This is a genomic window from Mesorhizobium sp. WSM4311 (assembly GCF_002295115.1).
Taxonomy (GTDB): domain Bacteria; phylum Pseudomonadota; class Alphaproteobacteria; order Rhizobiales; family Rhizobiaceae; genus Mesorhizobium.
This window is the reverse complement of the sequence record NZ_NSFV01000022.1, coordinates 1-57,671: the sequence shown is the minus strand read 5'-3', so window position 1 is coordinate 57,671 and position 57,671 is coordinate 1. Positions and strand designations below refer to the sequence as shown.

Annotated in this window: 45 protein-coding genes and 5 pseudogenes (1 of these 50 running past the window's edge); 20 read left to right on the top strand and 30 right to left on the bottom strand. The window is 61.4% G+C overall.

What is annotated here, in order from left to right:
- The 11 genes and pseudogenes from trbE to CK226_RS32395 all read right to left on the bottom strand — a co-directional run.
- Positions 1-1,633, bottom strand: the 5' portion of a protein-coding gene (gene trbE / locus CK226_RS32440; RefSeq protein ID WP_063169232.1) for a conjugal transfer protein TrbE. It extends 818 nt beyond the left edge of the window; only the first 1,633 of its 2,451 coding nucleotides appear in the window; the start codon lies at positions 1,631-1,633; its stop codon lies off the left edge, out of view.
- Positions 1,627-1,899 carry a VirB3 family type IV secretion system protein gene (locus CK226_RS32435; RefSeq protein WP_024502852.1) on the bottom strand — a complete coding sequence of 91 codons (273 nt, stop codon included), beginning with the start codon at positions 1,897-1,899 and terminating at the stop codon, positions 1,627-1,629. The genes trbE and CK226_RS32435 overlap by 7 nt, the downstream gene beginning before the upstream one ends.
- Entirely contained in the window at positions 1,899-2,207 is a 309-nt protein-coding gene (locus CK226_RS32430) for a TrbC/VirB2 family protein (protein ID WP_024502851.1), read from the bottom strand. Before CK226_RS32430 ends, CK226_RS32435 begins: the two co-directional genes overlap by 1 nt.
- Positions 2,208-2,219: 12 nt before the next feature.
- Complete coding sequence (trbB, locus tag CK226_RS32425) at positions 2,220-3,188, bottom strand: P-type conjugative transfer ATPase TrbB (protein ID WP_024502850.1); 969 nt, start codon at positions 3,186-3,188, stop codon at positions 2,220-2,222.
- Positions 3,185-3,598 carry a CopG family transcriptional regulator gene (locus CK226_RS32420; RefSeq protein WP_063170364.1) on the bottom strand — a complete coding sequence of 138 codons (414 nt, stop codon included), beginning with the start codon at positions 3,596-3,598 and terminating at the stop codon, positions 3,185-3,187. Before CK226_RS32420 ends, trbB begins: the two co-directional genes overlap by 4 nt.
- Positions 3,599-3,714: 116 nt before the next feature.
- Positions 3,715-5,739 carry a conjugal transfer protein TraG gene (locus CK226_RS32415; RefSeq protein ID WP_063169233.1) on the bottom strand — a complete coding sequence of 675 codons (2,025 nt, stop codon included), beginning with the start codon at positions 5,737-5,739 and terminating at the stop codon, positions 3,715-3,717.
- A 219-nt stretch (positions 5,740-5,958) separates the two neighbouring features.
- Positions 5,959-9,423 (bottom strand): Ulp1 family isopeptidase, encoded by a 3,465-nt coding sequence (locus CK226_RS32410; protein ID WP_063169234.1) that lies wholly within the window; start codon positions 9,421-9,423, stop codon positions 5,959-5,961.
- An 833-nt stretch (positions 9,424-10,256) separates the two neighbouring features.
- The gene (locus CK226_RS32405) at positions 10,257-12,563 is read right to left on the bottom strand and encodes a S9 family peptidase (RefSeq protein ID WP_063169235.1); all 2,307 of its coding nucleotides are present in this window, start codon (positions 12,561-12,563) and stop codon (positions 10,257-10,259) included.
- A gap of 667 nt (positions 12,564-13,230) precedes the next feature.
- Positions 13,231-13,462 (bottom strand): annotated as a pseudogene (locus CK226_RS35855) (IS5/IS1182 family transposase); the annotation flags it as partial.
- Positions 13,463-13,548: 86 nt separating this feature from the next.
- Positions 13,549-14,593 (bottom strand): annotated as a pseudogene (fni, locus tag CK226_RS32400) (type 2 isopentenyl-diphosphate Delta-isomerase).
- Between the two features lie 88 nt (positions 14,594-14,681).
- Positions 14,682-15,575, bottom strand: a pseudogene (locus CK226_RS32395) (hypothetical protein); the annotation flags it as partial.
- Positions 15,576-16,477: 902 nt separating this feature from the next.
- Here CK226_RS32395 and CK226_RS32385 point away from each other — a divergent pair.
- From CK226_RS32385 to CK226_RS32370, 4 genes are read left to right on the top strand one after another with little or no spacing between them, the layout of a single operon-like run.
- Positions 16,478-16,774 (top strand): DUF2604 domain-containing protein, encoded by a 297-nt coding sequence (locus CK226_RS32385; protein ID WP_024505654.1) that lies wholly within the window; start codon positions 16,478-16,480, stop codon positions 16,772-16,774.
- A complete protein-coding gene (locus CK226_RS32380) occupies positions 16,767-17,384 on the top strand; it encodes a putative metal-binding protein (RefSeq protein WP_024505653.1) in 618 nt (205 codons plus the stop codon). The genes CK226_RS32385 and CK226_RS32380 overlap by 8 nt, the downstream gene beginning before the upstream one ends.
- Positions 17,381-17,869, top strand: a complete 489-nt coding sequence (locus CK226_RS32375; protein WP_024505652.1) for a Mov34/MPN/PAD-1 family protein — start codon at positions 17,381-17,383, stop codon at positions 17,867-17,869. Before CK226_RS32380 ends, CK226_RS32375 begins: the two co-directional genes overlap by 4 nt.
- Before the next feature lie 3 nt (positions 17,870-17,872).
- Positions 17,873-19,432 (top strand): E2 ligase fold family C protein, encoded by a 1,560-nt coding sequence (locus CK226_RS32370; RefSeq protein ID WP_024505651.1) that lies wholly within the window; start codon positions 17,873-17,875, stop codon positions 19,430-19,432.
- Positions 19,433-19,638: 206 nt separating this feature from the next.
- Here CK226_RS32370 and CK226_RS32365 read toward each other — a convergent pair whose 3' ends face one another.
- From CK226_RS32365 to CK226_RS32335, 7 genes are all read right to left on the bottom strand, one after another.
- A complete protein-coding gene (locus tag CK226_RS32365; protein WP_063169237.1) occupies positions 19,639-22,107 on the bottom strand; it encodes a S8 family peptidase in 2,469 nt (822 codons plus the stop codon).
- 17 nt (positions 22,108-22,124) lie between these two features.
- Positions 22,125-23,111: an ATP-binding protein gene (locus tag CK226_RS32360; protein WP_024505649.1), complete on the bottom strand. Its 987-nt coding sequence runs from the start codon at positions 23,109-23,111 to the stop codon at positions 22,125-22,127.
- Between the two features lie 355 nt (positions 23,112-23,466).
- A complete protein-coding gene (gene rlxS, locus CK226_RS32355; protein ID WP_063169238.1) occupies positions 23,467-25,437 on the bottom strand; it encodes a relaxase/mobilization nuclease RlxS in 1,971 nt (656 codons plus the stop codon).
- A gap of 178 nt (positions 25,438-25,615) precedes the next feature.
- Positions 25,616-26,299, bottom strand: coding sequence for a lytic transglycosylase domain-containing protein (locus CK226_RS32350; protein WP_024505647.1), 684 nt, complete (start codon positions 26,297-26,299; stop codon positions 25,616-25,618).
- Positions 26,287-26,835 (bottom strand): S26 family signal peptidase, encoded by a 549-nt coding sequence (locus CK226_RS32345; protein ID WP_024505646.1) that lies wholly within the window; start codon positions 26,833-26,835, stop codon positions 26,287-26,289. Before CK226_RS32345 ends, CK226_RS32350 begins: the two co-directional genes overlap by 13 nt.
- On the bottom strand, positions 26,832-27,101 hold the full coding sequence (locus CK226_RS32340) for a helix-turn-helix domain-containing protein (RefSeq protein ID WP_024505645.1): 270 nt from the start codon (positions 27,099-27,101) through the stop codon (positions 26,832-26,834). Before CK226_RS32340 ends, CK226_RS32345 begins: the two co-directional genes overlap by 4 nt.
- Before the next feature lie 181 nt (positions 27,102-27,282).
- The gene (locus CK226_RS32335) at positions 27,283-27,606 is read right to left on the bottom strand and encodes a DUF736 domain-containing protein (RefSeq protein WP_024505644.1); all 324 of its coding nucleotides are present in this window, start codon (positions 27,604-27,606) and stop codon (positions 27,283-27,285) included.
- Positions 27,607-28,616: 1,010 nt separating this feature from the next.
- Between CK226_RS32335 and CK226_RS34630 the strand changes: the two genes are divergently transcribed.
- The 3 genes and pseudogenes from CK226_RS34630 (at position 28,617) to groL (ending at position 31,041) form a co-directional block, all read left to right on the top strand.
- Positions 28,617-28,964: a hypothetical protein gene (locus CK226_RS34630; protein WP_063169239.1), complete on the top strand. Its 348-nt coding sequence runs from the start codon at positions 28,617-28,619 to the stop codon at positions 28,962-28,964.
- Between the two features lie 62 nt (positions 28,965-29,026).
- Positions 29,027-29,320 (top strand): annotated as a pseudogene (gene groES / locus CK226_RS32330) (co-chaperone GroES); the annotation flags it as partial.
- A 65-nt stretch (positions 29,321-29,385) separates the two neighbouring features.
- On the top strand, positions 29,386-31,041 hold the full coding sequence (gene groL, locus CK226_RS32325; RefSeq protein WP_063169240.1) for a chaperonin GroEL: 1,656 nt from the start codon (positions 29,386-29,388) through the stop codon (positions 31,039-31,041).
- A gap of 157 nt (positions 31,042-31,198) precedes the next feature.
- On the opposite strand, the gene CK226_RS32320 is transcribed toward groL, so the two are convergent.
- The 3 genes from CK226_RS32320 to CK226_RS32310 form a co-directional block, all read right to left on the bottom strand.
- Entirely contained in the window at positions 31,199-32,200 is a 1,002-nt protein-coding gene (locus tag CK226_RS32320) for a zincin-like metallopeptidase domain-containing protein (RefSeq protein ID WP_063169241.1), read from the bottom strand.
- A 732-nt stretch (positions 32,201-32,932) separates the two neighbouring features.
- A complete protein-coding gene (locus CK226_RS35850) occupies positions 32,933-33,217 on the bottom strand; it encodes a thioredoxin domain-containing protein (protein ID WP_224570942.1) in 285 nt (94 codons plus the stop codon).
- A gap of 171 nt (positions 33,218-33,388) precedes the next feature.
- The gene (locus CK226_RS32310) at positions 33,389-34,603 is read right to left on the bottom strand and encodes a cation:dicarboxylase symporter family transporter (protein ID WP_210326676.1); all 1,215 of its coding nucleotides are present in this window, start codon (positions 34,601-34,603) and stop codon (positions 33,389-33,391) included.
- A 706-nt stretch (positions 34,604-35,309) separates the two neighbouring features.
- Between CK226_RS32310 and CK226_RS32305 the strand changes: the two genes are divergently transcribed.
- Positions 35,310-35,699: a hypothetical protein gene (locus tag CK226_RS32305; protein WP_024505560.1), complete on the top strand. Its 390-nt coding sequence runs from the start codon at positions 35,310-35,312 to the stop codon at positions 35,697-35,699.
- A 189-nt stretch (positions 35,700-35,888) separates the two neighbouring features.
- Here the strand turns inward: CK226_RS32305 and CK226_RS32300 are convergent, their stop codons facing one another.
- From CK226_RS32300 to CK226_RS32295, 3 genes are all read right to left on the bottom strand, one after another.
- The gene (locus tag CK226_RS32300) at positions 35,889-36,134 is read right to left on the bottom strand and encodes a hypothetical protein (RefSeq protein WP_063169243.1); all 246 of its coding nucleotides are present in this window, start codon (positions 36,132-36,134) and stop codon (positions 35,889-35,891) included.
- A 174-nt stretch (positions 36,135-36,308) separates the two neighbouring features.
- Positions 36,309-36,443 (bottom strand): hypothetical protein, encoded by a 135-nt coding sequence (locus tag CK226_RS36100; RefSeq protein WP_256754986.1) that lies wholly within the window; start codon positions 36,441-36,443, stop codon positions 36,309-36,311.
- Positions 36,436-36,906, bottom strand: coding sequence for a hypothetical protein (locus CK226_RS32295; RefSeq protein WP_224570941.1), 471 nt, complete (start codon positions 36,904-36,906; stop codon positions 36,436-36,438). The genes CK226_RS36100 and CK226_RS32295 overlap by 8 nt, the downstream gene beginning before the upstream one ends.
- A gap of 599 nt (positions 36,907-37,505) precedes the next feature.
- Here CK226_RS32295 and CK226_RS35845 point away from each other — a divergent pair.
- On the top strand, positions 37,506-37,754 hold the full coding sequence (locus CK226_RS35845; RefSeq protein ID WP_063169245.1) for a DUF6074 family protein: 249 nt from the start codon (positions 37,506-37,508) through the stop codon (positions 37,752-37,754).
- Positions 37,755-38,119: 365 nt separating this feature from the next.
- Here the strand turns inward: CK226_RS35845 and CK226_RS32285 are convergent, their stop codons facing one another.
- The 4 genes from CK226_RS32285 to panB all read right to left on the bottom strand — a co-directional run bounded on the left by CK226_RS32285 (position 38,120) and on the right by panB (position 41,404).
- Positions 38,120-38,752 carry an acyl-homoserine-lactone synthase gene (locus CK226_RS32285; protein ID WP_063169246.1) on the bottom strand — a complete coding sequence of 211 codons (633 nt, stop codon included), beginning with the start codon at positions 38,750-38,752 and terminating at the stop codon, positions 38,120-38,122.
- Between the two features lie 92 nt (positions 38,753-38,844).
- Positions 38,845-39,564, bottom strand: a complete 720-nt coding sequence (locus tag CK226_RS32280; protein ID WP_063169247.1) for a LuxR family transcriptional regulator — start codon at positions 39,562-39,564, stop codon at positions 38,845-38,847.
- A gap of 98 nt (positions 39,565-39,662) precedes the next feature.
- Complete coding sequence (panC, locus tag CK226_RS32275) at positions 39,663-40,571, bottom strand: pantoate--beta-alanine ligase (RefSeq protein ID WP_063169248.1); 909 nt, start codon at positions 40,569-40,571, stop codon at positions 39,663-39,665.
- The gene (gene panB, locus CK226_RS32270) at positions 40,568-41,404 is read right to left on the bottom strand and encodes a 3-methyl-2-oxobutanoate hydroxymethyltransferase (protein ID WP_063169249.1); all 837 of its coding nucleotides are present in this window, start codon (positions 41,402-41,404) and stop codon (positions 40,568-40,570) included. The genes panC and panB overlap by 4 nt, the downstream gene beginning before the upstream one ends.
- 171 nt (positions 41,405-41,575) lie before the next feature.
- On the opposite strand from panB, the gene CK226_RS32265 reads away from it, so the two are divergent.
- From CK226_RS32265 to CK226_RS32220, 10 genes are all read left to right on the top strand, one after another.
- Entirely contained in the window at positions 41,576-42,538 is a 963-nt protein-coding gene (locus CK226_RS32265) for a membrane protein (RefSeq protein WP_024505567.1), read from the top strand.
- 62 nt (positions 42,539-42,600) lie between these two features.
- Positions 42,601-43,575 carry a quinolinate synthase NadA gene (gene nadA / locus CK226_RS32260; RefSeq protein ID WP_063169250.1) on the top strand — a complete coding sequence of 325 codons (975 nt, stop codon included), beginning with the start codon at positions 42,601-42,603 and terminating at the stop codon, positions 43,573-43,575.
- A complete protein-coding gene (locus CK226_RS32255; RefSeq protein ID WP_063169251.1) occupies positions 43,572-45,113 on the top strand; it encodes an L-aspartate oxidase in 1,542 nt (513 codons plus the stop codon). The genes nadA and CK226_RS32255 overlap by 4 nt, the downstream gene beginning before the upstream one ends.
- Before the next feature lies 1 nt (position 45,114).
- The gene (nadC, locus tag CK226_RS32250) at positions 45,115-45,996 is read left to right on the top strand and encodes a carboxylating nicotinate-nucleotide diphosphorylase (protein ID WP_063169252.1); all 882 of its coding nucleotides are present in this window, start codon (positions 45,115-45,117) and stop codon (positions 45,994-45,996) included.
- Between the two features lie 174 nt (positions 45,997-46,170).
- On the top strand, positions 46,171-47,139 hold the full coding sequence (gene bioB, locus CK226_RS32245; protein WP_224570943.1) for a biotin synthase BioB: 969 nt from the start codon (positions 46,171-46,173) through the stop codon (positions 47,137-47,139).
- Positions 47,136-48,275 carry an 8-amino-7-oxononanoate synthase gene (locus CK226_RS32240; protein ID WP_024505572.1) on the top strand — a complete coding sequence of 380 codons (1,140 nt, stop codon included), beginning with the start codon at positions 47,136-47,138 and terminating at the stop codon, positions 48,273-48,275. The genes bioB and CK226_RS32240 overlap by 4 nt, the downstream gene beginning before the upstream one ends.
- Complete coding sequence (gene bioD / locus CK226_RS32235) at positions 48,272-48,907, top strand: dethiobiotin synthase (protein WP_063169254.1); 636 nt, start codon at positions 48,272-48,274, stop codon at positions 48,905-48,907. Before CK226_RS32240 ends, bioD begins: the two co-directional genes overlap by 4 nt.
- Positions 48,907-50,172: an adenosylmethionine--8-amino-7-oxononanoate transaminase gene (locus CK226_RS32230; protein ID WP_063169255.1), complete on the top strand. Its 1,266-nt coding sequence runs from the start codon at positions 48,907-48,909 to the stop codon at positions 50,170-50,172. The genes bioD and CK226_RS32230 overlap by 1 nt, the downstream gene beginning before the upstream one ends.
- Positions 50,169-51,152, top strand: a complete 984-nt coding sequence (locus CK226_RS32225; protein WP_063169256.1) for a beta-ketoacyl-ACP synthase III — start codon at positions 50,169-50,171, stop codon at positions 51,150-51,152. Before CK226_RS32230 ends, CK226_RS32225 begins: the two co-directional genes overlap by 4 nt.
- Before the next feature lie 173 nt (positions 51,153-51,325).
- A complete protein-coding gene (locus tag CK226_RS32220; protein ID WP_063169257.1) occupies positions 51,326-52,969 on the top strand; it encodes an MFS transporter in 1,644 nt (547 codons plus the stop codon).
- Between the two features lie 234 nt (positions 52,970-53,203).
- Here the strand turns inward: CK226_RS32220 and hemN are convergent.
- Positions 53,204-54,530: pseudogene (gene hemN / locus CK226_RS32215) on the bottom strand (oxygen-independent coproporphyrinogen III oxidase).
- A gap of 464 nt (positions 54,531-54,994) precedes the next feature.
- Positions 54,995-55,351 (bottom strand): hypothetical protein, encoded by a 357-nt coding sequence (locus CK226_RS32210; protein ID WP_024505577.1) that lies wholly within the window; start codon positions 55,349-55,351, stop codon positions 54,995-54,997.
- 681 nt (positions 55,352-56,032) lie between these two features.
- On the opposite strand from CK226_RS32210, the gene CK226_RS32205 reads away from it, so the two are divergent.
- Positions 56,033-57,172, top strand: coding sequence for a porin (locus CK226_RS32205; RefSeq protein ID WP_063169258.1), 1,140 nt, complete (start codon positions 56,033-56,035; stop codon positions 57,170-57,172).
- Positions 57,173-57,671: the final 499 nt, after the last annotated feature.

The following is a 57,671-nucleotide window of genomic DNA, read 5'->3' as shown; positions in this document are numbered from 1 at the left end:
CCTCCGGCGTGACGGTGACGTTCTCGTGGGCAACAAGGCTGGCGATCCATTCGGCCGCCCAGCTTCGGCTAGCCTGGTCGTTGATGCTGCGCAGTGGCTGAAAGGCAAGGGAACCGTCCGCTCCTAGCGCGTGGTGTTCTCCACCCATGGCAAGTGTTGCAGCACGGGCCGAATTGCCTTTGTCGAAGACATAAACCTGGGCGCCGGCGTAGCGCCTGAACTGCAGAGCAATCAGAGCAAGCAGAACCGACTTGCCGGCGCCGGTCGGACCAACAACCAGCATGTGGCCGACATCTTCGACGTGGGTGGAAAGCCGAAACGGTGTCGACCCACTGGTCTCGGCAACGAAAAGCGGTGGCGCTTCGGTTTGGGTGACTTTCGCGAGATGCTCGTTTGTCGCAGGACCGGCCCAAACCGACGACAGCGGCATGAGATGGGCAAGGTTCAATGTATGAACGAGCGGTTGGCGAACGTTAGCGTAGACATGGCCAGGCAATGAGCCGAGCCAAGCCTCGACCGCATTGACGCCTTCTCGGATCGTGGTGAAGCCGAGCCCATTGATGATGCGCTCGACCGCGCGAAGCTTCTCTGCAGCGGCTTGGCGATCCTCGCCCCACACCGTCACGGTGGTGGTGAGATAGCCGAAACTCACATGATCACCGCCCAATGCCTGAAGGGCTTCGTCGGCATCGAGCGCCTTGTTGTCGGCATCGCTATCGACAAGCGGGACCGGCTCGTTGGTAATGACCTCGCGTAGGATTGCCACGATCGATTTGCGCTTGGCAAACCACTGCCGGCGCAATCGCGTCAGCGTCTTCGTGGCTTCCGTTTTCTCGAGCGGAATGAAGCGCGTCATCCAGCGATAGGCGAAATCCTGATGATTGAGGGTATCGAGGATTCCGGGCCGGGTGAGGTTCGGAAAGCCGAGGATGGTCAGTGTGCGAAGATGCTGCTCACCCAGCATCGGCTCCAGGCCACCGGTAAGCGGCGCATCGACCAGGATTGCATCCAGATATATCGGCGTTTCCGGGGCCATGATAGGATGGCGACGAGGCGAAATCGTGCCGTGGAGGTAGGTCAACGTCTGAGCATCATCGAGGACGCGTACTTCGGACATGAAACCCGAGAAGAGATCGAGCACGCGGTTGGTCTCGTCACGGAACCTCGCCAGATCCTGGCGCCAGTCTCTTTCTCCTCGGGAATAATGAGAGTCGACGAGCGTGCTTTCTGCGCGCGCCTGGGCGTCCGGCGGTGGCATAAACACCAAGGTCAGATGATAGCGGCTCTCGTAGTGCGCTACCTTCCCCTCGAAAGCAGCGCGGCGTTCTTCGTCGACCAGCCACGACGCGGCGTCAGGAAAATGCGAGTTCGGATAGCCCAGCGCTTCTGTGCGCTCGGCCTCAAAGAACAATGCCCAGCCAGAGCCAAGGCGTCTGAGAGCATTGTTCGCCCGGGCGCAAATGCCGACGAGTTCAGCCTCCGTCGCACTTTCGAGATCCGGGCCGCGGAACCGCAACGTCCGCTGAAAGCTGCCGTCCTTGTTGAGCACGATGCCGGGCGCCACCAAGGCAGCCCAGGGTAGATGGTCGGCAAGCCGGTCGGCTTTGCTTCGATATTCCGAAAGGTTCAGCATGCAAGCCACCCCTTCAGACGTAGGTGGCGCACAAGCACGCTGGCGAAGTCCGGATCGCGTCTTGCGGCAAACACCGCTAACGAGTGGCCTGCGATCCAAAGCACCAGACCAGCAATCCATTGCTGCAAGCCGAAGCCAATGGCCGCGGCCACTGTACCGTTGAGGATCGCCACCGCGCGCGGAGCCCCGCCGAGCAGGATCGGCTCGGTCAGCGCCCGGTGGACCGGTACTGCGAAGCCCTCGATATGCTGCTCCCCGGCGGCCATCAGACGAGCGCCCCACCACCGAAGGAGAAGAAGGAGAGGAAGAAGCTCGATGCCGCGAAGGCGATCGACAGACCGAAGACGATCTGAATCAGGCGCCGAAAACCACCGGCGGTGTCGCCGAAGGCAAGCGTCAGGCCGGTGGTGATAATGATGATCACCGCAACGATCTTGGCGACCGGTCCCTGCACGGACTCCAGGATCTGCTGCAGCGGCTGCTCCCACGGCATGCCGGAGCCGGCGGCATAAACCGGGGCCGTGATAAGAAACGCGAGCGCTGTGGACGAAAGAAAGCGAAGCTTCTTGCGCATGAGGAAGGCCTTTCAAAGCTGCTGGAGTTGCGAAAGCGTGAGCGGGGCAACGGCGTAATCGCCGCTGCCGTCGAGACCGGTGACCTCGGCGATTGCGTCGATGTGGCGCGACGAGCCGCGTCCCGCTATGAAGACGATCAGATCTATCGCCTCAGCGATGAGCCGGCGGGGAACGGTGACCACCGCTTCCTGGGCGAGTTGCTCAATGCGATAGAGAGCCGAGCGCGCGGAATTGGCGTGTACGGTAGCGATGCCGCCTGGGTGCCCGGTGTTCCATGCCTTCAGCATGTCGAGCGCTTCCGCGCCCCTCACCTCGCCCACGATGATGCGGTCCGGCCTGAGCCTCAGCGTCGAGCGCACGAGATCGGCAAGGGTGACCGAGCCCCGCCTTGTTCTCAGGGCAACGCAGTCCCTGGCCGCGCACTGCAGTTCGCGTGTGTCCTCGATCAGGATCACCCGATCGTCGCATTCGGCGACTTCAGCCAGCAGAGCGTTGGCGAGTGTTGTCTTCCCCGAGGAAGTGCCGCCGGCGATCAGCATGTTGCGCCGCTCGCGGACGGCCTTTTTCAGCGCATCGGCCTGCAGCGGCAGCATGATGCGTTCGGCAACATAGTCGGCCAGGGTGTAGACTTTCGCGGCGGGCTTGCGGATGGCAAAACATGGCGCCAACACCACAGGTGGCAGCAGGCCTTCGAAGCGTTCGCCAGACGGCAATTCGGCACTGACGATCGGGTTGTCGGCGTGCGCCTCGGCGCGCACGTGCGAAGCAACCAGGCGGATGATACGTTCTGCCTCGGACGGGTGCATGTGAACGTCGGTATCGACCCGACCTTCGCCTAACCGGTCGAGTCGCAGCGCGCCGTCGGGATTGACCATCACCTCGATGACGGACGGATCGGCCAGGGCTTCGGTGATTGCCGGACCCATGGCGGTGCGCAGCATGACACGCCGCCGGTGGTCGGCCTCGGGATGAGAGCTCATCCTTCCCCTCCCCCACCATTGTCTTTGCTAAGCGACTTTTTGCCGGAAGCGATCTGGCGGCCGACCTTCTCAACGAATTTCTCGAAACGCTCTTGGGCAATAGCCTGCGTTGCCCGATCCGGGACCGGCGTGTGGGCGTGAAGGGTGATCGAAAAGCGGATGAAGAGCGCCAGGCTCTCCAGGATCACCTCGGAATCGCGCCTGACGTGGGCAAGATCGCGGGAGAGCCGGTCAAGCCTTACGCCGTAGCGCCGATCGAACTCGCTCTCGCCACGCCGCTCGATGAACGCCTCGATCGCCTTCCCCACGATCGCTGATTTGGTCGTTGACGGATCGCGACTGAGGTTGTCCAGTTTCTCGCTGAGCTCCGGCTCAAGCAGAAACTGATGGCGAATGCGGTGCGGCTTCATGCGGATCGTTCCGACGGCCCGGCGTTGCGCCGGCGACGGGAGAAGCATCGGCCAGACGCTCAAAATTGCTTATGGCCGTTATCTACGCTGAGGTGCGCTCTGCAACTCAGCGGACTTCAGAAGCCGGGAATGACATCGTCGCCCCTGCCCTCGTTGATACCGTAGACGCGGGCCGCAGTGGAAATCCGATCCATGACACGCTTGTCCGCGAGCGCTTCGCTGTCATCGTCTGCGGGCTTGTACAGATCGGCCTGATCGGGCTCTTGAGAGACAACAACGTCTTCTTCGGGCAGGCTTGGATGGCGTTGCTGCTGAACGCCTCCCTCGTCTTCAACTGGCGCGTCGGCGCTTTCCTCGTCCGCAGCAAGTCGGCTATCGACGCTGCACACTTGTCCAGTCCAGCCGTCCGGGCGTGATGCAGGGCAGTCCGCATAGGGTCCGTCGTGCAGCACCGGCGCAGGCAGCACCCGATCTGTGAAATTCTGATCCTGATAATAGCGCAGCTTCTTGGCGCGGATCGGCGGCAACCCAGAAACCAGGACCAATTCGTCTGACGGCGGCAATTGCATCACCTCGCCTGGCGTCAGGAGCGGGCGCGCGGTTTCCTGGCGGCTCACCATGACATGTGAAAGCCAGGGCGCAAGCCGATGGCCCGCATAGTTGCGCATCGACCTAAGTTCGGTTGCGGTGCCGAGGGCATCCGAGATGCGCTTGGCCGTGCGTTCGTCATTGGAGGAAAAGGCAATTCGCACGTGGCAATTGTCGAGAATAGCATTGTTCTCGCCATAGGCCTTTGAAACCTGGTTCAAAGATTGTGCGATCAGATAGGAGCGAATGCCATAACCTGCCATGAAGGCGAGCGCCGTTTCGAAGAAGTCGAGGCGACCGAGCGCCGGAAACTCGTCCAGCATCATGAGCAGCTGATGCTTACGGCTCTTCTTCGGGTCCCCCTCCAGACGCTCCGTCAACCGCCTGCCGATCTGGTTCAAGATCAGTCGCACAAAAGGCTTGGTGCGCGAGATATCCGAAGGCGGCACGACCAGATAGAGCGACAGCGGTCGCTCTCCATCCACTAGGTCAGCGATGCGCCAGTCGCAGGACGAAGTGGCCGCCGCGACCGTTGGATCACGATAAAGCCCGAGAAAGGACATGGCGGTCGAGAGGACGCCTGAGCGCTCGTTTTCCGACTTGTTCAGGAGTTCGCGAGCCGCCGAGGCCACTACGGGATGGACCTGAGGGTTATGCCCCGTCCCGAGATGGTTTGTCGTCATCATCCGCCGTAGCGTTGCGGCAAACGAGCGTTGCGGGTCCGACAGGAAGGTGGCGACGCGGGCCAGCGTCTTGTCCTCTTCAGCGTAGAGCACGTGCAAAATGGCGCCAACTAGGAGTGAATGGCTGGTCTTCTCCCAGTGGTTCCGTCGCTCCAGCGCGCCCTCGGGATCGACGAGGATGTCGGCGATGTTTTGAACGTCCCGGATCTCATCTGGGCCTTTGCGCACCTCCAGCAGCGGGTTGTAGCGTGCCGATCTCGGGTCGGTCGGATTGAACAGAAGGCAGTACGAGAATTTCGACCGCCAGCCGGAGGTCAACTGCCAATTTTCGCCTTTTATATCATGAATGATGGCAGACCCGGTCCAGGAAAGTAGCGTTGGAACAACCAGCCCCACGCCCTTGCCCGAACGCGTCGGCGCAAATGCCATGACGTGCTCCGGGCCGTCATGGCGCAGATAGCGATCGTTCAGCCTACCGAGGAAAACGCCCGCCGGCCGTAACAACCCTGCCGTCTCGACCTCATGAGTCGTGGCCCACCGTGAAGACCCATAGGTCGTAACCGACCCGCGCTGTCGCGCGCGCAAAAGCGAGCCAGCGATTGCGGCGGCACAACCCAGGAATCCGCTGGCGCCTGCAAGCGTACCGGCTTTGTCGAAGACCTCCGGCGCATAAGCATCGAAGTGGAACCACCATTCAAACAGCTTCCACGGCTTGTAGATTGGCCAGCCGGCGAAGAGAAACCATGGTGCGCCGAGAGGCGTCTGGTAGGTCAGCATTTGAGCGCACCATTGGGTTGCCGTCCATACGCCGATAATGACAATTGCGCACACAACGGCGATCTGCCCGATCAGTAGCTTCGTAGGTGTCATCGGCTTGGCCCGCTGAACAACGCGACCTAGCATCGCGCGGCGCAGCCGGGACAGGAATGTTCCTCACATACGATTTGGGAGCAATGAACGACTTCCTACGTATGCAGGTCGGTCAGCACGCGTGTTGCGCCTTCACGCGACACCATCCGCCACTCCATCCTTTCCATTCACCCTGAGGCCCGGCGCCGCCGACAGTTGCGTGACCGCTCCTCCGCAAAGTTATCTTCTGCGTTCAGGGAGCCACGGCGCCTGGGCTGGCTGATGAACACCGTCCGCTCGCGCATGTGGGGTCGAATTGATTTGTGCCCAAGTGGAGGCAGGCTCGTCTTCCAACAGTTGCCGCAGTTCCCCTGGCTCGAACGCCATCATCGGTGGGGAAGCGGGTTCATCCTCCAACAGTTGCCGCAGTTCCCCTGGCTCGAACGCCATCATCGGTGGGGAGGCGGGTTCATCCTCCAACAGCTGCCGCAGTTCCCCTGGCTCGAACGCCATCATTGGTGGGGAGGCAGGCTCGTCCTCCAACAGTTGCCGCAGTTCCCCTGGCTCGAACGCCATCATTGGTGGGGAGGCAGGTTCGTCCTCCAACAGTTGCCGCAGTTCCCCTGGCTCGAACGCCATCATTGGTGGGGAGGCAGGCTCGTCTTCCAACAGTTGCCGCAGTTCCCCTGGCTCGAATGCCATCATCGGTGGGGAGGCGGGTTCATCCTCCAGCAGCTGCCGCGGCTCTTCCTCGTGCGGCAAGCGCCTCCTTAGCCGGTCTTGCAGCGCCTGCCGATCGGCAACGAGGTTGTCGAGGGGCAGCGGCTCGTGGTCTGGCCGCTGCCCTTTCACCAATCGTTCAACCAGCGCCCACGTGCCCTCCAGGACAAATACGCCGCAATCATAATGGTTCGTCTGTCTGGCCATGGGGGCTGGCGCCAAGGTGGCATTCAGCAGTCCTGCGAGCTGTTTTGCAGGCACGTCGTTATATCCCTCTCGCTGGAGGGAGTCGTAGTGATAGGCGAACCGCCTTTCCGGGTCGCGGCGATCAACGAGCAGCAGCGACCAATGGGTGCCGGGGCTAGTAGCCGTGCCATTATTCACTGGCAAGAACAGGAAGTCGGCTGTGGCGTTGTTTTGATTATAGATGGACTGCAATATGCCTCGAGCGTCTTGCGGCGACGTGTGTCGCAGTAGATGGGATACGGAAGGATCCACCAGCCGAGTCCGGGCAGCGAGCGCCGGATTGATCCCCTGCAGTTGCCCCTCCAGCAAATTGTAATCTCTCTGGATATGGGCGTCGCTCAGCCATTCGGCGGCGCCGAGCACCCGCCCCGTTGCAACGTTGGACGGGGCTGTCGGATCGAGCGCCCCGATCTGAGCCCCAGAGGAACTGGTAGTCAGTGTGGTCACATCAACCAGTGGAAGGCCGCGGTAGGTGCCTGGCAGCCTAGCGGTTGCTGGCGAGGCGGGTTGGGGAGCTCTTGCCGGTGCCGCTGGCCCAGCTTCAGCAGCGGCCCCAACGCGCCTGGTGACTGCGTCTGCCGGATGAGCAGAAAGGACAGTTTCGCGCCCGAGCACAATGCGCGGCAGGATATCCCGGAGGTGAGCCAATGCAGAACTGATACTTAGCCTATTACCATAGGAGACAGCCTTGAAGCTCTCAACATCTTTATCCAGCGATTTGTCGTGAATCCGAGCCGCAATCCCAAGCTTGTTATTTTGACGCAGGTACTGACTAAAATGTCTAAGAAAATTTGTATAGCCGCCCACGGTATCTGGATTCCGTCCGGTCGCAGGCGCTGCCAGGTACTCCTTGGTCGAAGCGGCTCTGTAATTTCTAATGAGCTCGGCATCGTCAGGATAGGGGATCACGACAGGGCGAGCCATAATCGGGGCTCCGCCTGTCGACTTCTTGAGGTAACGCAGTGCGCCAGCCACGGTGGAGGAACCACCCGTACTCTCGTACTCCTTGAGATCCTGATCCAGCGACGAATGGTAAAGCCGAGCAGCAAACCCTGGCTTGTTGTTTTGAAGGAGCCACCGACTAAAGCCGAAAAGAGAATTTACATTGTAAGTGACCGTGTTCGCTTTGGCCTTACCCGCGTGGAATGCTGCCCTCAGCCCTTCGATAGCGGTCGCATCGTTGGAATAGACAGGACGCTTGTCGGCACCGTCGGGGACTACAATTGGACGATCCGGCTGCACTGTCGAGGGCATCGACCCACCACCTCCGGGATGCGGTGCTGGGGTGGATTCGTGCTCATCCCTCTGCCTGACGAGCTGCGCCTCACATTCCGGTGTAGCCACCTCATGAGGATCCTGCATCGGTTCGATCCCCTCCATCTCCTGCTGCAACCAAGCCAAAGCTTGGCGAGCGGCCTGCGCGGCTTCATCAACCGCGGAGGATGTCTCCACACCTCTGGCGGACGCCGGCAGAGCCTGCTCCGCCCGCCGTCGAAAGAGCTCTGGCGAGGCGGATTTCTCCGCCCACAATCTGGGCTGCGTAGCGAGTCCCCGTCCAGATTTATGTGGCACCGCCTCGCTTGGCAGCGGGCTGCTCCTGTCCCGTGCAGCTACCAGCTCCTCCGGGGCGCCCTGGTCGCCGTGGCGCCAGTTCAAGTGAGGGACGGCCTCTCCAAAGTCGGGCGCTTGGTGTTGGTGCGCGGTTGGGGCGAGAGACAATGGTAGATCGGTGCCCTCCTTATAACCTACCGGCAGGAGCTCCTCTGGCCAATCGAATCCCTGCTGTGGTGCGGTATGCTGAGCAGCGTCGCCACGGGGACGAGCCTCCATGCTGACCGCGTTTTCCAGATGATTCCCGAGTATAACGCGCGGCGGGTTCTTGCGGAGATAAACCAGCGCAGATTCGATCGGAGCTCCACCATTAGAGGAGGCGGCCTTGTAGCTCTCAACATCTTTATCCAGCGATTTATCGTAAATGCGACCCGCAATTCCGAGCTTGTCATTTTGACGTAGGTAATGACTGAAATGGTTAAGAGCAGTTGCGTAGCCGCTCGCGGATCTGAAATGTCTGGTGAGCGCGGCGTCGTCAGGATGGGGGTTCAGGACAGCGCGACCCACAATCGGGCCGGCTCCGCCCATCGACTTCATCAATTGACGCAGTGCGCCAGCCACGGTGGAGGAACCACCCCTACTCTCGTACTCCTCGAGATCCTGGCTCAGCGACGGATGGTAAAGCCGAGCAGCAAGCCCTGGCTTGTTGTTTTGAAAGAGCCAACGACTAAAGCCGAAAAGAGAATTTGTGCTGCGAGTGACCGTGTCCGGCCTGGCTTTACCCGCAAGGAGTGCTGACTTCAGCCCTTCGATGGCGGTGGCATCGTTGGAATAAACAGGACGCTTGTCGGCACCGTCGGGGACCACAATTGGACGATCCGGCTGCACTGTCGAGGGCATCGACCCGTCGAGATGCGGTGCTGGGGTGTATTCGTGCTCGTCCCCCTGCATCACAAGTTGCGCCTCCCGTTCCGATGTACCCACCTGATCGGTGGGGAGTTGCATCATCACGCGAGCGCCTGAGTTGCCAACCTCACCTGGTTGCCGCTCAGTGACAGCATGCTGCAGATTGCTTTGGATCCTCTGCCTCTTCGTTGGTCTCAACTCACCTTTACCATGCGAGCCATTGACGAGGACCTCCTCGCCTAGCGCACCCATCAACTCGTCCGCCGCCTGCAGTTCGCCCAAGTGCTGCTCAAAACCGGCTTGGCCGGCCTGTCCGCTTGCTCGTGCGGTACGGCGTGCTGCACCTGCAGCCAAGCTGCCACGATGAATGTCTAGTTTGTACGGGTGCACGCTATCCTCACTTCCACAGATCACATGAGCAACCTACTCAGGCAAGCTTTCGAGAGGCTGACGAGGTCCGCCGCCGCGGAAGGCGAAGGCTGGTTTTCTGCTCAGCGGTTGACGGCCTCGCGTGTTGCGGCCGCGCCGGGTATCACGCCAATCAATCTGAATAGTCGATGCGTCAAACGAACCAGGATGGGATTTTCGTAGCGGGGCTGCTCTACTCACTCTTGTCCTGAGGGCAGAATTCAACCATATCGCCGAGCAACTGGATGCCGATTGGATACCCGATCCGGAAAGCTTCAGCTCATATGTGACGCGAGGATGAGAATCGTGGCAGCTCCAGACCGACGGGCTGCCACCCACAGCGGCGATGACCGACGAGGGTCTTCTATTGCCAAGGCAATCGTCCGTTCGGGGACCTATGTGTTCCAATGCTCGTCGAGCGGATCGGTGGGCCGCACCGCCGTAGCGTTACGGCGAGCGGAAGCGGCGTTGGGTGCGGCTTTTCCCCTGAACGCTTCACACCAGGCTGATAGGGGATCTTGCAATCGCACACACGCGGTCTGCAGGCGTGCCTATCAAGCAGTTTGCTCAGACCAACGTCGCGGCGAGCCGATCCTCAATACGCAGCGCAAGTCCTAGACTCCACGATCGTCCTTCGGTGCAGATTTGCTCGCGCCTCGCCCTGATTACAGCTGATAAGGCGAGCTAACAATTGCAAGAGCCACAAGCTATTCCAGCTCGATCGGTTTGGTGTTCCAGTCGGGCGGGGTCTGACCGAGAATGTTGCGAACGAAGAAGTCTAGGAGTTTGCGCTCGGTGTAGGTGCCTAGAGTATGGTGATTGGCACCAGGAACGTAGACCATGTCAAAATCTTTTCCTGCCTTGATGAGTCGATCGGCAAGCTGGAACGAGCAAAACGGATCGACATTATCATCCATTTCGCCGACCGCGATCATCAGCTTGCCCTGCAGCCTGTGAGCATTGTCAACGGCGGAGGATTGCGAATATTCAATGCCGACCGGCCACCCCATCCAAAGTTCGTTCCACCAGGTCTTGTCTATCCTGTTGTCGAAGCAGCCGTTTTTGGCGACGGCGACCTTGTAGAAATCGGGGTGAAAGAGCAGCGCGCTGACTGCACTCTGGCCGCCGGCGGATGCGCCAAAAATGCCGACGTTGGATATGTCGTACCATGGATATTGCGCGGCCGCCGCCTTGTGCCACAGAATGCGATCGGGAAATCCTGCGTCCTTCAGATTCTTCCAAGCAACATCATGGAAGGCGCGGGAGCGGTTGTTGGTGCCCATGCCGTCGATCTGAGCAACGACGAAGCCCAGCTGCGTGAGCGGCTCTGTCCACCGCGAGAAGGATTTTGGGACGAAGGAGCCGTGGGGTCCAGCATAGATATTCTCCACAACCGGGTATTTCTTCGTCGGGTCGAAGTTGGCTGGCAGGTGGAGCACGCCCCAGATGTCAGTTTTGCCGTCGCGCCCCTTGGAATGGAAACTGAGCGGCGGCTGCCAGCCTGCGGCGACGAGCTCAGAAATGTCGGCCGTCTCGATCTGCTGGAGCTTGGCATTGTCGCTGGCGCGGTAGAGTGCCATGCGCGGGGGCAGATCGATGCGTGACCAGAGATCGACATAATAGCGCCTGTCAGGCGAGAACTCGATATGGTGGTTGGCCGGTTCGGGCGTCAGTGCAGTCAGTCCCTTGCCGTCAAAGCCGATGCGGTAAGCATGGACCCAATAGGGGTCCTCCTGCGAGTTCATCCCGCTCGCCTCGAACCAGATCTGACGCTTGACCGGATCGACATGGTTGACCCTCCGGACGACCCACTCACCTCGCGTGATCTGGTTTTCGAGCGCGCCTGTCCGGCCGTTGAAAAGATACAAATGCTCATACCCGTCGCGCTCTGATGCCCAGATGATCTCCTTCCCGTCATCGACATCGTAACGGAAGATTTTTCCGGCATCCTCCTGGCCATGCCCCAGCGGCAAATAATCAACGAATGTCTCGCTGGTCTCATCGATCAGGGAGCGCCCGCGGCCCGAGGCGGCGTCTACCTCGACCAGGCGATAAAGCTGATGCCCGCGCTGGTTATATTCGAAAGTGAAGCCGCGGCTGTCCGCCCACCACCGGAGAGGGGAAAGTTCGAAGACGTTCGAGAAGAGGGCACCGTCAATCACGATCTGGCGCCGGCCGGCAATGTCGAACAGGACTGGCTGGGGCAGCGGAAGGACATCGCCCGGCCTGGGATAGAATTTTGTTGAATATTCCCGCTCCAACTGGTCCGTCGAAGAATTGAGGTAGCGGACCTCTCGCCTATAGCCGGGGCGAACAAGGTAAGCGGCGAGGTGGCGCGAGTCCGGCGACCAGCTCAGCGTCGAAAAGACGTAGCAATTGCCTTCGGCTCCGTCCCGGCTCAGAGGAACATCCTGCAATCCGTCCTCGCTGCGCAGGAAAACGTTGCAGTTCTTGATATAGGCGATCCATTTGCCGTCGGGCGACGCGTTGCTCTTGTCGGGGTTGTTCTCCGCTGGCGGCGTGTAGCGGTGGCTGAGCTCCCTACGGTCCCCTTTCCTTGCATCGAATGTGGTGCTGGTACAGTCATAGCTTGCAAGGTCGCAGCTCCACCGGGTGTCTTCAATCTGGAAGTCGAGCCTGCGACCATCCTCACTCAGTTCGAAACGGTCGAACGGAAGATTGCCGGCTTGATAGCTCTCATGGCTCACCTTGTTTAGCGCTGCCGCCAGACGCGCCTGATCGAAAGCGGGCCGCTTGAAACCCGTGGCAGCATCGACCTGCATGAACTGCTGCTCGCCGTGGCTAGTCCGGCGGTAGACGAAGGCTTCACCCCCGGTCAGCCAGAAAGGCATTTTGGGGACATTGACAGTGAGCCCGCCATATCGATCGTTGATCGTAAGTGCGCGCTTGAAATCGGCCGGCGCTAGCGTCGGGTGTAAACTTTTCGAACCCTTGGCCAGCGTCTGAGTTGCCGATCGCCATGCGGCGCGCGTCAAAGCGCCGATCCTGGACATACCTGTTCACTTCTTTCGGTTTTCGGAATGCTAATTTTGAAGTTGGGTTCTCGTCGCCGGTCTGCAGCAGCGCCGAAGCGTCGCCTTGGAGGAGAGCCAGCACGCGGGTGCAGCCAGGCACGCGCAACAGGGGCGCTCCTTGGACATCCAGGCACTGGTTCGGGTGCCGATTGAAGAGTTGGCGTCCGCCGCCGAAACAACCAGGAAAGAGCGTCCATGCAGCCCTGACGCGACTATTTCCCCGCGAGTATGGCCGCTTGCTTTTCTGCATCATCTGAAAGGTCCTGCTCTAGTCGGGCCGGATGTCACCCCGGCAGAAATCATTGTGCTATTTCGACAATCTCCGAGCGATTGCCGCCGGCCCATGACGAGGTTTACCGATAGGGCGCAATATGCGTGCCAAAGGAAAAGCGGTTTAAATACACGGCAATCCGCCTATGTCGCATCCCCAACATCGTCGCACACCGGACAATGCCGGACGAAATTGTCCCGGGGCGTCAAATTGGTTTGATGGTGACCCAAGGAGTTCTGGCTTTATCTGAGGCGTTCGGCCTTTTTCGAAAGCCGGACTCTTCGCGCGTTTCCGACGGCCCGAAGCGCCTGATCAAAGCTGACGGCATTCCCGGGTCTTGGCCTTGCCACAGCAGCACCTGCTGCATCAATTCCGACGGACGCTGTAGAACACCTGCAACACACGGCCCGCAGCAATTTCTCCGGCGCAACGCTGGGGCGACCGCCTTTGGCACTGCAGGCGTACATGCCGGAAAGGATGCCGTCTAGCCGCACCAGCGCTCCATTGATCATCAGCCGGTGCGGGCACCAGGATGACCGGCTGGAACGAAATCTTCCAACCGCTTCATCGTGAACAGCTGCTCCATGAACACATCGCTCCCGTCAATCGAGCCGTCTCGCCAGGGGGATCAATAGTCTGTCTTTGGCGTAGGTATTTCAGCAGCCTGCTGTTAGCGTGCGGACGACGCCGACATCAACCGGCGGACAAATGCGACGAGGGCAACAAGCGCGCCTGACGCAACGCCGCCAGATCAGCCGAGCCCGTGCAGAAGCAGGCGACGGCCAACTGGCGGATGACGATCTCGAAATGCGCGACAACGGCCCCGGTGGACACTGTCGCCGCGCCCAGCACGCTGGCCGCCTGCCCGGCGATGTCCGCGCCCAGGCGGATGGCCTTGGCCACGTCGACGCCATCGCGGATCCCGCCCGACGCGATCAGCTTCACCGTTGGCAGCGCCCGACGCACCGCCTGCACGCTGGTCAGGGTGGAATCCCCCAATCGGCGAATGACATCGCCACTGCACGGTCGGCGGCATTGCGGGCGCGCTCGCCCTCCACTGCGGCCCAACTGGTGCCGCCGGCGCCGGCGACATCGATTACCGCCACGCCCGCCTCGACGAGCGCACAGGCACCGAGGCGGACAGGCCCGCCCCCACTTCCTTGGCCACCATCGGCACGCCCACGATGCGCGCGGCGCCAGCGATCAGCGCCAGGACGCCGCGCCAGTTCGCGGTCGCCCTCCGGCTGTACCGCTTCCTGCAGCGGATTGAGATGGACGATGAGCCCATCGGCCTCCAGCGCGTCCACCGCGCGACGCGCCAGGTCCAGGCCGTCGGCCTCCCGCAGTTGCGCGGCGCCGATATTGGCCAGCAAGGGAATGTCTGGCGCCAGGCGGCGCAGCGCGCGCGTTAGCCCCTGGGAGTTGCGGGATTGCAGGCTCACACGCTGCGAACCGCACATGGCGATCCCCAAGGCTTGCGCTGCCTCGCTCAAATGCCGGTTGATGGCCTCGGCCCGTGGCATGCCGCCGGCCATAGAGCTGATCAGCAGCGGCGCGCGCATAGCCTTGCCCAGCAGCGAGGCGCGCAGGTCGATCTGCGTCAGGTCCAACTCGGGCAGTGCGCAGTGTTCGAGATGGATGTACTCCCAGCCAGCGGCCACCGTGGCCGGCGCCGTTCGCCGATCCAGCACGATGTCCAGATGTTCGTCCTTCCCCGGCTCAGGGCGGTGTCGCTCATGCTCGCTCCATCCGTAGCAGCGGGCGACGGCGTTGCGTCGGATCGAACCGACGGCAGCGCGCCCAAGCCGCCGCCTCCGGCGCGTCCAGGCCGACGCACGCTGGCCTCCCCCTGCAGCGTCGCTGCGATAGCGGCTGGTCGAAGTCTGGTAGTACTGCGCGCGGATCGCCGCCATCGCCTCGATCAACGGTCCCCACGGCGCGGGAAAGCATTCTTCCGCCATCACCCGGTGCAGCATGCGCGTATGGCCGGCCAACTCGTCGTTGAGGAACTCAACCACAGGCATAGCCGGATAGCGCTGCAGAAGCAGGATCGCCGCGTTATCGCCGGCCGACCTGTCCTTGTCGCGTCCATGCAGATCGTTCTGCAGGCGCCCTATCACTGAGATGAGCCGCAGGACCTGGCGAAACGCTGGACGCGCGCGCAAGGTCGCCATGTCCAGCCCCCACAGCAGCGACAGGCAACAGAACACGGTCCCGTAAGCGATCGAATCGATGCCGTTGTGCAGGTACTCGGCGTAAGACCAGCGTCGCGCCCCTGCCGCCTGCGCGTGTCCGGCGCGCAGCGCCGCGCAGTAGCACCGGGTATAGTCGAGAAGCCGAGCATAGTCGTGACGATCGTAAGCGAGCGCAGCCAGCGAAGCGCGCAGCTGAGCGCAGCCCTCGAATCCGGAGAGCACGCACGGTACGCCGTGCCCCAGCGCCTGCTCCAGGGCGGCGAGCTGCTCCGGCGCGATCAGGCCAACGTCGTTGCAATCGTCTAGCCAGAACAGCAGCGCCAGTTCGCGATAGAACGCCACGATCAGCGTTTCGTCCTGCGGATCGCGGCCGGTGCGGGCGCTGGTGTCGCGCAGGCTCGGGTGAATGCGTTGCAGGATATACTGGCCGCCCCTTACCGCTTCCTCAGCATGCTCATCCGCGAAACCGGTCAGGGCACGCCCCCACTCAAGCACCTGCTGCAGCGCGCGTTCGGTCTGGATCATGGCGCCGCCCCTGCTCCCTCGGCTACGACGCGCCGCCCACAACGAAGCGCCAGCCACAACCCGGCGAGACCGCATCTCCGCGCCATAACGGCGATCGCGAAGTTATCGATCCGATTGCCAGTTGCTGATGCAAGCTCTTGTGAACGGCCGTTAGGACCGGCCCGCAGCCTCGCCGGCAGTATCGAGCAATCCGCTTGCGCCGGCTCGCCATAGCAGGCGAGGACGGCAAGGTCGCCGGCGGCAAACGCACGCGAGCACATTGCAAGCGACATCCGCGAACGCGGCGCCGACTGGTCAGCCTCCGCCTCGGTGCCCGCATATGTCCGCGAGTCGAGCAGCGCCTTCGCCACGAAATGAGCAGAACGCCTTACGAGCATCGACCGCCGGCTGCTGCGCATGCGCGATGATGAGGCATGGTCTCGCAGCGGACCCGTTCCGACAGATGCTGCACCAGGGACGAGGCGACCTTATCCAACAAGGCACCACTTGCGCTGTTTGTGGAGACGAGCGTCGGCTGCATCCATGCGGCTGCTTGAGTGGTGAAGACTCTGAACGACGGTTCCTACGGCGCTGCCGGCGCAATCGGCTGCTTGGGGGACGCGTGACGCAGTCAAAGCTCCCCTTGCCAAGCACGGAGCAGGCGAGTGAGAGAGCAGATGAATAGGCGTGTCGCCAATATTTTTGCATTGCTCTAATCGATTATAGTTGTGAGGAGCAATTTGAGACCATTTACTTGCGGCTCAAGTCACCCATAAAAGAAGGCAAGCACCGATTCGGTAGCTTATCCCCTGTCTTTCGCGTACTCGCGGCCGTGGCGCCGGGTGAACGATTGAAGACCGCCGGTCTCACTCGCAGGTGGGCGCCAGGGCGTGGGGCGGTTGGCAAGCCACAGGAGTAGGACAATGTCGAAGGATTCGGGTAAGGGCGATAATCACGGCGGCGGACCGGGCAAGATCGAGATCACGGTGGTGGTGAACGGCCAGCCCACGCAGGTCGAAGCCAATCCCAACCAGCCGCTTCACGTCATTCGTACCAAAGCCCTTGAGAACACGCAGAATGTCGCCCAACCAGCCGAGAATTGGGAATTCAAGGATGAGGCCGGCAACTTGCTCGATGTCGACAAGAAGCTTGGCGACTTCGGTTTCCCGAATACTGTGACCCTGTTCCTCAGCCTGAAGGCGGGCGTCGCAGGTGCCTAAACACCAAAGTGTGGATCCGGAGGTCTCCCGAGCGAAGTTTGATCGGGAGATCGGCCGGTTCCGGCCATATGCTGATGTCTATCGGGCTCAGGGCTGCTTCTTGATCGAGGCGACCTTTCCGCGCGCTTTCTTCATTTTCGCCAGCCCCAAGTTAAAGCCACGGGTGGTCAGCGCAGCGAGCGAGGTCGACTTCACCGACTACGACTTAAGACCACCGTCCGTGGTCTTCGTCGATCCGTTTACGCGTCATCCGATTGCCCGGAAAGATCTATACCTGAAAATGCTTAGACGTCCGCCGCTGCCCGGAACGCCGCCGGAGATGATAGGAGCTCTCATCCAGCAGAACGCCGTGCCGCTGACGGACTTCATCCAGGCCAACAGTCCCGAGGACGAACCATTCCTGTGCATGGCGGGCGTCCGGGAATACCACGACAATCCAGCCCATTCAGGTGATCCATGGCTGCTTCATCGGGGTTCTGGCGAAGGCTGTTTGGCCTTCATCCTGGACAAGATCATCAAGTACGGAATCGTTCCTATAGAGCAGTTGCAGATTCAACTCCAACCGACAATCGTAGGAATGGTGGTATCCCCTCAGGCGATACAAGAATGACTGGTTTGAGAGATGTAACGATCGTGACTCTCCCGCGCGGCTGCATCTCGACCACGCATGGGCATCTGCGCTCAGTTGGTCGCGAGGGCAATGAGGGGATGGCGCTCTGGGTCGGCGTTCAGCAAGAGCGGCACTTTGCCGTAACAGAGACGGTTATCCCGGCGCAGCGTCACATTCGGACAAACGATGGCGTTTGCGTGATCGTTGCGGCCGAAGAACTGCACCGGCTCAATGTCTGGCTCTACAAAAGCGGCCTGAAACTCTTGGCCCAGATTCACAGCCATCCGGGCCGCGCCTACCATTCGACGACGGACGACGCTTATGCGGTTGCTACCACGGTTGGGTGTCTGTCGCTGGTAGTGCCGAATTTCGCCCGCGAGCCTTTCGATTTTGCTCGGGTCGCCGCCTATCGGCTTGACGAAAAGGCCAAATGGAATGCGCTCCCTCCCGCGGCACTGTCGCGAATGATCATGATATCGAGTTGAACAATGGCATTCGCTAACTTCATCGATCGCGCCGCCACGGCGGCATCTCAGGTCCTGGCCGATTTTCATCTGGGAGACTTCAAAGCAGCTCTTGAAAAGCAGGTCGTGGCAGTCGCCTTCGACCATCAGGCCGCTTCCTGCGCCGAAGGCCAGGCGACACTAGATCTTGCGGTGAGATTGCTCGCTAGGCTCTACCCGGTTCTGGCGATACTCCCGCTGGACAGCGCGGCGAGCTCTCAAGCCCAAGCGCTGGAGCGCTTGGCAAAGTCGATCAATCCAAAAGTCGGCATCCGGCGTTCCGGCAAGTCTGCCACCGTCTGCGTCGTTGCAGGGGTAACGCGCCCATCACTCCGGTGCCCGATCTTTTTCGTGGGATCGGACGGTTGGGCGGCAAAGCTGTCGCGTACGGACCCGGTGGGCTCTGGCCCAAGTCTGCTGCCTTATGGAGCTGGCGCCGCCAGTTGCTTCGGCGCCGCCAACGTCTTTCGAACTATCTTCGCTGCCCAGTTGACCGGCGCCGAGTTGGACGAAACCATCGACCTCTCGCTATGCAGCTACGACAAGACCAAAGCCGGAGAGCCTGGCCCGATCGACTTCCCAGTCGACCTTGGCGAAACCCACCTCGTTGGGCTCGGTGCGATAGGCCATGGCTCGCTTTGGGCGCTAGCGAGACAACCCGATCTCAAAGGTCGTCTGCATGTAATCGATCACGAAGCGATCGAACTCTCAAACCTGCAGCGCTACGCATTGGCTGGCCAGGCGGAGATTGGTATGTCCAAAGCGGTTCTTGCAGCCACCGCCCTTAGATCGACTGCCCTTGAGGTCGAGGCGCACCCTCTGACGTGGGCAGAATATGTTGCGCGCCGGGGCAATTGGGTCTTCGACCAAGTGGGTGTGGCGCTTGACACCGCCGCCGACCGTCTGGCTGTCCAAGGTGCACTGCCGCGATGGATCGCAAACGCTTGGACGCAGGAGCACGATCTCGGTATCTCCCGGCATGGTTTCGATGACGGCCAGGCTTGCCTTTGTTGCATGTACCTGCCATCCGGAAAATCCAAGGACGAGCACCAGCTGATTGCCGAGGAACTCGGAATACCGGAAGCACACGAGCAGGTGAAAACGCTCCTGCAGACCAATGCCGGAGTTCCCAACGACTTTGTAGTTCGCGTGGCTACAGCGATGGCTGTGCCGTTTGAACCGCTAGCCCCGTTTGTCGGCCAGCCCCTGCGCTCCTTTTATCAGCAGGCTATCTGCGGCGGTCTGGTGTTCCAGCTTAGCGAAGGAAGTCGCCGCGTTCGAACTGTGGTTCCGATGGCCTTTCAGTCGGTGCTTGCCGGGATTATGCTTGCCGCGGATTTGGTCAAACATAGTGCGGGGTTTCCCATGAGCCCGACGACGAGCACTCGGGTGAATCTTCTGCGCCCCCTTGGCTCTCACTTGCACGATCCGAAGGCCAAGGACTCCAGCGGCCGCTGCATCTGTAGCGACGACGATTTCATTGCCGCTTACAGGCGCAAATACGGCGAGCGCGTTGATCAGGTAAGCGATGTCTCGGCCGCCTAAACAGACGCGCACCTCTCCGTAGACGCAGGGGGCGCGGCTTGTGGGCGTGACCATGGGCGCCATTATCACACGCTTGGCCCGCTCCTTTGCCGGCCTATCGTCCTCCGCGCATGATCCCTGTTGCCGACGTGATGATCCAGCACCAGCCGCCATGGCACCAGAGGCTGGTCAAACCTCCGTTGTTGGCCGATTTGGACAGTGCTGCATCAGGTCTCGACCGACGTCTCGACAGTCAGGGCTGCTTCGACGGGTGTGAAGATGTCAACATCGACCCCAGGCGCCCGCATCGTCACAATCAGGGCGTACCGAGCCAGAGCGTCGACGCGTTCCAGGTAAGGCTTCTCCTTCCACCAGCCCCCGACCGGGAACACGCCGATCGCATCACGCTCGGCGAGATCGGCGGCGCTGCCCGACCAGAAATCGGCGTGCAACGAGCCGCGATCGCGGAAGGTGCCGAGCAGCCACTCTTCTCCGCCTCCAGCAGGCGCCCCTTCCTCCTCGTCCCGAGCGGCCTGATTGATGCGGGCTCGGAATTCGTCGACTGTCTCGGTCGCTGACTTTACTCTGAACCGAAGACCATGGGACGCGTAACGATGCCGGCGGGTCCATCCGCGTTCACCGGGGTTGGGTTCGATGAAATAGGACAGCGTGACGCGGAGCTCGACCTGGGCAGCGCCGAGCGCCGCGAGCTGCTCCTTCGGCCAAGGCAGGCGATGCAGCTTCATGTCACGCGTTTTGGCAGCCGCGCCGCCCTCGCGCTGGAAAGGCTGAAGCTCATCTTCAACGATAAGCGTGAGGTCGTTCACCGTTGACAGAAGCGCGCGCCCAAGATCTGGCACGCCGTAACCATAGCGCCGCACGAGCGCCTGGATCTCGCCCTTCGCTCCGTTGCACGCATCGATGCGTGCGCGCATCGCCGGAGTCCATTCGGCCGAGTGGACGATCAGGGCGCGAACCGTTTCAGGCCACAGCTCGGGGCGCGCTGATAGAATTAGTCCCGCCATCCGTGCGGCATGGGCCGTTGCCGCGCTCGTATCTCCGAGGGTGGTGAAGTGGCGCAGTTCGGGTCGATAGAAAGTGGTCAATATCTGCAGATCGTCGATCGGCTCGCCAGGCAACACACCGTCATGGGCGAGATTGCCGCCTTCGAAGACGACCTCGGGCTTCACCGGCCACTGCCTGTCCCAAACGACCGAAGTGCGACTGCGCGGCGAGAGCTCGCCGACCGGCGCGATCGGAGCGTAGCCCGCAAAGTCGGTGTCAATGATATCGACCTTTTCTGTGAAAGCGCCGACCGTCAGCGCATTCCAGGCCTGAGAAGGATCATCGACTGCTTCCAGATCGTTGCGCGTCAAATGCTCGGCCGGCATGAGGTCATCGCCGATGTTGCCGGCAGAGAGAACGATCAAGCGTCGCTGCTCCTCTTCGAAACAGAGTTGGTCGATAGCGGCAGACCACGATGTGGGCCTTCCACGCGCCGGACTGGCGCTTGTCACAGCCATTGCGATCGCGCGGCGGCGCTCCGGCGCCTGCACCTCGGCGCGGGCGATCGCTTCCGCGGTGATCGAGCCATAGAGTTCTGGATCGTTTGCCTCGTCTTCTGGCGGAAGGATACGGACACTCTCCAGCCGAAAGGGCAATGGAACTGGATCGCCTCCGACCAGGAGCGGGACCAGATCACCGTACAGGCCGACACCTGCCATTCGCGTCCCGTGGCCGCTCCACGCAGGTGTGTCGTCGCTGCCCCATGCCGGTTTGACGGTGTGCCAGTCTTCAACGGCAAGTGCGGGTTCGATCAACGGGTGGGTGCGACGTACGCCGCTGTCGAGAATGCAGACCGCAATATCGGATTGAGGCGGTCTGACGCGCCCGAGAAGCTCGTCGCTCCAGTCCCTTTGCTCCGCGCCGCCAAGGCCCATGAAGAAGGACGGCGTATCCTTCGCGCGCCGCAGCTCGGCGACGACATCGCTGTGCGCAATCATGCGGTCGAGCATTGCCGTGCTGGCGAGTGCCAGCATGACCACCCGCTCCGGAAACCTGACCGCATGCGTGCGCAAAGTGATGTTCAGGGCTTCGGCAATGTGCTCGAAGTTCTCGCGGCGACCGTCGCGCAGCCAGACTTCCCACCACACCTGCTCGTCAGCGGCCTGGGGGAAGAGGTCGTCGTGGTCGGTAAACAACGATCGTGCAGTCGCCAGCCTGACTGTCTCCATGCGGGAGACGAGCGGCTCGTTGCGCGGTCTGCCGCGGTCAGTGTCAACGTCTCGATACGCCTCGACTTTCCGCAAATAATAGGCTTGCGCGCTTTGCGGCAGGAACACCGACGCTGTGATGGGAGCACCGGGTTGAGTTGGCTCATGGACGGCGACCAGCTCCATGTGCTGGCGACGATCGGCCAACTGGTCGAGGGCCGCCCGTCCGGACATGGGCAGATCGATCTCGAGGTAAAAGCCAGGCGTGCCGACCGACAGCTGGGGGTCACGCGCCGCAATCTGCTGGCGTGCACTTTCGACCGCTTGTTCGATGGATTGCGTCAAGGCCGCAGCATGCGACGCCCGATCACGCGCCGGCAGCGGCGGTGCATGTATAAGTTGGTTGGGCCGCCGATAGGCTTCCCGAATGCCGTTGTTGCGAAGGTGGATATGGGCGCGGTCGCGCGGAAAATCGTCTGCCATTATGATCTGTGCTGTCGCTACTCAGACAGCGAAGCCTGCCGGCGTTCCTTCAGAGCGTCGATGAGCGCTTCCGAGGTGATCCGCTTCCCCCCCCGCAATATGATGGTTTTTGCAGCGTCGTCGGCCGCGCGGGTGATCTCGGCCTGCGACAGTCTCTCTGCCTGAGAGATCGCCTCGTTCCAGGCAAGCCCTCTGGTGTCGAAGCGGTCGAGTCGAGCCCGAAGCAGCGCCTCGATAATCGGCCGATCGGGCACGGCGTATTCGATGACATCGTCGAAACGGCGGAACAAAGCTCTGTCGAGCAGCTCGGGATGATTTGTTGCCGCAATAATCAGGCTGTGGCTGTCGTCTTGCTCGAGAAACTGCAGAAACGAATTCAGCACGCGCCGAATCTCGCCAACATCCTGGCGTTCGCCTCGACGCGCGCCGATGGCATCGAATTCGTCAAAGAAGTAGACGCCCCGCGTCGCCTGCATTGCATCAAAAACAAGCCGCAGCTTTCCGGCAGTCTCTCCCATGAACTTGGTGATCAAACCATCGAGGACGATCATGAAAAGGGGCAGATGAAGCTCCCCGGCCAATGCCGATGCGGTCATCGTCTTGCCTGATCCTGGCGGGCCGACCAGAAGCAGTTTGCGACGGGGAACAAGCCCGTGCTCGCGCAAGCTTGCTTGTTGGCGCTGCTCTCCCAGCACGCGGTGCAGGCGCGAGCGCAGACTGTCCGGCAAAATCATGTCCGTCAGTCGCAGGTCCGGATAGCGCACATGCAGGAGGCCTGCGAGTTCGCCCTTTGGCTGAAAAAGGGGAACCGGCCGACTGCTCTTGGCAATCCGGGCGTCCCTGCTCTTGGCTGCGTCGACCAGATCCTTGAGCTCCTGAGCAAGCTTGCCATGGCCTTGACGTGCCTCATGCGCAGCAAGCTGCATCGCGATAGAGAGGAAACGATCCTCGTCGCCGGCAATGTGGCTTTTAAGCAGCGTCACGATATGGCGGGCCGTGGTCATGGCTCTCTTCTGGGGTATCCGTTTACTTGGCGAAGCGCATGCAACCTAAACGCTTTCAACGGCGATTTGTAACGCGCAATGGTGTTTTTTCTCTTGTCGATGTTCGCCCGTGGCAACTTCAGCGGTGAACTGTTGCGCCGCGGTCATAGGCCAGCCGGAATAACGCCGGCCAGCAGACAACAGTCCGCATCTTCGAGCGCTCGAAGTCTGGCCACTCACGCAGCGTGTCGGGTCCGAACGCTCCAAAGCCGCCCCGCCTGGCAGGTCCATGCGACCGATTGCGGGCGTGCGGCCATAAGGTCTACGCGGGCTCGCATGGCTGCCCGCGCCGCTGGCTAAAAAGCTGTACACCATCTCACGAAACACCAGGTCCGCTCCTTTGCCGGCCGACGGTCCATGAAATCCCCTCCCCACTCACGACACCGGAGACCTCCTTGCCCACATGGCGCTCAAGCACCGGCCGCCATGGCACCAGCGTGAACTCGCGCGACTTTTCAACGACGGCATATTTTCCGCTGGCAAGCTCGACGGAGCGGCGGAGCGTACCCTCTACTCGTCCTCCGAATCGCGCTTCGGCATAGGGCAGGCCAAGTTCCTCCGACAGTTGGCCAGCAACACGGTTCAGTTCTCGCTGGCGCAGGATCGAAAGCATGTTGGCTCGATAGACGATCCCATCCTGTTCTTTATGCGCGAGGCCTTGCGCGATCAGCCACTGCCGCCGGCGAGCTTGCGCCTCTCTCACGTCGCGGCCGAAGCCGGATCCGTGCAAAGGCTCGGGTCTATCGGCAACCAGCTCCCGGTCGAGCCAGGTGGCGCCGTTGAAGCTGACCTGTCGCTCCAGCGCCATTGAGGAGAGCTTGTCGGCAACGACAGGCTCGGCCCTGGCCCGCTGGCCCTCATAATTCGCGACGCGATCGAGATGGTCCGGCGCGATGAGCCAGGTGCCGTTCGGCTCTCGCTCAACGCCGCCGGTCGCGCGGCGGATCGCCTCCAGCCGCCGCACATGCGTTCGCGCAAAGCTCTCGGTGGCGGATGGGTCATGCTTCAGGTGCATATCGACGTCGTAACGGCCGCCATGCGCGGCGGCGATTTCGGCGATGGTACGATCGACCTGCCTCGGCTCGGTGTTCCTTGGCGCGACACGCACGATGCAGCCATTAGGCATCGTTTCCATCGCCTCGCCTCTACCGATGTTGATCCAATGGCTCTTACCGTCGACGGCGTCGACGATCATGTAATGGCGGTCATTGATCTCGTCGGCCAGTCCACGCGCGACAACGCGACCGACGAGAGACTGGACGGGCTCGCCGGATCGATCGTGGATCACCCAGTCGGCGGCCCTGCGGGCAAGCCCCTTGCCGGTCAGTTCGCGGTGCATGGTCTTGATGATGTCGCCGCGTTCGCCGGTGCGGCGCAGCGTGGCTTCGAGCTCATCGTCGAGGCGCCAGGAGCCAGCGCCGACCTCCGCGGCCAGACCCATCCGCTCGAGCTTGCGCAGCCGTCCCTGGTGCAGCGTCTGGCGAATGGCGTCGGGACCGCCCGGCGAGACCAGGCCGTCATCATCACGCATGCTGAGCAGCCGACGGTCGATGCTGGTGAAGCGTTCCTGCTCCATTTCCCGGCGCAGGCGAAGCTCAATCTCGCGGTCGGTTCGCGGACCGAGATCGAGGCTGACCAGCTCGGCCGCCCGCTCGCGGATGCCAGATGAGATATATTCGCGCGCGATGACCAGGTTCTCGCCACGGTCGTCCCTGCCACGGACGATGATGTGGCTGTGCGGGTGGCCGGTGTTGAAATGATCGACCGCGACCCAGTCGAGCTTCGTGCCGAGGTCTTCCTGCATCTGCGCCATGAGCCGCCGCGTCAGCGCCTTGAGGTCGTCGTACTCGATGCCGTCTTCGGCAGCGACGATGAAGCGGAACTGATGGCGGTCGCCGTCCGCGCGATCGATGAACGCCTTGCCGTCGACGCGGCCGCTGTCGGCGCCGTAGAGCTCGCCAGGTTCACCTTCGCGGGTGACCCCGTCGCGCTGAAGATAGCGTAGATGGGCACGCGCCCCGTCCGCGCCCTTGCCGGCGAGCTTGACGACCCGCGCCTTGACGATCACCCGGCGCTGGCGGAAGGCGGCATACCGGTCGCGCGATTTCAGCAGTGCGGCGGCCGCCCCGCCGCGCCCTGTCCGGCTTCCTGTGAAGCGACCACCGCGTTGCGGCCGGCCGCCAGCCCGGTTGATCGCCGCACGAACCTGGCCGGCATAGCGTTTGCCGGCCTTCGAGCCGCGCGACCCGATTTTGCCGAGCTTCGGCCTGAACTCGTCATCCTTAATGCGAGCCTCCCAGACATATCAAGCAAAATCAGACACTTACACGTCAAACCCTCTTGGCACCGGCGGCAGCCTCCCGGAAAAACGATGTGCAGACAAAGATTTAACCGCCTCCTGGAGGCGGTACCTTTATCTTGCCTTCCGCGCCCAGCCCCGCCAGACGCGCCCCCGTCCGCCATGGCTAACGCACCGGCTCCTTCGGCTGCGCGCCGTCCTTGCCGAGCGGCACGAAGAGATCGCCGTTTCGCACGCCTGAGTGAACACCGTCATGAATGAAGAACAGCGACCGTCCGAGAGGAGCGATTTGCGCCTTTGGAGCGACAGATTGGCTTTCGAACGCCTCGATGTCGGCCGCCGAAACTCCGGCCGCCTTGAGTTGGTCGAGGTACTCGACGGTCTCTTCTGGCAGCGGTTTGCCACGCTTCAAATGCTCGTCGTAGCGCTCGGGACCGGCATTGTAGGCGCCAAACAGGCCAGGAAATCCGAAGCGGTCATACATGGCACTGAGATAGGCCGTGCCGGCCAGGATATTGTCGCGCGGATCGTGGGGGTTAGGCCCAAGGCCGTGTTCGACCCGCATCTCTTCATAGGTGCCGGGCATCACCTGCATGAGGCCCATGGCGCCAGCGGGGGAGGTGATGGGGCGGCCGCCGCGCATTGTCTTGCCGCCGCTTTCGGCAGCCATGACGGCATAGATCCAGGCTTGGGGAATATGGAAGCGCCGGCTTGCTTCCGATACCAACGTCTGCCACTTTCGCAGCTGCGGACTTTGGGAGATGGCGACCGGCTCAGCGCCGGTCGAGGCGGAACAGGCGCATGGCGCAATGGCGATCATGCCCAACAAGAGGAGGGTCACTCGGTCCATAGTGGTACGAGCCTCCCGATGACATTTTGAGTGGGAACAGGCCCGAAATAGCGGCTGTCGAAGGAGCGGTTTTTGTCGCTGCCGAGCAGGAAAACCTCGTTATCCCCGAGCGCTCGGCAGCCGTTCCACCATGGCAAAGGTCGGCCTTCGGCGTCGATTTTGAGCCGGCGCGCGACGATGTCGCCGCCGATGATGATGGCGTCATTGAAGGCGCAGACATTATCGTCCGGCAGCGCTGCAAGACGTTTTGCCAGCGGCACATTGCGAGGCAGATAGCTGCGCTCGGCGGCGAGATACGCCGCGTATTCAGGCGGGCGCACGAGCACGAGATCGCCACGCGCCAGCGCTCCCGCAGCGATGCGGTAAAGGCCGATCGGCGCGCTGGCCGAGGCGTTCCAGACCAGCCAAGGGGCGGGCTTTCCCAGCGCCGTGAAGCCCAAAAGACCGAGACCGGCCGCGGCCAAGGCGACCGTCTTACGGGCTCGAACACGCCTCAGGCGGCTGCCGATCAGATGGATGGAAGGGCGCCGCCTCATGAACGGCCTCCCGTGCCGCCCTGGCCGGAACCGGCCTTGCCATCGCCGGCGATGGAGTGCTGCGGGTGTCCTTTCGACCAATGGTCGAGTTCGTCGATGTGATAGCGGACATAGCGGCCGTGCTTGCGGAATTTCGGGCCGCCGCCCTTGAGCCGCATCTTTTCGAGCGTGCGCTGGGAGAGCCCGATATAGAAGGCGGCTTGGGCTGTGCTGAGAAACGGGCTGCCCTTTTTCGCGCGGGCCGCGCGTTCGTTTTCGTCGTCCATGATGATCCTCGTTTCGCTTCGGACAAGCGAGGGCGAGGATGGGCGAGGGAGATCGTCTCGGGGACGGGCGAAGAGTCGGGGGAGAGTTTTCGCCGCCCTTTAGGGCGGACGGGGTTTGGGTGGAACTCCTGGGAATGAGCCCCGCGCCGGGGCTGCGGCGCGAGGCTCTTATCTCGGCCGGTCAGTCGGCCGGGTTCCAGATGATGGCGTAGGTGTCGTGATCGTCCTGGCCGGCGGCTCGGCCGAGATTGGCGTAGAGCTTGCGCGGTCCGAACTCCGGCGCTGCAATCGACAGGCTCACATAATCCTTGCCGGAAGTCTCGCCGGTGCGGATCCAGCCAGCGCCGACTTCGACCCCTTGCGTAAGCACCCGGAAGTCGGGATGGTTATCGGCGCTCTTGGCCTGGTTGGGGACGATATCGATGTCGGCGCGGACGCTGAGCGTCTTGAACTGGCCCTTGTAGGCGCCGTTTTCCTGCTTGTTGACGTAACCGATCGCGGTCATTTCGAAGTCTCCTTTTGTGGTTTCGCCGGGGACCATCCCCTGCGATGGCGCACCGTAATGGGCGCGTCAGGACCGCCTGAATCCGACAGGGCCGCAGCGACAGTGAAGGACCCGAGCGGGCAGCTTTTTTGTGAGCGAAGCGGCGCGAGGAAGCCGCCGCAGGCGGCGGGGAAAAAAGCTGATGGCGCGAGGGTTTCGGGCGGCCGGACCCGCCCATAGGTCGACAAGCCAGCCGCAGGGATGGTCCTTGGAGAGAGCATGGAGACCGCTCGCCAAGTGCGGTCTGTCAGCCAAGCAGGACGCCGGGATGAAACGGCCTGCAAAGATGCTGCGCCCTTATGCCGGATCGAGATCGTGCCAGCGGGTCGGGCGCCAGAGCAGACATCCGGCATGGTGCGATCTATGAAAGCAGGGCTCGCCAGCGGGAATTTGATACGCGAGGGGGCCAAAGTAAGGCTGGATGAGAAGCCGGTGCTACCTGCAGGTCCAGTGTCATGTGGCGGCGCTCGGGAAACCGCTACGCAATGTAACGCGCTCTTATGAGGCGAACAGACCGGCCCCAAAACCGATCGACCGGTGGTCGGCGCGAAACGCGTCATGCCTGTCCGAAAGCTGACAGTGGCAGAAGACGCATGTCGGGTTCCGCACAATTGACCATGCTGGATTTGTGAGGTTTTCAGGGAGAGCCATGCGTTCACTTCCCAGTGAGCTTTGGCACGGCATTTGCTCTTGATGTGGCAACACGGATCGAAGGTTGACTGCATGCACAAGCGCGAGATGAGCAATGCTCTCCTTTCCTGGAGGCTTGGCAGCAGATTCGATTTGACGTTGCGAGGAGCTTCAGCCGCTCGCGGCGGAAGTGATCTCAAATCTGAAGGCACCGTTGGGGCCGCAGCCATCAAACACATCTTTCTCTTTTTCGCAGCTCGTCTTCAACGCGATGCGGACTTCTTCGCGTCGACGGCGGCCGAAGGTGGAGAAGGGGCTCGACTTGCAAAAAGGAGTTGTCAATGACGTCTTACGTTCGCACCAACAGCCCGGCGCAGGTGCGCTCACTGTCCACCTTTGGCAAGCATCTGCAAAGGAGCGTGCTGACGGCGACGCTGCTTGCCGCGGCTTCGACGGGAAGTGAAGCGCAGCCCTATGTTCGTGCTGACGGCAGCACGACTGACGACTTGGAAGCGGCGCGAGCAAGTTGGCGTCATGACGCCGAATTCAATGGAAATGTGGGGCTCGCAGCCATCAACGCGGATGCCGCGTATGCGTTGGGTTCCACCGGGGAGGGGGCCAGAGCTCCTCGCCTGCCCTCGTCCGTCTTGACGAGTGCCCGCTTACAGCCTACCTCACTATCGCGTTAGCACTCGTCCATCGCGAGTGCTAACAAAAACCCCTCAACAGCGCACCAGGGAAAAATCCGAAAATGGCAAAGTCGAAGTTCCGCCCGCTGCATGACCGCGTGGTCGTTCGCCGGGTCGAATCCGAATCCAAGACCGCTGGCGGGATCATCATCCCCGACACGGCAAAGGAAAAGCCGCAGGAAGGCGAGATCATCGCTGTCGGCTTCGGCGCTCGTGACGAAGCTGGCAAGCTGGTCCCGCTGGACGTCAAGGCCGGCGACCGCATCCTGTTCAGCAAGTGGTCGGGCACGGAAGTCAAGCTCAATGGCGAAGACCTTCTGATCATGAAGGAATCCGACATCATGGGCATCATCGGCTCATATCAGGCCCTTTCGTCAACTGAATTCCCGGGCTCGATTGAAGCCCCTGCCAGGAGCTAAAAATGGCTGCCAAAGACGTAAAATTCTCCCGCGATGCCCGCGAGCGCATGCTGCGCGGTGTCAACATCCTCGCTGACGCGGTGAAGGTCACGCTCGGCCCCAAGGGCCGCAACGTGGTCATCGACAAGTCGTTCGGCGCCCCGCGCATCACCAAGGACGGCGTCACCGTCGCCAAGGAAATCGAGCTTGAGGACAAGTTCGAAAACATGGGCGCGCAGATGGTCCGCGAAGTTGCTTCGAAGACCAACGACATCGCTGGCGACGGCACCACGACCGCGACCGTTCTGGCGCAGTCGATCGTCCAGGAAGGCCACAAGGCCGTTGCCGCCGGCATGAACCCGATGGACCTGAAGCGCGGCATCGACCTCGCGGTAACCGACGTCGTTGCGACCCTGATCAAGAACGCCAAGAAGATCAAGACCTCCGAAGAGGTTGCCCAGGTCGGCACCATCGCCGGCAACGGCGATGCTTCGGTCGGCAAGATGATCGCCGAAGCGATGCAGAAGGTCGGCAACGAAGGCGTCATCACGGTTGAGGAAGCCAAGACCGCCGAGACCGAACTCGAAGTCGTCGAAGGCATGCAGTTCGACCGCGGCTACCTCTCGCCCTACTTCGTCACCAACGCCGACAAGATGGTTGCCGAACTCGAGGACGTCTACATCCTCCTGCACGAGAAGAAGCTGTCCAACCTCCAGGCCATGCTGCCGGTTCTCGAAGCCGTCGTGCAGACCTCGAAGCCGCTGCTCATCATCTCGGAAGACGTCGAAGGCGAGGCTCTGGCCACGCTGGTCGTCAACAAGCTGCGTGGCGGCCTGAAGATCGCCGCCGTCAAGGCGCCGGGCTTCGGTGATCGCCGCAAGGCCATGCTGGAAGACATCGCCATCCTCACCGGTGGCCAGGTCATCTCGGAAGACCTCGGCATCAAGCTCGAGAACGTCGGCCTCAACATGCTCGGCCGCGCCAAGAAGGTGTCGATCTCCAAGGAGAACACCACCATCGTCGACGGCGCCGGCAAGAAGGCCGAGATCCAGGGCCGCGTTGCCCAGATCAAGCAGCAGATCGAAAAGACCACTTCGGACTACGACAAGGAGAAGCTGCAGGAACGTCTGGCGAAGCTCGCCGGCGGCGTTGCGGTGATCCGCGTCGGCGGTGCGACGGAAGTCGAAGTCAAGGAAAAGAAGGACCGCGTCGATGACGCCCTCAACGCGACCCGCGCGGCCGTCGAAGAAGGCATCGTTGCTGGTGGTGGCGTCGCGCTGCTGCGCGCTTCGGCCAACATCAAGGCCACCGGCGTCAATGCCGACCAGGCCGCCGGCATCAACATCGTGCGTCGTGCGCTGCAGGCTCCGGCCCGCCAGATCGCGGCCAACGCCGGTGCGGAAGCATCGATCGTTGCCGGCAAGATCCTTGAGAACAAGGGCGCGACCTTCGGCTACAACGCCCAGACCGGCGAGTATGGCGACATGATCGCCATGGGTATCGTCGATCCGGTCAAGGTTGTCCGTACGGCTCTTCAGGACGCGGCCTCGGTCGCCGGCCTGCTGGTCACCACCGAAGCCATGATCGCGGAGGCTCCGAAGAAGGAGTCGGCTGGCGGCGGCATGCCTGGCGGCATGGGCGGCGGCGGCATGGGCGGCATGGGCGGCATGGATTTCTAATCCAGCTCTGGCAGCTTTCGCAACGAGAGGGCGGCATCAATGCCGCCCTCTTTTTTTGCGAACCTCGGTCCGATGAACGATCGACGCCAACGCCGGCCATCGGCGTTAGGGCAACCTCAAAAGAACTGTCGAGTTGGTTGCGCGCGGCTTTGCGTCATCAGAGGCGCAAGGCGGTCGCGTGTGAGGATTGCGCGCTCCCATAGGCGGTTTCGGCATGTGCCTCGCCTTCGACATCGACATTGCGGCCAAGCAGGAAATCGGCGGCTTTCGAGGCATGGCTTGCGGCGCGGAAGATGGCGCGGTTGTCCTCGCGCAAAACCGTCAGCCATGAGCCGATGTAGTCGGCATGGCGCACGGTCGGCTCGATGCCGAGACTGCTGCAGATGAAGGCTGATGCGATTTCGGCGACCAGTTCCTCGCGCGCATAGGTGTTGGACCCGAAGGAGCCGGACAGGTCGCGCGCGAGTCGCCTCGGGTGGCCGGTCCAGTGGCCAAGCTCGTGAAAGCAGGTCCGGTAATAGTCGATCTGGTGGAAGAAAGCCGGCTGCGGCGGCACCTGTATGGTGTCGCTGCCGGGCATGTAGAAGGCGCGCTCGCCGCCGACGCGAAAATCAGCGCCGGTTGCATGAATGAGCGCCTCGGCCTGCGGGACCATCTCGCGCTCAGGCAGAGGCTCGCCGGCGGCGTAAAGATGTTCGGGCAGATTATCGCACTGCGCGACATTGAAGACGGTGAAGCGCTTCAGGAAGGGCACCGCCTGCGGTTCGTCGCCATCGGTGTCGGCGCGTTGCTTTTCGTTCTTGGGAACAAAGCGGTCAGCGTGAACGATGGTGGTGCCGTGCTCGCCCTTCCTGACATTGCCGCCAAGCGAAAGCGCCTGCCGGAAGGTGAGCCAGTTCTGGCTGGGGAAACCGCGCTCGATGACCGCGCCCCACAGGATCAGGATATTGATGCCGGAATATCGGCGCTGGGTGGCCGCATTCCGCGGCAGGCCGAGGCCTGTCCTTGCCCTGCCCCACGGCTTGACCCATGGCACGGTGCCGCGCTCCAGTTCGGCAATGATGCGGTCGGTGATTTCCTGATAAAGGCTGGCGCCGGTGCGCCCGCCGCTGTCTGCGCCAGCCTGTCGGCTGCCGCAACGTTTGTTGTTTGCACGCATCGTGATGTCCTCCGCTCTACAATCGCGCGCCCTCCCCGGAAGCGGGGTGGGCGGCAAAAGCGACCGGAAAGGCCCGCCGTCGGAGGCGGACTGCATCAGCAGGACCGGAACGGAGTGGAGGACCCGAAAGCGACAAGCGAAGGGTTGCGGGACGCCGCGGCGGGCCTAGAAGGGAGTGCTGCCCACCCTGCGCCAGGGGGAAGGCCACAATAGAAAGACGCCGGCCGACAGGCCGGCGACCGTCAGCAGCCGAAGGCTGCCCCGCGCCAGGGGGCGATGCCGCAGGGCCAAGACCGCCTGAGCTTGCCGAAGAAAAGCGGGCTCGGTTCACGAGCACCCGGCCAGCGACTTCAGGCGCGGGCGCTCAGGATTGTTGTTGGCGCCCACGGCAGCTGGATGACCGCAACAAGATTACGAGGAGCGACAGCAAAGCCAGCTGCCACAAACGGCACGCTCCGGCAACAACAGCGTGGCCGGTCTACAGATGCTGCCCCGCACGAGAGCCAGCACGCTTTGAGCGCGCATCGGCGATGCAAGCGTTGCAAGCTGGCCATGTCCACAAGGTCGGCGACCACTATATCGCCGACCACCAACGCGGGCGTACCGTCTAAGTGCAGACCTTTCGCGAGTGCGCGGACGCGCGCATTTCATCTGCGATGGCCGGATCTTGCATTCCCGCTTGAGCTGCTCAACGTCAAGGCCTACACGCGCTGCGATCTTGAGAGTGACCCTTCAACTGGGGGAAATCATAAGGGCGCGGTGGAATTCGTCGAACTTTCCCTGTTTTCTCGAGGCGAGTGCGGCGAAGGCTGGGAATTGGGAATCCGGTCCCAGGACCGGGAACTGTTTGATCACAAGCTTCAGATTGGGCTCATGCTTGAAGGCTTTTTGGTAGTTGATATCAGCCAGTCTGCAATGCGGACAGTTGTGGTAGTCATTGAATATGACCAGAACGGCATCGCCTTGCGGGTTGCCGGCGATTGGCGAAGGAGATCGTTGTCGAATGCGCCGCTCCACTTTTGCCTGTCGGTCGACCACGCCTGCCGGTGCAGGTTCGCGCTATATTGGCTCGCCAGCAAGGCGAGGAGTAAAAGAAGAGCTGCGACAGTGATGGCAGTCGGCTTAGACATGAGTCTCCAATCCATGGACGGCGTGGCAGCAACGGCCGCCTTTTTGGTGTAAAATGGGTCAGTTTTGATCGTGCCCCGCAGTTGCTACAGGCGCACAGGTGCCGGTGCGATCTGGCGGTTTCTCAAATACGGCTTTGCGCCATCGGGTCCACCCCAATAGCTGAGCGTCGTTCGCACGGGGAATTGTGTTCACCACGCCGGGCGACTTGACCGTCCACCGCCAGAGCGCTGAACGGTCCGCTAGTGAGGCGCTCCCCGAATCGTCGTTTATCCCGCTCGCCCCGGACCGGGTGACAGCCAGCGTTGCCGCTACGCTGCGGAGAAAAACCGTCAGCGCGTGGCATTCGGACATAAGCTGATCGACGCCAAGAATAAGCCCCACGGAGGTGACCGGTGCGGCCGGAACAAGAAAGAGCGTTGCAGCCATTGTGACGAGGCCTGCACCGGTAATGCGGGTTGTTCCGTTCGAAGGGAACAATGCGACAAACAGCATGAGGATCCGGCAGCCGATCGGGAGATCAGTTTTCGTCGCTTGGGCGATGAAAAGGGCGGCGAGCATCATATTCGTGCCGTCCAGATTGAATGGAATGAGACCCACGACCGAATGCGTGGCGCCGGCCTTTTCCATCTTCTCCATGAGCGAGGCCAGCGCGGCCTCTGAGGAGGACATTGCGAGCAGCAGCTCGTCCTTGATGTATCGGACGAGAGAGAAGAGCGAGCGGCCGTTGTAGCGGCAGACCGCGCCGAACAGGATCGAGAGGAACAGGACCGAGAGGAACAAGACTTGCAGGATGTCGCCTTCCGCGAAGGCACTGGCAATCGTTGACGGGATGATGTTCATCAGGAAGCTGGTCACGGACTGCTCGTGAGCCGTGGCCACATAGCCCTTAACGGCTTCGACATCGAGCGAGGCCGGATCGATGTTGAGGCCGGCGCCAGGCTGAACGATATTCGCGACAATCAGCCCGACAAGGAGTGCTAGCGTCGAGAAGGTAAGGAAATAAACCATCGCCTTGGCGGCAACTCGGCCGACCTTCTGCAGATCGCTCATGCCGGCAATGCCGGTCGCCATTGTCAGGAAGATGACAGGTACGGTGATTATCTTGACGACATCGACGAAGGCATCGCAGAGCGGCTTCAGGCTGTGGCCGGTCTCCAAATGGAAATAGCCGATTGCGGCACCCAGGATTATGGCGGCAAGTACCTGCACGTAGGTCCGGGCAAAATGGCGCTTGCGGGGCGCTAAGATCGCGCGGGGAACTCTTGGAACCAACACCGTCTCTCTCCTTGACCGGATCGGGGTGGGGCTCCTCCCTCTCCCATGCAGTGCTCCGGTCGAACGCTGCGCCCACTTCGGCGCAAACGATGTGCCAAATAGCAAGAGGGGAAAACGCGCAGGACCTCACGCAATGCTTGCGATTCGCTCTCCCACACTCGTGCAGTGGTTGCCTGTCGCAACTATGGAAGGGTCGATTCTGGGAACTCCAAAGGCCGCTCTTTGCGTCGACGCAGCTTGGCTGCCTGGAAGGTTCCCTCTTTGCCTTGCGGTCTGCGAGCTGGGTCCAGATGGTCATCATTTGGCTGCGCGCTGCACGGGGCTCGAAAGATTCAATCGAGGACGGGTCCTCTTGGAAAACGGGGGCAGCGTTGGTCAAGCCCTTCCACCCTGCTGTCCCAATGGTGTTCAGAAGCTCAGTTCACGATCAAGCGATGGATCAGCGTCATCTGGCGTTTGCGCCATCGCGGCGGCGTTGCAACGGGTCTGCCAAAGATGAGCAGGCCGCGAGGCAGGGTCCGAGACCTAGACTCCAACCTCATAGCGCGCTCGGCTCGCGTTCGGAAGGTTCGAACCGCAGCACGATCAGGTGGCGACACCGTTGGTCGGAACCGGAACCCGACGAATGATCGTTCGTGACCGACATCTGTGAACAAGCAGTATGTGTCATTGCAATCACCACCCGTTGCGCGGAAATGCCCATATGGCCGTGAATGAACTGGATTTGGTGATTTTCCAGATGGCGGTGGAAAGCGTCCGCTTGCTCTCTTCAAGCTTTGATGAGAAGGCGGCTGAGATAGCCACGAGGAGCCGTGGTAGCCTTCTTTTTGACGTGCGGGTGGACGGTGACCTGGAGGTCCAGCGAGTCGCAGCCATTGGATATCCAGGCGACAAGATCGGTGTGGTGGCATTGGACCGAGAGGGCCTTGTTAGCTGTTGTTGCCTTGTCAATGGCACCTTCTCACCTTTCATTGCACCGTTGGAGAACTGGACCAGCATGCCCCTTTCGATGCAGGCCCAGATCGATGTCACAGGCTATGCGAGGCTCCTTCTGGCCGCCTTGCGAAATGCTGGACATATGCTGGACAGGTAGCATCGCGATGATGTCTGTGATGAGATGGTGCAAACGGCTGGATGAGGCGATCGCTTGCTGGCAGCTTTGGCAACAAAGCGATCGGTGAGTTCGCAATGCTGGAACACGTCCTTTAGACTCTGCAGTTAAGTTAGCGGACTACCATCTGACGAATGCCCTCTGACAGTCTGCATGGCGCGGCATGCCCTCTTAGGAATGCAGCCGTGGTTCTACACCATCGGCTGTTTTTGTGTCGAAGGCGACGGGCACGCCATGAACGAAGGAAGCGGCCGCCAACAGTTCCTCCAACTCGCGGTCGGTGGCCTTGCATGCCGGCATTAGTGTTCGGATGGCGCGGATCGCCTGCGCCATGGAGAGAAAGCGGACCCTTCCCCTGGAAAGGACATAGGCTTCTGCGGCTTTTTCGACGGTGACGGTGTGAAACGAATTGGTCATGACGAATTCCTCCCTGAACCCTGACCAACCCGACTTATGGCACGAATTCGACCGCCTTCAAGCCTATGTCCGATTGCGGACAATCGCTGCGATTCGTTCAAAACCGCTGATGCTTTTGGGCGACCTGGTGAGGGGCAAGGAGACGTCGGCTGAACCCGTTTCAACCGACATGCTTCAGGCAGCGGCCAGGCCGAAATAACGCTGCTCCTCCTTGTCATAAGCGCCATGTGTGAGCTTTATCAATCCGGCACGGTCGATGATCGTGATCTCGCCGCGCTTGGCGTGCACCAGTCCTCGATACTCAAGCATTTGCAGGGCCGTGGTGACCCCGGGCGGTGGGCGCGAGCATGGTCGCCAGAAATTCATGCGTCGGGAGGATCTTATCTCCTTCCGCACGGTCGTGGACCATCAGCTGCCAGCGGGCCAGCCGTTCTTCGACCTTGGAGTGGCCATTGACCAGTGCCGTCCGGCATGATTGGACGAGGAACGCGTGGGCATAGTCCAGCACTGAGGTGCGAAGCGACGGGCTAATCGCAGGGCGAAGGTTTTCAACCGGCAGGCGCCAGGTAGTGCTTTCCTTTCCGAGAATGACGGCAATTCCTTTCATCCCGTCATAGCCGACAATGCCGACTTCACCTTGCCGCCCGCCGGTCATGGTGGCGACCACCGACGCGATGCCCCTCTCGGGAAAATATACGTTCTTGATCGGCTGATGCGCGACCTCCAACTTGTCCTTGATGCCCGGTTCGACGTGATGCAGCGATGGTCGCAAAAGCGCGAAGTCCTGCGGGGTGAGGGCTTCAGCACCTGGTCGCGAAAGAGGGATCGGGCAAGGCTCTCTTCCAACGGGGCAAGAGCGCGTACGTCTTACTGTCGGCTGCACCGAAGTAAATGCCGGCCGATGCCAAAGCATAGGCTTCGAAACGCGCGATTGCAAAGCCCTGTCGGGGCAGTGCAGTCATGCTAGAAGTCGCGCCGCCTACGATAGGCAGCGGATGACATGATTCCCTTCTGCGGCGGCCACCAAGAACGGCTCGGGCACGCTTTAATCGTTCATACACAAGCTCGCAGGAATGTAAGCAGCGGAACAGTCGGGTGATTCGTACCGCCCTGCCCTTTCAGAGATCAAGTCATTGGACGTCAATTCGGCTGGAACGCCTCGTCGAACGGCCCAGGAAAATGCAGCCGGATGAGCAATGGTGGTTCACCTTATGTGCGGTCCCGGATATGCGGTCCGGCGGCTCATCTCCCAATGGCTTGTCGATGGGGAAGTGGAACTCGTCATGTCGCCGCGAACCGTCACCGCGCTAGCGGGGCTCTTTTGAAGACGCCGGTGTTTTTCTTTGTGGAACTGAATCTGTGAGGTGATTGATGCATGAATCAAACATTTGCGTATTTCCGCTGCATCGGCGACGTATATTGGTCGAAAGTATCGCCCAGGCCCTCGAGACCAAGAACGGCGAGGCGGCGAGCGCGTTCTGGCGCTGTGCCGCCAAGAAAATGCTCATTCAATTGTCCGATGTAGGAATTGCGCCAGAGCTCGCTGCGCAGGAGGTTGGAAGCCTTCTTCATGCGGTCTTGGACGACATGGCCAACCGAACGGTAATGCACAAAGCATAGGCTCGGGCGCTGTTGGACCGCGCGTCAGCTCGGGTCCTTATCGGGGGACTGCTCCGACTGGCCGACGGTCCGGCCAAACCGGCATACCGGCAAAGCTTTGAGGTTGCGATCGCTCACGGCGGCCGGTCCAATATTCTAAGACGACCTCAGAAGCCACGTTGGCTTCTTTGGACGAAGCGGAGGGGCGCCATTTTGGCGTGCTCACGCTGGACTGCGGGTTGCGCCTACGGAAATCCAAAGTCCGGCCGCGCGAGCCAATCGACCGGAACAGTCGAAAGCTCGTGGGGCGGGTCCGCTCACCCTCACGGCGGCGGTGGCGGCCGTGAGCAGACTTAACTCAAGTCACGGCTGAGCATCCGCAGGCGCTATGCCGATTGGATGAGAACTGGTTGCCACAACACCGGCCCGTTGAGGCGTCCCCTCCAGCGGATGCGCAAGAGACTGGCGTAGGAAATATCGAGGAAGCCGGCGACTGCCTCGGTGTTGCCGACCTGCTTGGGCTGTCCGATACGTGACAACGGCCAGGTCGCGAGACGAAGGATCCTTTCGATGCGCGTATCTGTCACCGTTACGATCCCGGAGAGATTGTTGGCCAAGCCGAATTCGATGATCCCCGCGAAGAGCTCGTAGGTTGCTTGGGCCAGGCCGCCAGCTGCCTTCGGCGCTGTCGCAGGGAGATCGAGCGCGAAACGACTACTCTCCCAGATATCGGCACTCGCAGGGACCACCATCTCATCCAGCAGCGTCGGAAACGTATCGCGCAACATTGTCGGTCCGGTGGTCGGCAAAAGGCGGACGCAGCCGCAAGTTCGCCAATCGGACCCCTTGAGAAGCAGGTAGACGGGGTTCAGGCTGTCAAACGAGTCCGTTTCCATTTCGCCTTCGGTCTGCACTTCCCAATCGAGCCGCTTCTTGAAAACCCGATACCTAAGTCCGTGCATTTCCTTGAGTTCGCTCGCAAACTCGGCGTAGCAGTCGGGTGTTATCAGCTGCATCATTGTCGTCTCCGTGCGGGATGTGTCCACGCAATCGAAGGGCAAAGCCGTCATGAATGCAGCCTGTAGACCTTTACAGCTAGACTTGGAGAGGATCAGGATCTCGCCCGAGCAGCCATCCGCACTACGGCCTGGTTGATGGTTCGCACGCCAAGCTTCGCCTTGGCGTTTTCCTGATGGAAGGTCACGGTGCGTTTCGAGACACCGAGAATCTGGCTGATATCCCAGGCCGACTTGCCGCACGCCGCCCATTTCAGGCACTCGAACTCCCGCCGGGTGAGCATTATGCCATCTACCACGCAATCTTCGGCGAGCCTGCGCCGGGCATGGATATGAACGTTGATCGCAACCAGTTGCATTGCTTTTTCGTAGCGCGTCAGCGACCTCAGAAATGGCGGATGCGCCTCGTTGGAGGCGAAGGTCAGTGCGGCGAACCGGCCGCGATGATCATGCATCGACATGGTCAGTCCGCCGCGAATGCCGAACTCAGCTGCTTTTTCCAGGACTTCCTGCTGAGAGGTCGGCAAATAACGGTGATCGCGGTCCACACCCCAGTCGAAGGTATCCCAGCCCCGCAGTCCCCGCAGGATCACGGGATCCACGCTGTGGTAGCGCTGTTGCAGGTAATGTGATGTCCATGATGATGGATAATTCGAGATCAATCGCGGCCTGTCGCCGGAAGCGGATGGGTAGGTGAAATAAGCGAAGAGCGGAAAGTCGAACCCGGCTGCGGCGGACGCCATTGCCTCATGGAGATCGACGGCATCGACGCTTGCAGAGAGTTGCTCGACCAAGGTTTCAAATACGCGATGCATCTGCGCTTAGCGTACCTCGCGGAGGTTGCTGGAAGCCGACGGAGACGTGGTTCTAAATGATGGCCTGTCCCTGCAGGGCATACGACGCGCCGCCGTCATCACCGCAATTGCTGTGCTGCTTCCGATTGGAGAGAGCTCCGCCCACCTGACCAACTACCGATGGGTGATATTGCGACGTTATCGATGAGCCGCGTGTCGCCAAGCCAAGCCGCAGCAAGCAAGCGTGCCGGTCGGTCAAGGCTTGCTAACGATTGCAGGTCTGTTTCTCCGCGAAGCTCCAGGTATTCGAGCTCGCGATAGCCGGCAGCCAGAATTGCTGCACGCGCTTCATCAAGCGTAGGCAGGATGGGGGAGCCGCGTGCAAGCCGCTCGGCCGTATCGAGCAGGACCGATGCTAGTTTTGGGGCAATGGCGCGTTGGGCTGGGGAGAGCCGCACGTTACGCGACGATAGCGCAAGACCATCGGCTTCGCGGACTGTCGGACAGGGCACAATAGTGATCGGAATGTCGAGATCCCGGACCAAGCGCCTGACAAGCTGAAGTTGCTGAAAATCCTTTTCGCCAAAAAAGGCGAAGTCAGCGCCGGCCTGCAGGAAGAGCTTGGCCACGACCGTCGCCACGCCATTGAAATGGCCGAGCCGGAATGCGCCGCAAAGGCATTCGCTGATGCCGGACACTGAAACGGCCGTGGCGAAGCCCACCTGGTACATTTCCTCTGTGTCCGGCACATAGAGCAGATGCGTGCCCAGCAGAGCGAGCTTGGCAGCATCGTCGCTTTCCGTCCGAGGGTAGGCAATCAGGTCGGCGGGGCTGTTGAACTGCTTGGGGTTTACGAACAGCGTCACGATCACCCGCTCGGCCCTTTCGAGCGCCTTCCGCACGAGGCTCAGATGCCCGTCGTGCAAGGCTCCCATGGTCGGCACAATACCGATCGTGGCACCCGAGCGACGCCATTGCGCAACGACGCCGCGCAGCTCGCTCACGGTTCGAGCGATCGGCACGCTCATGTGAAGTCACCGGCCTTCAAGGCGTTGACATAGAGATGTTCGACCGCCGGAAAGTGCCGGTTCCGCATATCGGTGGCGTAAGCGGCGATTGCCGCCTCAGCCTGCTCACCGAGCTCGGCATAGCGTTTGACGAACTTCGGCCGAAATGAGGTGAAGAGCCCGAGCATATCGTGGCTCACCAGAATCTGGCCGTCGCAAGCTGGCGAGGCACCGATGCCGATGGTGGGTATGTCGATATCGGCGGTTATCTGCCGTGCAAGCTGCTCCGGTATCTTTTCCAGCACCAAGGAGAAGGCGCCAGCTTCAGTTACCGCCCTGGCGTCGCGCCTGATCCGCTCTGCATCGGCTCCCCGGCCCTGCACACGATAGCCTCCAAACGTGTTTACCGCCTGCGGCGTCAGGCCCACATGGGCCATGACAGGTACGCCGCGCGCGGTAAGGAAGCGGATGGTTTCCGCGATGGTCTCGCCGCCCTCGATCTTTACCGCTGAACAACCGGTCTCACCCATCACGCGCGCAGCGTTGCCGAAAGCGTGCTCTGGGCTTTCCTCGTAGGAACCGAAGGGCAGGTCGACGACCATCAGCGCGTGTTCAAGGCCGCGGCGAACGGCCTGTCCGTGCATGATCATCATGTCGAGCGTGACCCCCAGCGTCGACGACAGGCCGTGCAGCACCATGCCGACGCTGTCGCCGACAAGAACGATGTCGCAGTGGCGATCGAGCAGCCTCGCGACCGGCGTGGTGTAGGCCGTCAAGCATACAAGTGGCGTCTGGCCTTTTCGCGATCGAATATCTGGAGGAGTCATCCCTTTTATCTCACCAGCCGCGCTCAACCGAGGCCCCTTCCCTTACGTTACCAACAGCGGGTGTCGCGTTTGGCATATTTTTGTGCGACTGCGAAGAGCTAAAAACAGCGCTTGAGTACTCCGGTGTTGACGTGCTGGCTTCCAAGGTTACATTCAATCGATTAAGGCGCTCCGTTGGGCCAACCCGCTTTCGCAAACATGGATCCTCAGACAAGAAGAACCAAGAAAGGCAAAGCCGCCGTCAAAGCTGACGAAGCCAAAGTGGACCTGACTGCCGTCGTGGTCGCCGTAAACGACAGTGAGCCCTGTGTCCTCACAGTCGGTCATGCGGACACCCTCCCTTCTGGACCTTTTGCCCTTGAGCATCGATCACTGCAGTCGGGTTTGAGGGGGTGGGTGGAGCAGCAGACCGGCCATGCACTTGGATACATCGAGCAACTCTACACCTTCGCCGATCGCGATCGCATCGGCACTGAGCGCCACCAGCGCGTCATCTCAATCAGCTATCTCGCATTGACCAGGAAGGAACAGGCAACGAACTCGGCCGCGTGCGGCTGGCAAAGTTGGTACGAATATTTTCCCTGGGAGGACCACCGCTTCGGCACGCCGCCTGTGCTGCTCGATAGATTGCGGCCCCGCCTGATTGAGTGGGCCGGCGGCGCCAGCGAGCCGACCACTCAACGCGAGCGCCGGCAGCGCGCTGCGATAGCCTTCGGCTTCGACGACCGCCATTGGAACGAGGAACTCACGCTCCAACGCTACGAGTTGCTCTATGAAGCTGCTCTGATTGAGGAGGCCGGTGGCGGCAGGGACGCGATTGCGGCCGCGGCTGGCAAACCAATGGTCGCTGACCACCGTCGTATTCTGGCAACCGGGATCGCGCGGCTGCGTTCGAAGATCAAATACCGGCCGGTCGTGTTCGAGCTTATGCGGCCTTCCTTCACGCTGCTGCAACTGCAGCGAACCGTGGAAGCTTTGGCTGGCAGGCTGATCAACAAGCCGAACTTCCGGAGATTGGTCGAGCAGCAGGAACTTGTTGAGGAGACCGGGGAGACCTCCCTCGACACGGGCGGCCGACCGGCGAAGCTTTATCGCTTCCGGCATGCCGTCCTCGACGACAGGGCTATCGCCGGGACAAAATTACCGCTGGCGCGGGCTTGACATACTTATAGTCAAGGTAGATATATTCCCTTATTGTCAAACCGAATATAATCGAGGCGCCAATGACTGGGGCGTTACCTATGGCTGCGTCCTTGTATGAGCGTGTCCGGCGGGTGATCCCACCCGTTGAATGGCCCGCGTTCGCCGGCGATATTGAAGCCATCTTAGCGCTGAAGCGTGAGCGCAATGCGGTGGTGCTGGCGCACAATTACCAGACGCCCGAAATTTTTCATTGCGTGGCAGACATCGTCGGCGACAGCCTGGCGTTGGCCCACAAGGCGGTGACGGTCGACGCCGACATCATCGTGGTTGCCGGCGTTCATTTCATGGCCGAGACGGCAAAACTGCTCAATCCGAACAAGACCGTGCTCATCCCGGATCTCCGCGCCGGCTGCTCGCTGGCCGAATCGATCACGGCAAACGACGTGCGGCTAATGCGGCTGCGGTATCCGGGGGTCCCCGTTGTTACTTACGTCAACACTTCCGCCGCCGTAAAAGCGGAGTCCGACATCTGCTGCACGTCCGGCAACGCCAAGGCGGTGGTGGAATCGCTTGGCGTGGCGCGTGTGCTGATGCTCCCGGACGAATATCTGGCGAGGAACGTGGCAGCCGATACAGACGTCGAGATCATCGCCTGGAAAGGCCATTGCGAGGTGCATGAGCGCTTCACCGCAGCAGACATCCGGGAACTGCGCGATGCCCATCCAGGCGTCATCGTGCTGGCCCATCCAGAATGCCCACCAGACGTTGTCGCGGAGGCGGAGTTCTCCGGCTCGACCGCGGCGATGTCGGATTATGTCGAGCGTGAGAAACCGAAGCGTGTCGTCCTTCTGACCGAATGTTCGATGAGCGACAACGTCGCGGTCGCGCATCCCGACGTCGAGTTCGTTCGCCCATGCAATCTGTGCCCGCACATGAAGCGCATCAACCTGGCCAACATTCGCGCCGCACTCGAGCAGAACCGGCATGAGGTCCGGATTGATCCCGAAATTGCCGGCCCCGCCCGCCGCGCGGTCGAGCGCATGCTTTCCCTATGAGTCTGGAGGTTCGCGAAATCGCGGGGGCGCCGGTCGTCATCGGCGGCGGCATTGCCGGCCTGATGACGGCGCTTCATCTGGCGCCGGAACCGGTCGTGCTTTTGACCAACGCGCCGCTTGGAACCGGAGCCTGCAGTGAACTTGCCCAGGGCGGTCTTGCGGCAAGTCTCGGGGGCGACGACGGCCCAGATTTTCACCTTTGCGACACGATAGCTGCCGGCGACGGACTCTGCGATGAGGCCACGGTGCGGCGAGTGGTACGAGCTGCACCCGAAGCGATTAGGACGATCCAAAGGTTCGGCGTCGACTTCGACCAGCACCCTGACCGCGCGTTGCGACTTGGGCTCGAGGCGGCACACTCGCGACGGCGGATTGTGCATGCAGCCGGCGACGCCACCGGTCGCGAGTTGGTGCGCGCGCTCGTCGCCGCGGTTCGGCGTACAGCCTCGATCACCATTATCGAAAATGTGGAGGTCCGCCGGCTGGTCGTGCAGGACGGGTCGGTCATCGCCGTGGTCGCAGCAGGACGAGCCGGCGCGCTCGCTCTGCCCACGCGTCGCGCGGTGCTGGCGACCGGCGGCGTCGGCGGGCTGTTTTGCGACACGACAAACCCCGCTGGCTCATGGGGTCACGGGCTGGCGCTCGCCGCATGGGCGGGGGCGGAACTCGCCGACTTGGAATTCATACAGTTCCATCCAACTGCGCTCGACGGTCCGCGCCGGCCGATGCCGCTGGTGAGCGAAGCCGTGCGTGGCGAAGGCGCGGTGCTCATCGATGAGCGAGGAGAGCGCTTCCTCGCCGACACACCTGGCGGTGAACTTGCGCCTCGCGACGTCGTAGCGCGCGCCATTTGGCACCAGCTTGCCGTTGGACGCCGCGTATTCCTGGACGCACGGCAAAGTCTCGGCCCGAGATTTGGCAAGCGTTTTCCAGGCATCGCCGAATTGTGCCGGAGCGCAGGAATCGACCCAGCGACCGACCTGATCCCGGTGCGCCCGGCGGCACATTATCACATGGGCGGCGTCGCCGTAGACAGCGCCGGCCGCAGCTCCATCGAGGGATTGTGGGCCTGCGGTGAGGTGGCCTGTACCGGCCTGCACGGCGCCAACCGCCTGGCCAGCAACTCGCTCACCGAAGCGGCGGTCACCGCGAGCTGGGTTGCCGAAAGCGTTGCCGGCACGTCGTATACCCGGCGACCGCGCAGATGCTCCACATTCGTCCCTCCACGACCAGACGCTTCCGTGGTCCGCCCGATTGTCTCCGCCGCCCTGGGTATCATCCGCGACGGCGAGGCAATGCGCGAAGCGGTGGCGACCCTGCTGCCGATCGCAGCCAATAGTGTCGCTGCCTCTGGTCCGGCTTTGGTCTCACTGATGATCGCCGCGGCGGCCCTGAGGCGGGAAGAGAGTCGAGGCGCGCACTGTCGGTCCGATTTCCCGCTCCACGATGCCAACGTGCGCCCATCACGGCTGACACTGCACAGCGCAATGCGGGCCGCGGCCGCACTCGATTGCCGGGCTACCATACGGAGCACTTGATATGACTTCATTCTCCCCCCTCCCCGCGACCCTGATCGAACCGATTGTGCGCGTTGCGCTCCTCGAAGACCTGGGCAGATCCGGCGACCTGACCACCGATGCGGTTATCCCGTATGATTGCACTGCCACGTTGGTGCTCAAAGCGAGGCAGGCGGGCGTCGTTGCCGGGCTCGATCTGGTCTCGTATGCCTTCCTTCTCGTGGAACCGGCGATCAACATCCAGATCTGGCGCCCTGATGGCAGCGAGGTTGGGGCCGGGGAAACCATTGCAAGATTGTCCGGACCCGCACGAGGCCTGCTCACGGCCGAACGCACGGCCCTCAATTTCTTATGCCGGCTGAGCGGCATTGCCACTGCCACAGCGGCCATGGTTGAGGCCGTGCGCGGTCACAAGGCGAGGATTGTATCGACGCGAAAGACGACGCCCGGGCTGCGGGCATTGGAGAAATACGCCGTGCGCGTCGGCGGCGGTGCCAATCACCGGTTCGGCCTCGATGACGGCGTGCTCATAAAGGACAACCACATCGCGATCGCCGGCGATATGCGCACAGCAATAGAGCGGGCGCGCGCCGCAGCAGGGCATATGGTGAAGGTCGAGGTCGAGGTCGACACGCTGAAGCAGCTCGATGCAGCGCTCGCGATTGGTGTTGACGCGGTGCTGCTCGACAATATGTCGGTCGAGGATCTTGCCCGCGCGGTTTCTATAGTGGATGGCCGTACGATCACCGAGGCGTCCGGTCGGGTGATGCCGAAAACGGCGGCGGCGATTGCGGCGACCGGTGTCGATCTCATCTCCATGGGTTGGCTGACGCACAGCGCCCCGATCCTCGACATCGGCCTGGACATGCCGGACCACCAGAACATCTGCAAGCACTTGAACTGAGGATTACGGCGTGAGGAGCAACATCAGCTCGGCAGGCGTAGGAGGTGCTGGAAAGACGTGCCGCAGCTCGCCTTTAGCGAGTGCGCCCCAAAGCCAAGAAGGCGTACCGGACTAGCAAACAAAGGTTTGACGATGACGATTGGAATGAACTCGGAGTTCGACGTGAACCAGACCATGCAATCGGTCGACGGAACGCCTCCGCGATGGAACCGCAAAGAGGCCGAGGCCATCTACGGCATGCCATTCAACGATCTGCTGTTCCTGGCTCAGACGATCCACCGCCAGAACTTCGATCGAAACCGAGTGCAGCTGTCGCGGCTCCTTAGCATCAAGACCGGCGGGTGCCCCGAAGATTGCGGCTATTGCAGCCAGTCTGCGCATTACGAAACCGGTGTGAAGGCGTCGAAGCTGGTGGACGTCAAGCATGTCATCGACGAAGCGGCCAAGGCGCGTGATGGCGGCGCAACGCGCTATTGCATGGGCGCGGCGTGGCGAAGTCCCAAGGAGCGCGACATGGACGTTGTGGTCGCCATGATTGAGGGCGTCAAGGCCCTCGGCATGGAGACCTGCATGACGCTCGGCATGCTCGATCTTGAGCAAGCTGCTCGCCTGAAGCAGGCCGGTCTCGACTACTATAACCACAACATCGATACCTCTGAGCGCTACTATGGCGAGGTTATTTCAACCAGGACTTTTGCCGACCGGCTGAAAACGCTTGGGCACGTGCGCGCGGTTGGGATGAAAGTCTGCTGCGGCGGCATTGTCGGGATGGGAGAAGAAAAGACCGATCGCATCGACATGCTGGTCACGCTCGCGAACCTGCCCGAGCCGCCGGAAAGCGTGCCGATCAACATGCTTATTCCCATCGAAGGCACGCCGCTTGCCGCGGCCGACGCCATCGATCCGATCGATTTCGTCCGCATCGTTGCGCTCGCGCGGGTGATGATGCCGAAATCCTATGTAAGGCTGTCCGCCGGCAGGACGGCGATGAGCGACGAAACGCAGGCGCTGTGCTTCTTTGCCGGCGCCAATTCGATCTTTGTCGGCGACACGCTGCTGACGGCGGGAAATCCCGGCGAGGACAAGGATACCCTTCTGTTCCGGCGCCTCGGCATTGAGCCTATGGAACTCGCCACGCAATGAAGGAGGCAATTCTTGCCCGCTATGACGCAACCTTGCGGGGACTGGGGCGCAAGGACCGGTTGCGGACGCTCGCACCGCGCGCCGGGCTCGACTTCTCGTCGAACGACTATATCGGACTTGCCGCCTCCAAAAGACTGGGCGATGCGGTTTCGACGGCGATTGCGCGGGGCACGCCAGTGGGCGCCACCGGATCGCGGCTGTTGCGCGGCAATGCACCGGAACATGAGCAACTGGAGGCGGACGCAGCGGCATTTTTCGGAGCCGAGCGTGCACTGTTCTTCGGCAGCGGCTATATCGCCAACTTCGCTCTGCTGACGGCCCTGCCGCAGAAAGGCGACCTGCTGGTCCTCGACGAGCTCGCTCATGCCAGCATGCATGAGGGTGCCCAGGCCGGGCGCGCTGAGTTCAAGCTGGCCGCGCACAACGACGTCGACGCTGTCGAGGACGCAATCACCCGCTGGCGCGCCGAAGGCGGCATGGGGCGGGTGTGGATCGCCTTCGAAAGCCTTTACAGCATGGATGGCGACCGTGCGCCGATGGAGAGCCTGGTCGCGCTGGCTGATCGGTACCAGGCATTCATCGTCGTCGATGAAGCGCATGCCACCGGCGTCTGGGGACCGGACGGCCGGGGACTGGCCGCCGCGTATGAAGGCCGCGACAACATCGTCACGCTCCACACATGCGGCAAGGCGCTTGGCGCATCCGGCGCGCTCGTTACCGGACCGCGAACACTGTGCGACTATCTTATCAACCGGTGCCGGCCATTCATCTATGCGACCGCACCATCGCCGCTGATGGCAGTCGCGGCACGTGAGGCGCTGACTATTCTGTCTGACGAGCCTATGCGTCGTGCTCAGTTGCACGAGCGTGTCGCTTTCGCGAGCCGGCAATTGGCCGAACGCTGCGGCGTGATGCCCAGCGGCTCGCAGATCCAGCCGCTTGTGATCGGCGATAACAGCCGCACCATGGCGGTGGCGGCAGGACTGCAGGCACGCGGCTTCGACATACGCGGCATTCGCCCGCCGACAGTGCCTGAGGGTACGTCGCGCCTGCGCATTTCGCTGACTCTCAACGTCGACGAAGCCGACATTTCCGCCATGGTCGAGGCTCTCGTCGGAGTGTTGGCCACAGCATGACCAAACGCATCGTCGTCACCGGAACAGACACTGGAATTGGCAAGACAGTGTTTTCGGCCGGACTTGCCGGGCTGCTCGACGGCTTCTACTGGAAGCCGGTGCAATCGGGCCTCAACGAGGAGACCGACAGCGAGGTCGTCGCCCGGCTTTCCGGCTTGCCCGACGGACGCGTGCTGCCCGAAGTCTATCGACTGACGATGCCGCTGTCGCCGCATCGATCAGCCGAAATCGACGGCGTCGCGATCGAGGCCGACGATCTTTCATTTCCGGTCCTGCCGACACCGCTCGTCATCGAAGGCGCCGGCGGGCTGATGGTGCCGCTCAATCGACAGACAAGGTTCATTGACATATTCGAACAATGGCGGCTGCCGGTCATACTGTGCGCCCGCACCGCGCTTGGCACCATCAATCATACGCTGTTGTCGATCGAGGCCCTGAGAGCCCGCTCCATCCCGCTCATCGGCATTGCCTTCATTGGCGAAGAGGTGGCCGATACACAAAGGACAATCGTGGAATTCGGCGGCGTGCCGCAGCTGGGCAGGCTGCCGCACCTCGGTCCGCTGACGGGTGAAACGTTGAGAGATGCAATGATTTCCGGCTTCGACCTGGCCATGATTGCCGGAGGCGACTGATGGCGGAGTCTCGAGTCTGGCATCCGTTCACGCAGCACGCGCTAGAGCCCTCGCTCCCTGAAATCGTGCTGACTGAAGGCGCCTATCTCCACAAGGCCGACGGCTTCCGCATCCTCGATGCGATTTCTTCCTGGTGGGTCGTCACCCATGGCCATCGCCACCCCCGCATCATGAAGGCCATCGAGACGACCGCCTCGAGCCTCGACCAGATCATCTTCGCGGGCTTCACCCACGAGCCGGCCGAACGGCTGGCCGAGGCGCTTGTAGGCATCGCACCCGCCGGCCTCCACCGGGTGTTCTATTCCGACAGTGGCTCGACCTCAGTCGAAGTCGCGCTGAAGATGGCGCTCGGCTATTTCCGTAACATCGGCGCGTCGCGTTCGCGCATCGCCGTCATGGAGCACAGCTATCATGGCGACACCATCGGCACGATGAGCGTCGGCGCCCGTGGCGTCTTCAACGCCGCCTATGAGCCTTTGCTGTTCGAGGTCGACACCATCCCCTTCCCGGCCGCCGGGCGCGAGCAGGAAACGCTGGATCGGTTCGAGGCCGTTAGCCGCGACCGGCGCGCAGCCGCGCTGATCGTCGAGCCGCTGGTGCTTGGCGCCGGCGGCATGCTGATGTATCCGGCCTGGGTTCTTGCCGAATTGAAGAGGATCGCCGAAGCCTCCGGCACGCTCGTGATCGCCGATGAAGTGATGACCGGCTGGGGGCGCACCGGAACCATGTTTGCCTGCGAACAGGCGTCCGTCTCGCCCGACATCTTGTGCACCTCGAAAGGTCTGACCGGTGGTACCATCCCGCTGGCCGCCACGATCGCCACCGATGCCATCTTCCACGCTCACTTTTCGGAGGATCGCAAGAAGACGTTTTTCCATTCGAGCTCCTACACCGCCAATCCGATCGCCTGCGCGGCAGCACTTGCCAATGTCGAGATCTGGCGTGACGAGCCGGTGGCCGAGCGGATCGCGGTCTTGAGCGCGAGGCAGGCCGCGGGGCTGCAACGCTTCCGGGACAATCCATATTTCACCGACTGCCGGACAACCGGCACCATCGCGGCACTCGACCTACGCACCGGCTCAGCCGGTTATCTGGCCGAGATCGGGCCAAAACTGCGCGCTTTTTTCCTTGAGCGCGGCCTGTTGGTGCGCCCGCTCGGCAATGTCCTCTATCTTCTGCCGCCCTATTGCATCACCAGCGACGAATTGGACGGGCTCTATGACGCGATAGAGGAGGCCGGCGAACGCTTCGGCTCGCGGCCATGAACCTATCGTCGCGCGTTCTCGGCTTCGGCCATCATGCGCCGACGCGCAAGGTCGAGAACCCGGAAATCGAAGACCGGCTCGGGCTTGAGCCCGGCTGGATCGAGCGGCGCACCGGAATTCGCTCGCGCTTCTGGGCAACAGACGAAGACACGCTGTCGGGCCTTGCCGCCTCTGCCGGCGACATGGCGCTGACCAATGCCGGTATCGACCGCGGCGACGTCGGTCTACTCTTGCTCGCCACGTCGACGCCCGATCACCTTCTGCCGCCAAGCGCGCCGCTGGTCGCACATCGGCTGGGGCTAGGCCGCGCCGGAGCGATCGACCTGACCGGCGCCTGCGCCGGCTTCATCTATGCGCTGATGTTCGCCGACGGGTTCACCCGCCTGCACGGCAAAGCGAGCCTTGTCATCGCCGCCAACATCCTCAGCCACCGCATCAATTTGGCCGAGCGCGCCAGCGCCGTGCTGTTTGCCGATGCCGCCGGCGCCATGGTGATCAGTCCTTGCGATGACCCGGATCGAGGCATTCTCGGCGCTTCGGTGGATTCCGACGGCTCGCGCTACGGGCTAATCCAGATTCCCGCCGGGGGAAGCAACACTCCGTTCCATGCCGACCTCGACCTCGCGCAGACACGGATGACGATCACTGACGGCCGTGAAGTATTCAGCAAGGCCGTGGAGATGATGACCGCCTGCTCGAGAGATGCGCTCACTGCTGCCCGACTGAGGCCGCAAGACCTCGATCGTTTCGTGCCGCATCAGGCCAATGCGCGCATTTTCGACGCGGTCGGCAGGAACCTCGGCATCGCTGATCACTCGATCGTCAAGACGATCGCCGAATATGGCAACTCTTCCGCCGCGACGATCCCGCTCTCATTGTCGCTGGCCCATCGGGCGCAGCCGTTTCGGCCTGGCGAGAAAGTCCTCTTGGCGGCAGCGGGTGCGGGTCTCAGCGGCGGCGCGCTTGTGGTGGGAATTTAGCAAAGCAATGCTTGCGCACAGGACTGCTCATGAATGAGACTATGAGAATGGCTCAATACGCAAATAGTCGCCGGCAAGCTCCATAGAGCTGGGGTCCGTGCGGTGCTCCGCGATGTCTAAGTATCGACCCGCTTGCTCAAATCGCAGCGCTCATCGAAGGCCAGCAATACCTCATGCAGAGCGAAAATCCCCAACCGCCCGTTTCAAAGACGCTCGCCCCATTTCGAAACAAGGTGTTTCGCTCAATTTGGGCGGCCACCCAGATTTCCAGCCTCGGTTGGCTAGTGCAAACGGTCGCCATCAGTTGGCTTATGGCAACGATTTCAGCGTCCGACCTCATGGTGGCACTCGTCCAGGCCGCATCCACATTGCCGGTGTTCTTCCTCTCAGTTTTCGCCGGAGCCATTGCCGACAACTTCAGCCGCCGGTGGGTGATGTTTGCGGGACACTGCCTGATAGCATCGGCGTCGACGACGCTGATGATTTCTGTGGGTCTGGGATTTGTCAGTCCTTGGCTGATTCTCGGGTTAGGTTTCCTGGCCGGCTGCGGCTTTGCCTTGAATGATCCGGCTTGGCACGCTTCGGTCGGCGATATCCTTCACAAACGCGACATTCCGGCCGCAGTGACGCTTATGTCCGTCGGATACAACATTGTGCGCAGCGTTGGTCCAGCCTTGGGGGGCGTGATCCTGGCCGTCTTTGGGCCGCTGGCCGCTTTCGCCTTGGCTGCGGTGAGTGATCTGGCGCCCATAAGCGCGATATGGCGCACCAAATGGGAGGTCCGCTCTTCGCCTCTCCCTCGTGAGAGAATGACGACGGCAATTCATGACGGAGTGCGCTTTACGGCGATGTCTTTGGAGATCAGGGCAGCGACCGCCCGAGCCGCTCTTTTCGGGTTGGCAAGCATCTCCATTCTGGCGTTGCTCCCCCTCGTCGTCCGGGATCAGTTGAAGAGTGGGCCAATTGTCTACGGTATCTTATTGGCCGGCTTCGGCATGGGTGCTTTCATCGCGGGTATGGGCAACGGCTTCTTGAGGAAGGTCACGTCTCAAAACAGGCTGGTGGCCTTCGCCTCTGTGGCTTGTGCAGTCTGTTGCCTCTCCCTTGCCCTTACATCGTCGCTTCCTGTGGCGGCCATTTCGCTGGCGCTCGGCGGAGCGGGTTGGCTTATCACCTGGACGGGCATTGACGTGTCGGTGCAGTTGGCAAGCCCAAGGTGGGTTGTAGGCCGCACGCTCTCCATTTACTACGCCTTGAGCGCAGGCGGTATGGCTGCTGGCAGCTGGATCTGGGGTTCTGTCGCGCAAAACTATTCCTTGACCTCAGCATTGGAGGGCGCCGCAGGCGCTCTGTTGCTGGTTGCAGCAGCGGGGATCGTGTTGCCGGTCCGTCCCTGGGAAGAAACCGATCAAGAAAGTTCAGTTTTTCATCCGCCGGACGTGGCTCTCGATCTGAAACCCAGAAGTGGCCCTATCGTGGCCAAGGTCGAGTATTTGATATCGGAGGAAAATATCGAGGCCTTTCTGGGCTCCATGCGCACGCGGCGACACGTCCAGAGCCGTGCCGGTGCACGAAACTGGACGCTCCAGCGAAATCTGCAAACACCGTCACTTTGGACGGAGACATTCCGCACCCCCACCTGGATGGACTTTCTCCGCCTAAATCATCGACTCACCGCAGCAGATAAGGAAGTCGCCCAGCATCTCCTGTCACTGCATGAAGGAGAGGTGCCTCCGCAGACAGTGCTTTCGATTGAACGGACGACCGAGGCAATTCGTACCCGTACCTCGACAATCTTTTCTCGTCCTCCAAGATGACGCCATCAAGCTGCTGTCCAGGGACAGGGTGGATCACCGGTGCTTTGCAGAGCACAGCCTCACACCGAGAGCAGCGTGCTCCGGGTTGTGCGCTTTCGCGCGCACCCAGGCGAGATGATGGTGAACGCGGCGTCAAGTGGAAGTCCCCTGCATACGCTTGCGGAGTCTTCTGCGAGAGCCCATGCCGACGAGCGCCAAACAAGGTCTGATGCCTTTCGGCGTCGTGGCCTCAACTCATCGATTCGCGAGAAAAGCATCGAATGCAGCAGCAACGGCGCGAACAACAAAGCGGTGCTCCGGCCGCACGCGGATGAAGCCGTTTTCGACGTCCAGGATCCCCTCCTCAGCCAGCGTCACCAAACTCTCAACTGAATCGAGAAAACGAGCTGGTTCGATTTCGTGGGCGGCACAGATGGTCGGCACGTCGGCCTCCAAATCGCACATCAGTCGCTCGATGATCGCTGCGCGCACCCGGTCATCGTCGGTCAGACGGTGACCCTTTGATGTCGCCAGACGTCCACTTGCGATGTGCCGGGCGTAAGAATCCCGTGTTACTTCGTTCTGAACATACCCCTCGCGGACTCGGCCAATAGCCGACGCGCCGAAGCCGATCACGTTTTGCAAGTATCGGCCGAGTATCCCAGCGAATTACGCCGTAGGCGCCCGGTCTTCTGGCGCTAGCGCAAGTTCGTCGTCCGGCGGAGCGAAATGATCGAGCCCGATCTCCCGGTAGCCAGCGCCAACCAGTGTCTCGGCGACAGTTGCAGCCTGTTCGGCGCGAAGATCGCCGTCCGGTAGACCTGCCTGCTCGATTAGGCGCTGATTCTTTATCACGGAAGGAATATGCGCGTATCCGAACACCGCAAGCCGGTTGGGGCGCATGGCGACCGCAGCCATCGCGGTCTGGATGCAGGACTGCACAGTCTGTTTCGGTAGACCGAAGATGAGGTCGAAGTTGATATGGCCAACGCCATGCCGGCGGAGATTTTGGACTGCAGCGGCCGTCTGCACCTTACTCTGGATCCGATTGATCGCCTTTGCACATCGGGATCAAAGCTCTGCATCCGATGCTCGCGCGGTTGACACCGTTAGCTGCCAGGGCTTCGGCCATTTCCGGTGTGAACGTTCGGGGATCGATCTCCACGGCGATCGCAGCAGTTTTGCTGAAAGCGAAGTGGCGGCGTAGAAATTCCATCAGCGCCAAGTGCTCGGCTGGCCCGATAAGGTGAGGCGTTCCGCCGCCGAAATGCACATCGCTCACCGGCAGCCCTTGCCGCACTTGCTCCGACACCAAACTGATCTCCTGACGCAGCACCGCTAAATAATTAAGGATCGGGCCGTTGCGACGGATGACCGCGGTAGGGAAGCCGCAATACCAGCACATGGATCGGCAAAACGGAATGTGGAAATAGAGCGACACCGATTCGTCGGCCGGGAGGCCCCCCAGCCATTCCTCATAATCGTCAGCACCAACTGCCGCAGAGAAGTCTGGCACAGTCGGATAGATGGTATACCAAGGCGGCCGGGGGTCCCGGTACTTTGTCAGGATTGAGGTGTGCAAGGAGCTGTCATCCCACGTCGCTCATCCATCATTCTTTCGTTGCGCGCTCGTCCTGGTCTCTGACCTAAGTCAGTGCGTCCCGCTTATGTCGCAGTCTCGTTTGGACAGGATGGGGTCAACCACGCCGGGGAGCGCGCGTGCCATGGTTGCGCCTGAGGTGATGGTGCGGTGCCGCATTCAACGTCTGAGTACGTGACGCCAGTGCAGTGTGCTTGAGGCGTCTGCGGAAGAACTTTGCAATGCGAAATTCATGTCCGACGCAACGGACCTGTCAAGCCTCGTTCAGACGCCATCCAGGTCCAGCCAGCGGCCTTCCCTGCCGGCCGAAAAACCATACCGGCTTTAGCCACCGAGACGCTCTAAAGCTGACGTCGGCTCATTTGATGAAAGGAGGACGCCGCTAGGGGGTGCACAAGGTTCCCCGGCTTGACGTCGCTTCGAGCGAAGAGCGGTGTGGCTTGTCGTCAAGCGCCGGGCAGCGTGCCCCCTACCGATATCCCGAAAAGATCGACCAAGATGGCCATGCCGACGCCACACGCGGTCTGGATGAGGCCGACCATGAAAATGCGATTGGCGCGTTCGTAGATGGGGCGCCGCAAGGAACTCATGTCGAGCAGCATGGACAGCGCTCTCATCTGCAGTGCGATGCCGAGCAGGATCGGCACTACGGCGAACAGATCGTAGAGTTGCCATGGCAAGGGGTTCGCGGCCCAATGAGTGAGGAAGCCGAGGGAAAAGGCAAGCAGGATACCCACGGCAGTGATTGTGCCGTTGCGGAAAATGGTCTCGATCGGTTCTTCCTTCGGATCGTGCTCGTCCAAGCGGCTTCCTTTCGTTGCTCTTTCCGTCGAGACTAAGTTCTCGAGAATACTGTTCATCGCCAATTACTCGAGGCGAGCCGTAGGCAGCCGTTTCAGGGTGCGCTCCCTCTCGCTTCCGGCCGCGCAATGTACCTGCACGGCGAACTTACAGCGGCGAAAAGGTGCTGCGGCCACCATGCGACGCCTCGGACGTGCACGCCCTCTGTTCCTGGCGCAGCCCTTGCGGAGCGTACGCGCAGTGATCCTTCTCGGTAGCGGATGGCGCGGCCTCCGTTGCGGTCAGACGGGAAGCCGTCGCTGTTAAACGAGACTGTCACATATCGAACATGGCGAACCGTGTCGCACATTTCTTTTCGCAGTGACCCTCAAAAAAAGTGATTCCAGCGAGACGAAGGCGCGTCGGCCCGATTTTGGTGTCGGCCGCATCTACGCTTCAGGTTGGCATGTCGCTTGCTGCTCTATTCGGAGAGCTGCAGCGGTCCGACCGGAGTGTTTCACATGTAAACGATAATGAATCTCCTAGCAGAAAACACTATTATAAGTACATGTGGCTTTTACGCTGGCTCACCTCTCGTGTCAAGCGCTTTGGCGTCCACATATTGGAGACAACACGCACAAAATTTAGAGGAAAAGCTTGCTCTTTCGCCTCTATCCTTTTTATTCCTTCATGGAGATCTAGACATGTACATCAAGAGTCCTCTTCTCGGCTTAACTGCTCTGATGACCATTTCCGTCGGTCGAGCAGCTGGCGCCGAGCGGGAACCGGCCGAGTACATCAAGATCTGCGACGTCCTCGGCTCGGGATATTCCTATATTCCCAACACCGAGACCTGCCTGCGCATCGGCGGCTATGTCCGTTACGATATCGGCCTGGGTGACGTCCGATCGTATGACAGCGCAAGAACCTCGGACGTGAGAACTGGCGAGGACCAAGGCACTTGGCGAAACAGCACACGCTTCACGTTCAAAACTTGGACCGGCCAGCAGACCGAGCTCGGCGCGTTGACGACCTATACCGAAACCCAGGTGAATTTTGGCAACAGCGCTAACTCGCATGACAGTCCTCAGAACTATGATTTCAACAGCGGCCTCGCACTGGCTTCTGCCTGGGTCGAGCTGGGAGGCCTGCGAGTTGGCAAGGAGGGGTCGGCCTTCGATACGTTTGCAAGCTACGCTGGCAACGTTCTCGATAGTATGCTCGTTCCGTCGGCCGGCTTCGACACCAACGTGGCTCAGTACCACTTCGACGCCGGCAACGGCATTTCGACTGTGATTTCGCTCGAACAAGGATCGGGCTCAGCCGGTACTATCGACAGCTATATTCCGCACGTTGTCGCCGGCTTGAAATACACGCAAGGCTGGGGCTCGATCATCGGCGTCGCGGCTTATGACAGCAATTACGAAGCTTTTGCCGGCAAGATCCGCGTCGACGTCGCTGTCACAAACCAGCTGTCGCTGTTTGGACTCTTCGGCTACGGTTCCAATGCCAGTCTCAACGAGGACTCAAACGGCGCAATTGCCAATCATGGGCGCGGCTCGTACAAAATCTGGAACGGCCAGTGGGCTTTCTGGGCGGGCGCCACCTACGAGTTTGACGAGAAAACTTCGTTCAACCTTCAGGTCTCGGGTGATCAGCTCAAGGATGCTGGTGTGGCTGCAAACGTCGCCTACATGGTCGTTCCCGGCTTCACGGTCACAGCCGAGGTCGATTACGACCACTACGGCAACTCTGGCCTCGGCCCTGCCGAGCCTACCGCCGTCAAGGGCACGAGCAAGCCGAACAGCGTCGGCGGCATTCTCCGCTTACAAGGCTCATTTTGAAATCTCTCCAGTCGCGAGCATGGCAAAGGCACTTGCCTCGACAACGCACGCATGGAGAGCTTCGTTCGCCATCTTGAAGTCTGCATCGACCGTCCACGGCCCATCGTACCAACTAGAAACTGAAAGTTATGAGCCCTGTGTACTACACCTAGCCCTTGACCTGCCCGATGAACCGGCCAGGGGCCGTCAGTTCAAATTCGGGGCCGTTTAGAGGGCAGTGTGAGGCCGTGTTAGGTAAGCGCCACTGCAATGTCGAGGCCGCGACACGCCTGTCGCTTTGGACGGCTGGAATTGCCCTTCGCGGCGCCATTCATTCTCTCAACATTTACGTGATAATGCACGCTGAGTCCGAGCCGCGTGGCAGCACCCATCCTAGGTGTGAGCTTTCGAGAGGTTGTCCATTCGGACCGGACCGAGGAGACTGGAGTTACCACGCTTCAGCATCCATCGGAGGGTCCGAATGAACATCCACAAGAATGCCCGTCTCACACCGCTGCGT

Bases quoted from the DNA above. Each gene is read 5' to 3' on its own strand.
- CK226_RS32335 (WP_024505644.1), bottom strand. From the start codon at position 27,606: ATGACCGCGATCGGTTACGTCAACAAGCAGGAAAACGGCGCCTACAAG.
- CK226_RS32415 (WP_063169233.1), bottom strand. From the start codon at position 5,739: ATGACACCTACGAAGCTACTGATCGGGCAGATCGCCGTTGTGTGCGCA.
- CK226_RS32280 (WP_063169247.1), bottom strand. From the start codon at position 39,564: ATGCATCGCGTATTTGAAACCTTGGTCGAGCAACTCTCTGCAAGCGTC.
- CK226_RS32385 (WP_024505654.1), top strand. From the start codon at position 16,478: ATGTCGAAGGATTCGGGTAAGGGCGATAATCACGGCGGCGGACCGGGC.
- CK226_RS32255 (WP_063169251.1), top strand. From the start codon at position 43,572: ATGAGTCTGGAGGTTCGCGAAATCGCGGGGGCGCCGGTCGTCATCGGC.
- CK226_RS35845 (WP_063169245.1), top strand. From the start codon at position 37,506: ATGCATGAATCAAACATTTGCGTATTTCCGCTGCATCGGCGACGTATA.
- CK226_RS32375 (WP_024505652.1), top strand. From the start codon at position 17,381: ATGACTGGTTTGAGAGATGTAACGATCGTGACTCTCCCGCGCGGCTGC.
- CK226_RS34630 (WP_063169239.1), top strand. From the start codon at position 28,617: ATGACGTCTTACGTTCGCACCAACAGCCCGGCGCAGGTGCGCTCACTG.
- CK226_RS32265 (WP_024505567.1), top strand. From the start codon at position 41,576: ATGGATCCTCAGACAAGAAGAACCAAGAAAGGCAAAGCCGCCGTCAAA.
- CK226_RS32305 (WP_024505560.1), top strand. From the start codon at position 35,310: ATGGCCGTGAATGAACTGGATTTGGTGATTTTCCAGATGGCGGTGGAA.
- CK226_RS32205 (WP_063169258.1), top strand. From the start codon at position 56,033: ATGTACATCAAGAGTCCTCTTCTCGGCTTAACTGCTCTGATGACCATT.
- CK226_RS36100 (WP_256754986.1), bottom strand. From the start codon at position 36,443: ATGCTTGAGTATCGAGGACTGGTGCACGCCAAGCGCGGCGAGATCACG.
- CK226_RS32350 (WP_024505647.1), bottom strand. From the start codon at position 26,299: ATGGACCGAGTGACCCTCCTCTTGTTGGGCATGATCGCCATTGCGCCA.
- CK226_RS32285 (WP_063169246.1), bottom strand. From the start codon at position 38,752: ATGATGCAGCTGATAACACCCGACTGCTACGCCGAGTTTGCGAGCGAA.
- CK226_RS32220 (WP_063169257.1), top strand. From the start codon at position 51,326: ATGCAGAGCGAAAATCCCCAACCGCCCGTTTCAAAGACGCTCGCCCCA.
- CK226_RS32240 (WP_024505572.1), top strand. From the start codon at position 47,136: ATGAAGGAGGCAATTCTTGCCCGCTATGACGCAACCTTGCGGGGACTG.
- CK226_RS32430 (WP_024502851.1), bottom strand. From the start codon at position 2,207: ATGCGCAAGAAGCTTCGCTTTCTTTCGTCCACAGCGCTCGCGTTTCTT.
- CK226_RS32345 (WP_024505646.1), bottom strand. From the start codon at position 26,835: ATGAGGCGGCGCCCTTCCATCCATCTGATCGGCAGCCGCCTGAGGCGT.
- panC (WP_063169248.1), bottom strand. From the start codon at position 40,571: ATGAGCGTGCCGATCGCTCGAACCGTGAGCGAGCTGCGCGGCGTCGTT.
- CK226_RS32230 (WP_063169255.1), top strand. From the start codon at position 48,907: ATGGCGGAGTCTCGAGTCTGGCATCCGTTCACGCAGCACGCGCTAGAG.
- CK226_RS32405 (WP_063169235.1), bottom strand. From the start codon at position 12,563: ATGTCCAGGATCGGCGCTTTGACGCGCGCCGCATGGCGATCGGCAACT.
- bioD (WP_063169254.1), top strand. From the start codon at position 48,272: ATGACCAAACGCATCGTCGTCACCGGAACAGACACTGGAATTGGCAAG.
- CK226_RS32435 (WP_024502852.1), bottom strand. From the start codon at position 1,899: ATGGCCGCCGGGGAGCAGCATATCGAGGGCTTCGCAGTACCGGTCCAC.
- nadA (WP_063169250.1), top strand. From the start codon at position 42,601: ATGACTGGGGCGTTACCTATGGCTGCGTCCTTGTATGAGCGTGTCCGG.
- nadC (WP_063169252.1), top strand. From the start codon at position 45,115: ATGACTTCATTCTCCCCCCTCCCCGCGACCCTGATCGAACCGATTGTG.
- CK226_RS32320 (WP_063169241.1), bottom strand. From the start codon at position 32,200: ATGCGTGCAAACAACAAACGTTGCGGCAGCCGACAGGCTGGCGCAGAC.
- CK226_RS32360 (WP_024505649.1), bottom strand. From the start codon at position 23,111: ATGACCACGGCCCGCCATATCGTGACGCTGCTTAAAAGCCACATTGCC.
- bioB (WP_224570943.1), top strand. From the start codon at position 46,171: ATGCAATCGGTCGACGGAACGCCTCCGCGATGGAACCGCAAAGAGGCC.
- trbB (WP_024502850.1), bottom strand. From the start codon at position 3,188: ATGAGCTCTCATCCCGAGGCCGACCACCGGCGGCGTGTCATGCTGCGC.
- CK226_RS32300 (WP_063169243.1), bottom strand. From the start codon at position 36,134: ATGACCAATTCGTTTCACACCGTCACCGTCGAAAAAGCCGCAGAAGCC.
- CK226_RS32420 (WP_063170364.1), bottom strand. From the start codon at position 3,598: ATGAAGCCGCACCGCATTCGCCATCAGTTTCTGCTTGAGCCGGAGCTC.
- groL (WP_063169240.1), top strand. From the start codon at position 29,386: ATGGCTGCCAAAGACGTAAAATTCTCCCGCGATGCCCGCGAGCGCATG.
- CK226_RS32340 (WP_024505645.1), bottom strand. From the start codon at position 27,101: ATGGACGACGAAAACGAACGCGCGGCCCGCGCGAAAAAGGGCAGCCCG.
- CK226_RS32365 (WP_063169237.1), bottom strand. From the start codon at position 22,107: ATGGCAGACGATTTTCCGCGCGACCGCGCCCATATCCACCTTCGCAAC.
- CK226_RS32370 (WP_024505651.1), top strand. From the start codon at position 17,873: ATGGCATTCGCTAACTTCATCGATCGCGCCGCCACGGCGGCATCTCAG.
- CK226_RS32225 (WP_063169256.1), top strand. From the start codon at position 50,169: ATGAACCTATCGTCGCGCGTTCTCGGCTTCGGCCATCATGCGCCGACG.